We start from the raw sequence: 57,671 nt of genomic DNA on the forward strand, positions 1-57,671 counted from the left end.
ACGCACTTAAACCATGCTCAGTTCATCACCTGAATTAACAAAAACTTTGTTGACTCGCTCAGAACTGATTATCTGTAAAGACATCGTCCCGAACAGGTCCCACACGTTTGCTTGCCTGATTGTTAAAGAGCGTCTCGTCCGTGGCGTCTTGCGTTGTTGCCCCGTCGAGGAGTGCGCATTCTAGGGATTTCGCTGGGGGAGTCAAACCCTTTTTTGCACTTTTTCCAAAAAACCGTTCGACCGCTCATTTTCTGCTCAATCCGACGGAAAAACCATCGATTTGGGCCTATTTGAGGATCACCCTGGCGATCTTCTTCTTGCCGGCCTGCAGTACAAGGCTTTCGCCGCGAGCGAAACTGCGCTCCTCGGTGAGCTGAGCGCCATCGAGGTAAACCGCACCCCGGCCGAAAACATCCTTGGCGGCCTTCCCGTTCTGCACCAGGCCTGCCTCACGAAGCAGCGGCAGAATATGGATGCTGTCCTGCTCGCCCAATACCACTTCGACTTCCGGCAGATTGTCCGGAATCTCGCCCAGGGCAATCTGATTGCCCGCGGATTTGGGCGCGGCGGCCGCAGCCTGGGCACCATGGAAACGCTCCACCATCTCCAGGGCGAACGCCTTTTTGGCCTCCTGCGGGGAGCCCAGCGACTCCGCCTCCGCCTTCAGTGCCTCGATTCGCTCGTTGGAGCAGGCACTGAGCAGTTCATAATAACGCCAGGTGAGGCTGTCGGGAAGAGAGAGCAGCTTGCGGTACATCTCCCCGGGCGCATCGCTGACCCCCACGTAGTTCCCCAGGGACTTGGACATCTTCTGTACCCCGTCCAGCCCTTCCAGGATCGGCATGGTCAGACAGATCTGCGGGGGCTGGCCATAGGCCTTCTGCAAGGTACGCCCCATCAGCAGATTGAACTTCTGGTCAGTCCCCCCCAGCTCCACATCGGCCTCCAGGGCCACAGAGTCATACCCCTGTACCAGCGGGTAGAGGAATTCATGGATGGCAATGGACTGATTGCCCTTGTAGCGCTTGTCGAAATCATCCCGCTCCAGCATCCGCGCCACGGTGTACTGCCCGGCCAGCTTGATCATGCCGGCGGCACCCACCTCATTCATCCATTCGGAGTTGAACACCACCCGGGTTTTCGCCGGATCAAGAACCTTGAACACCTGCTCTTTATAGGTCTCCGCATTGCGCAGCACATCCTCGCGGGTCAGCGGAGGGCGGGTGGCGCTTTTTCCGGTGGGGTCGCCGATCATGCCGGTGAAATCCCCGATCAGGAAAATCACCTCATGCCCCAGCTCCTGGAACTGGCGCATCTTGTTGATCAGCACGGTGTGCCCCAGATGCAGATCCGGCGCCGTGGGATCAAAGCCCGCCTTGATCCTCAGGGGCCGGCCGGAGGCCAGCTTTTCCCGCAATTCGTCTTCCTGGATGATTTCATCCGCACCGCGGGAAATGAGCGCCAGTTGTTCGTCCACCGTGGCCATGCCTACCTCTATACTGTCCGGGTACTGTTTGCGCAGAAAAGAACCCCTGCGAGAAAGCCGGCTATTGTAGCACTTGAACGCGGCCAGAGAAGGCAGGTATCTTTGCAGGTCAGTTTTTCGCCGTGCCCTCCCCCCTGGGTACGTCCGAGTTTTTATCCAACCAGGTCCCCCACATTCTCCATGAAAGAACTCCTATCTTATGCTGGCAGACTGGTGCGCCAGTTCCCTCGCACCCATTTACTGCTGAGCATGGCCTTGCTGGGCGGCGTCATCCTTATCGCCCTTCGTCCGGACAGTGCTCCGGAGGAGCCCCGCCAACAGGCCAAGACCATCACCCTGCCAGCCAAACCAGCCCGCAAACCCGACCCCCAGCCACCAGCCCCTGACACTCCCCAGTGGCAGACGCTAACCGTGCAAGCCGGTGACAGCCTGTCATCGCTGCTGCAGCCGCTGGGAGTGGGTGCCGGCCAGGTCTTTGCCCTGATCAACAGTGACGACAAACTGAAACGGCTGACCAAGATCCGGCCCGGGGAAACGCTGAAAGTAACCGTGGAGGACGACAGGCTGACCCGGGTGCAGTACCACCCCTCCAAAGTGGAAACCCTTACCGCCCGCCTCAGAGGCGGCGGCTGGGAAACCCGCCTGAGCCAGCGTGAGTACCAGAAACAAACGCGCTTTGCCGAGGCCGAGATCACCGACTCCCTGTTCCTGGCGGGTGCCGCAGCGGGCATCAGCGACAAACTCACCATGCAACTGGCCAACCTGTTTGCCTGGGACGTGGATTTCGTGCTCGACATTCGTCGTGGCGACCGCTTCCGGATCATCTATGAAGAGCTGTATCTGGACGGTGAGAAAGTCGGCGAGGGCGACATCCTGATGGCCGAATTCTGGAATCAGGACCGGCATCTTACTGCCTTCCGCTACGAAACCCGTTCCGGCGACGTGGAATACCTGGATATCAAGGGGGACTCCATGCGCAAGGAGTTCATCCGCACGCCGGTGGCCTTTTCCCGCATCAGTTCCCGCTTCAACCTGAGCCGCAAGCATCCTGTGCTCAACCGGATTCGCGCCCACAAGGGCATCGACTATGCCGCCCCCTCCGGCACTCCGATCAAGGCCGCCGGGGATGGCAAGGTCATCTTTGCCGGGGTCAAAGGCGGCTATGGCAACGTGATCATTCTCAAACACGGGCAGATCTACACCACGCTCTACGCACACATGCGCGGCTTTGCCAAAGGCATCCGGGTGGGGAAACGGGTCAAGCAGGGCCAAACCATTGGTTATGTGGGAGCATCCGGGCTCGCCACCGGCCCTCACCTGCACTATGAATTCCGCATCAACGGCGTGCACCGCAACCCGCTCACCGTTCCCCTGCCCAAGGCACGGGGCATCAATGACAATGAACGCTCGGAGTTCCTGATTGCCGCCAATCGCCTGAAGGCACAGATGACCCTGTTCTCGGAAGCGTCAACCCTGGCCAGCAGCGATGTCTTCTGATTCCCGCGGGGATTACCTGATCGGTCTGATGACCGGCACCAGCGTGGACGGTATCGACGCGGTGCTGGTGCGGATTGGCAGCGGCGAATTTTTCCTGCAATCCACGCTCAACCTGCCCTTGCCCGCGGACCTGCAGCAGGCAGTGCTGGACCTGTGCCAGCCCGGCGACAATGAGATTGATCGTGCCGGCGCTGTCAGCCGCCAACTCTCTTTATGCTATGCACAGGCCTGCCGGACCTTGCTGGAACAGACCGGCCTGAAGCCAGAGCAGATTCGTGCCATTGGCTGTCACGGCCAGACCGTACGCCACCGGCCGGGTGATGGCGGCTTCAGCCTGCAACTGGGCTGCCCGGATACCCTGGCGGTGGAAACCGGCATCCCCGTGGTCAGCAACTTCCGCAACAAGGACATGGCCCTGGGCGGCCAGGGAGCTCCTCTGGTGCCCCCTTTCCACCGGCAACTGTTTGCCCGCACTGGCCAGCGGCGCGCCATTGCCAACATTGGCGGCATGGCCAACGTGACGCTGCTGGACGGTGACACCTTGCTGGGCGGCTTTGATACCGGCCCAGGCAATGTGCTGATGGACCTGTGGATCCGCCAGCACCACCAGCAGCCGTTCGACCGCAACGGGGAGTGGGCCGCTGGCGGCCAGCCAGACCCGACGCTGCTGGAACAACTGCTGGATGATCCCTACTTCCGGCTGCCACCCCCCAAGAGCACCGGCCGCGAATACTTCCATGGCGAATGGTTGGCACGACAGCTGCCGGATCACTACCACGCCCAACAGGTCCAGGCCACCCTGGCCGACCTGACCGCCCGTAGCATCAGCGATGCCCTGGCGGATTTCGCCCCGCAACAACTGCTGGTCTGCGGTGGCGGCGCCCATAACCGCCACCTACTGGCGCGGCTTGGACATTACCTGGGCATCCCGGTGGCCAGCACGGACAGCAAGGGCCTGCACCCGGATTGGGTGGAAGCCGCCGCCTTTGCCTGGCTGGCATGGGCCCGACTGGAAGGACAGTACGGCAATGCGCCGGTGGTCACCGGGGCGTCGAGGGAAGCCATTCTGGGCCAGGTCACCTTGCCCTGAAACGTGAAGAATCCACCCCCATTACCTCGCTATACCCCGTAGGAGCGGAGCTCTCTGTGCCCCGGGGTAAGAGCCGCCAATTTTCGTGCGATAAAGGCCGGATAGTTCGCGGCTCAGGCGCCGCTCTTTTTTCGGGAGAAGCCAGAAGAGTGTGCGGTCGCAGGACTAGGGCGGGGAGAGGATCGTCGAGAGGAAGGGCTAAACCAGCCAGAGACCCAGCATGGCACAGCTGACACCCAGGGTAGCGCCGGCGAGGATGTCACTGGGGTAATGGACACCCAGCAGCACCCGGGACAGCCCGACCATCACCGCCAGGCCCAGCGCCAGCAGCATCACCGGCGGGTAGAACACGCAGAGTAACGAGGCCATCACGAAGGCGGCAGCGGTGTGTCCGGAGGGAAAACTGAAACGGTCGGCGGGCTGGATGAAGGCAGACAGACTTTCCAGTGCGTCCGCCGGTCGTGGCCGCTTGATAAGATGCTTGAGCAACACAAACAGTGGCACTTCCAGGGCATACGCTGCCATGGCGGTCAGGGCAAACTCACTGCCGCCCTGGCGATCCATCCACCAGATCAGCAGCGTCAGGGCCACATAGAAGGGGCCATCACCCAGCCGCGATACCATACGGGCCATCCGGGCGCGGCGGGCGGCCTGGGGCTGCTGAAGCAACCAGCACATGGCCCGGGTGTCAGCAGCAGTCATTCGTTGAAATGTAGGTTTAGTCGTCATCATGGGGGTAGTTTCCCCCGCAAAAACGACGAAAAGTTGATCAAGCAGTGAAGGTTTTGTGACAGAAGGACAGGAGCGAGTGACGAGAAGCGAGTTTCGAACCCCAACCCCATCCCTTTGCCTTTCGCTACTCGTAGCTCGTTACTCGCTTCTTTTGGGCAAAGAGGACTTACGACAGAGGCAGCCAGGTATTCCTAGACGGAGAACGAGGAACCGCAGCCACAGGTAGTGGCCGCGTTGGGGTTGCTGACCACAAAGCGCGAGCCCATCAATCCCTTCTCGTAGTCCACCTGAGAGCCATCCAGGTACTGAATGCTCATGGCATCCACCAGCAGAGTCACGCCATCCTTTTCAACGATGGTGTCGTCATCGTTGACGGCCTCATCGAAGGTGAAGCCATAGGAAAACCCGGCACAGCCACCCCCCGTGATATACACGCGCAGTTTCAGTTGCGGATTGCCTTCGTCGTCACGCAGTTCCTTGACCTTGGCGGCGGCGGCATCGGTGAATGAGATCGGGGCGTTTTCGGTCATACTCTCGCTTGCAACGGGTGACGGATTGGCCCGTGGCCAGAAAGGCCAACGGGCTGATTATGTTCCAGTACCCGACTAAAACAGTCAAGAATTATTCGGCCACGGCTTCCTTGCCAGAAGCCTTGCCGGCGTTCTTGCCGGTGGCATCCGGTGCCGGCAGGTTGCGGCGCTCGTCATCCAGGCGGACCAGCTTGCCATTGACCCGCGCGCCCATGACCATCTCGATCATCAGGTAATAGACATTGCCTTCCACCGAGGCCTTTTCCGCCAACTCCAGATTCTCAGTGGCGTGCACATCCCCTTCCACACGACCATTGATGATCACCTGGGGGACCTGAATCTCCCCCTTCACCACACCGCTTTCGCCGATGATCAGACGGCCACCATCCTTGCCCACATTGATATTGCCTTCCACGGTGCCCTGAACATGCAACCCGCCGGTGAATTCAATATCGCCACGGACCGTGGCACTGGGTGCAATCAGGGTATGGTTACGGTAATCCTGGGACGAACCGGATGAACTGCCGGTTGCAGATTTCTTGTCTCGGCCAAGCACGGGTCTCTCCTACTGCCATTTTACGGTTTTTTGTGTCTGGTAACGGTTTCTGCCGCCGCTCTCAGCTTCTACATCTATGGCTTCCAGCTCCACGCCTTCCGGTACCTCAAAGCGGCCATTCAGCTCCTGGAAGTAACGAAACCGGAAGCGCGTCTCACTGCTATCGTCCAACCAGTCGGTACCCGTCAGGGAAAAGGGCTCACCGTCGCGGGTACCGCGCAGAGTCAGATTGATATCACCGGACAGATAATTACGGTTATCGCCCGCTTGTACCAGAACCAATCTGTAACGGAAGACACCATTGTCATCATCGGGCTGCAACACCATTTTTTCAATTTGCAGCCCTTCGCTGGCGCCTGGCGCCATCACACTCTTGTAAAACACTACCGCCTCTTCCAGCTCGGCGGCCTGATCGCGCAGGGATTTGATCTCCTGACGCAGGGTTTCCCGGGCCTCCCGGGTCACCTCGGTATCGGTTCGGTAAAGGGCAAGCTCATTGCGCGCCGCTTCCAGCTCCCGTCGGGCTGTCTTCAGATCGCTGCGCAGGCGCTGGTTCGCTGCAGAGGTGTCCAGGGCACCACTGTTACCCGTCCACAGGCCCCCGACAAACAACATCACCGCCAGGATCAGCAAGGTCACTGCCCACAGGCGGCGGCGTTTTTTCTGCCGGGACGGGCTCACCGGCATCAGCATCACATCATCAATGCCCGCCCGGCTTTTCGGTTTGCGCGCCATATCAGGGCATCAACGGAACGACTGCCAGTCCCGCCCCTTCATCCAACCCGAACATGATATTCATGGCCTGCACCGCCTGGCCGGAGGCCCCCTTCACCAGATTGTCGATCACCGACAGCACCACAATCACGTTCTCGCCCCGTGGCTGGTGCAGGGCAATCCGGCAGGTGTTTGCGCCTTTCACGAAGCGCGTCTCCGGGTGGCTGCCAAGGGGCATCACGTCCACGAAGGGCTCGTTGGCATAACGGGCTTCATAGGCTGCCTGGATCTCCTCCAGGGAGGGCGATTGCGCCGTCAGTTGGCCATAAAGGGTCGCGTGGATACCGCGAATCATGGGAATCAGGTGCGGCACAAAGGTGGCCTTTACCGGCCCACCGGCGATATCGCCCAGGCCCTGCTCGATTTCCGGCAGGTGGCGATGACCGCTGGCCCCATAGGCCTTGTAGCTTTCGCCGGCCTCCGCCAGCAGCATGGGCACCTTGGCCCCCTTGCCGGCACCACTGGCACCGCTGGCCGCGTTGGCAATCAGCTGGTCCGGATTGATCCAGCCGTTTTCCAGCAATGGCAGATACCCCAACTGGATGGCCGTGGGGTAACACCCGGCACAGGCCACCAGCCGCGCATCACGGAGCTTTTCCCGGTTCACTTCCGGCAACCCGTAGACGGCGTCCGCCAGCAACTCCGGGCAGGCATGGGGCTCACCGTACCAGTCGCTCCACAATTCATGGTCACGGAGCCGGAAATCCGCAGACAGATCCACCACCCTGACCCCGGCATCCATCAATTCCGGCATCATGCGCATGGCCACATTGTGAGGGGTAGCAAAAAACACCACATCACAGGCCGCCAGCCGTTTCACGTCCGGCTCGCTGAACACCAGATCGGTACGCCCGCGCAGGGAAGGAAACAGGTCTGCCACAGCGATACCCGCCTCGCCCCGGGAGGTAATCACATCCAGAGCCACATGGGGGTGGTTGACCAGCAAGCGCAACAACTCCACCCCGGTGTATCCGGTGCCACCAACTACGCCAACCTTGAGGGGCTCTGCCATATCTTTCTCCACCCTGCTGACCAGGGAACTGCTGCATTTAACAAATGACCCCGCATGATAGGGGCGCCACCCGGGACCGGCAACTTATCCGGGTAATTGCCGCTCGGATTCCTTCCCCGCGGCCCGTTCTGCCCCCCCGTCGTCACCTTTTTCCCGGGGTTTCTCCAACGCCATACCGCGCCCATCCGACAGCCGCTCGGCCAGGGAGTCGTAAAGCGGCCGGGCCCAGACAACCTTGGCCACCGCCGTGGCCAGAAACGCCCCGGCCATCAGCGGAAGCAGGATGTCGTGCCGGTTCCCGGTCAACTCCATGACAATCACAAAAGAAGTAATGGGGCGCTGAATCACACCTGCAAGAAAAGCCGCCATGGCCACCAGGGTAATTCCGACCAGCGAGGACGCCGGAAAAAAGCTGCCGATCACATTACCGAACCCGGCCCCGGCCGCCAGACTTGGGGAGAACAACCCGCCGGGGATACCGGTGAAGTACGACACCAGGGTGGCGGACATCTTGGCCAGGGCAAAGCTCCAGTTGCCCGGGTGCTCCCCGTCCAGCAGGGTACTGGCCTGCTCGTAGCCACTGCCATAGGTAGCACCACCGGTCAGCAGCCCCAGCAACACCAGTACCAGCGCGCACATCAACACTACCCGGTAGGGGTGCGCCCTGGCATGGGGAGAAAGAAACTGACTGCCCTTGATCAGCAACCGGCTGAACAGGCCGCCGAACAGACCACATACCAGCCCGGTGACACCAATCGCCGCCCAGTCCTGGGTAATATCCAGGGCGCCCTGGGGGTGCCCGAAAAAGCTGTAGTGGCCCATGATCATCAGCACCACCACACCGGACAGGATTATCGCCAGGATCAGGGTACCGCTGGTGCGCTGCTCGAAGGAGCCGGACAATTCTTCAATGGCAAACACGATCCCCGCCAGCGGGGCGTTGAACGCCGCCGATACCCCGGCGGCACCACCCGCCACAATCAGGGAATTATCCACATATTTCTGATTCAGGCGCCCTAGCCTGCCCACTGAATACATCATTGCCGCGCCCATGTGCACACTCGGCCCTTCACGGCCGATACTGGCGCCGCACAGCAATCCCAGACAGGTCAAAATGAACTTGCCGAAGATAACTCGCAGGGAGAGGAAGGTGGGGCGCAGCCAGTGGTAACGCTGCTTGAGCACCACCAGCACCTGGGGGATGCCACTGCCCTGGGACTCGGTGCCCAGCTGTCGCATCAACCAGACGATCAGCAACATGCCCAGAGGCGTGATCAGCACGGGCAACAGTGGCGACTGCTCGTGGATCTGATTAAAGGTGTGCGACGCCAGTTCAGCTACCCAGGCAAACGCCACCACCAACAACCCCACCAGCACAGCGCCGATCCAGAACACCGCACGCAGCTTCCAGTCCTCCCAGGAGCCAAGCTGACGACGACTCACGCGGCGAGTGCGAAACAGGTAGTAACGCATCAGACGACGGTGGCGTGGCCGCTTATTCACGGGACTCCTTGGCAATCAGTGCTGGTTGACGAAACAATGGCAGGAAGTCGGTATAGTCTACGCTCTGACTCCCGATCCCTCCACTCACACCACCCCGGAGACTTGCCACATCATGATGCAGTTCGCCCTGGACCACCTGCTCTGGATCAAAGCCTTTCACCTGATCGCGGTGATCTGCTGGTTCGCCGCCATCTTTTACCTGCCTCGCCTGTTCGTCTATCACGCCATGGCAGAGGACACGGCCAGCCGGGAACGCTTCAAGGTGATGGAACGCAAACTGTACCGGGGCATCATGAACCCCAGCATGATCGTCACCGTGTTGCTGGGCCTGTGGATGCTGATGGCCAACTGGGAAGCCTATAAGGGCTTCGGCTGGATGCACGCCAAACTGACGCTGGTCTTCCTGCTGATCGGCTATCACCACGTCTGCCTGGCCTACCTGAAAAAATTCGCCGCCGACGCCAATACCAAAAGTGACAAGTTTTACCGGATCTTCAACGAGATCCCCGTGTTTCTGCTGGTGGCCATTGTTATATTGGCGGTAGTGCGACCATTCTGAAAAACGCTTAACGCCTGACGCCGGACGAAAAGGTCGCCCGCACGTCAGGCGTGCCGCGTCAGGCATTTTTTATGAAACCCAATATTCTCGTCATCGCTGGCCACGACCCTTCCGGGGGCGCCGGCATCCATGCGGACATTGAAGCCATTCGCGCCCTGGGTGGCTTTGCCTCCACCCTGATCACCGGGCTCACCGTGCAGAACAGCCAGAACGTGCGCGGTTTCCGCCTCATCGGCGTGGATCTGCTGCGCCAACAGGCCGCTACCCTGTTGGAGGATTACTCCTTCCAGGCGGTAAAAATCGGCATGACCGGCTCCGTGGCCATCATCGACTTTATCGCCGAGCTGTTGCAGCAACTGCCCGGCGTACCCGTGATTCTCGACCCGGTGTTGGCCGCCGAAGCCGGCGGCAGCCTGGCCAGCGAATCCCTGGCGGAGGCCATGCTGGAAAAGCTGGCGCCTCTCTGCGACGTGATGACCCCCAACCTGCCCGAAGCCCAGGCACTCACGGGGCGTCAGTCTGTCGCTGACTGCGGCGGCGAGCTGGTAAAACGCACTGGGCGCGCCACCCTGATCACCGGCACCCACGACGACACCGACCAGGTCACCAACCACCTGTTCAGCGCCGACGGCGAGCAACAGTGGAACTGGGAGCGTCTCCCCCACAGCTATCACGGCTCCGGTTGCACCCTGGCGTCATCCATCGCCTGCCTGCGCGGCCATGGGGAATCCCTGGCCAATGCAGTGGCAGACGGCCAGGCCCATGTGGACCGTTTCCTGCGCAACGCCTTCCGCCCGGGCCATGGCCAGCACGTGCCAGACCGGCGATGAAGCACCCCGCAATCCACGGCCTGTACGCCATCACCGACCCGGCCCTGATCCCCGATCGGCAATTACTGCCCGCCGCAGAGGCTGCCCTGCGCGGTGGCGCCCGCCTGCTGCAATACCGGGACAAGACCGCCACCCCGGCACAACGCCGTCATCGTGCCAGCCAGCTTCAAACCCTGTGCCGGCAATATGGCGCCCTCTTTCTGGTCAACGACGACCCGGCCCTGGCCGCAGAGATTGAGGCCGACGGTGTCCATATCGGCCAGAGTGACGGTGGCATTGCCCGCGCGCGACAACGACTCGGGCCCGACAAAATTATCGGCGTTACCTGTCATGGCGACCTGACTCTGGCCGAGCAGGCCGCTGAAGCCGGCGCCGACTACGTGGCCTTCGGCCGCTTCTTCCCCTCTCGCACCAAGCCACAGGCCCCGCCTGCGGATTCCGCTATTCTCCAGCAAGCTCGCAAGCAGCTGGCCATTCCACTGGTCGCCATCGGCGGCATTGATGCGGAGAACGGTGGCCGCCTCCTGGAGCAGGGTGCCGACGCCCTGGCAGTGATCCATGCCCTGTTTTCCAGCCCGGCACCGGAGCACGTTGAACAGGCTGCCCGTCGGCTGGCAGCCCTGTTTGTGACCGGCTGAGCAAAGACTTTCCCTGTACGCCCGTCCAGATCGCCAAGAATGGGATCCGCCGCACAACATACCCGCCCGCAGGGACGCAAAATCCCCCGCAACAACTACACCGAAATAGCCAGATAAAAAATACGAAAAACCCAGTAAGGGGGAGAATCACTCATGTCATCCCGTTTTCGCCGACCGCTGGCCCGGTGGCGCGGCCTGCTGCTGTCCGCACTGCTTATCCCCGCCAGCCAGGGAATCGCTGCATCCGCTCAAACCAGCACCGACGTGTTTATCGATGGCAGCCGTTACCGGGCCGTTCTGGCACCCAGCCCCGCCCGTATCGGTATGTCCGACGCGGATCGGCAACTCCTCAGGGGCGAACACTACAGCGGCACACTGGAACAGGTGCCGGACAGCTGGGTGCGCCTGTCACGGCTGGATGATCGCTGGTCCGGGGTAGTGTCGCTGCATGGCGAAATGCACATTATCGATAGCACCACCTTCAGCCAGGAGCACAACCTCCCCGTGGCCCGTTCCCTGCAAAGCCTGCAGGCGCCCGGCACCTGCGGCGTAGGCAATGGCACCCACAGCTCCCTGGAACTGCCAACCCGGGAAGGCGCCAGCGCGCGTTCAAGCGAGTACCACATTGCCGCGGCCACCCTGGAAGAGATGTGCACCGATCAGGTTGACGGTGTCTGTCTGTTGCCCGAGAAATACCTGATCGTCGACCATCTGTTTCAACAGAAGCACCCGGATACCTATCAGGACAAGGTGGTGGAACTGCTCAACATCATCGACGGTTTCTACCGCAATGATCTGAACATGGTGTTCGACAACCTGCATGTGGAATTTCCCAGTGAGGAGCTGCTGCTGGAGTCCACCAGCGCCAATGAATTGCTGGTGGATCTGCGTGAGAAGTACCACGGCTTTTCCTTCGCCGACACCAGCACGGCGAGCCCGCTGATGGAACTGCTGTCCGGTCGTGAATTCGATGGTTCCACGGTCGGCCTTGCCTATGTGGGCACCCTCTGTAATACCAATGGCTACGCCACCGGCGTCACCCAGGAGTACGTCAACATTCCCCTGACGGCCATCGTCATGGCCCATGAGATCGGCCATAACTTCGGCGCCAACCACGACAATGTGGAAGCCGACCAGGTCGACAACCCGGAGCGTTACTGCGGCAACGGCCATATCATGTCCAGCTTTGCCGACCCCAGCGCCACCGGCTTTTCCCGTTGCTCGGTAACCCAGATGACGGCCAAGGTCGACAGCCTCAACAACCAGGATGCCTGCTTCAACTACCCGGTGGATGCAGGATTCAGCGCTGACAGCGCCAACCCGGAGCGCTTTGATAACAGCACCGGCACCACCCTGGCCCTGGCCTTTACCCTGGACTACCAGCAAGCCTCACGAGCGCCAGACCAAATCCAGCTGCAGGGGAATCTCAGCAATGCCCGGATCGAGCAACTGACCCTGCCGGATGGTGACTGCAGCATTGCCCCGGATCAGCGCAGCTATAGCTGCTCTCTGACACCGCCCTTCGCCCCTGCCAGCCTGACACTAGGCATCATCAGCGCCACCCCGGCTGACGCTCTCCTGACACAGACAGCCACGATCATTGGCAGCGAAGTGAAGGACATCCTTCCCGGTAACGACCAACTGAGCACCCCTCTGACCTATGACATTGTCTCCAGTCAGCCGAACGACCTGCAGGCCCAGGTCCAGCAGGCGCCGCCACAGGTGACCCTGACCTGGACCGACCGGGCGTTTACCGAAACCGGGTACCGGGTCGAGCGCGCCAGCAACGACGGCAGCTGGGCGCTGCTGGTCAGCCTGCCGGCCAATAGCGAGACCCATATCGACACCGGCATCGACACTGATCTCAACTATCAATACCGCGTCATTGCCGAAGGCAACGACATCACCGGCGACAGCTCAAACGTCGTCAGCATCAGGGTAGAGGGCACACCGGCTGCCCCGGCCAACCTGACCACCGCCTTGGCGCAAGGCGGTATCCAGTTGAGCTGGAACGACCAGGCAGACAATGAGCAGCGCTACGAAGTCCAGCGCCGCCGGGACAACAATGGCAGCTGGACAAGCTGGACCCCTCTTGTGGAAGACCTGGCCACGGACAGTGTGCAATATCTGGACAGCACCGCTGTGCTCGGCGAGCGCTACCAGTACCGCGTCATTGCCCATAACGCCACGCTGGCTTCAGCGCCCTCCAATCTGGCCGAGATCCAGTTTGGCTCCCGGCCCGAAGCGCCCTCCAACCTGACCAGCCGCCTGCTGGAAAACGCCCTCCGCCTGACCTGGCAGGACCAGGCCGACAACGAAACCGGCTTCCGGATTCTGCGCCAGCAATTCAACGGGCAGACCTGGAGTGAATGGCAGAGCCTCGTCGAGCTGGGCAGCAACCAGACCCGCCACGATGACAGCTCTGTCATCGCCGGCACGCTATATCGTTATCAGGTGCAGGCCTTCAATGCCGTGGGCTCCTCGCCGCTGAGTAACAGCGCCGAGCAGCTCTTCGAACGGGTACCGGCCGCCCCTGACAACCTGCAGGCACAGCGCCAGAACAGTGCCGTGGCATTGCAGTGGCAGGATAATGCCGACAATGAATTCGGCTTCCGCATCGAGCGCCAGCGCCAGGACGGCGACACCTGGCTGGCCTGGCAGGCCATCGCGGAGCTGAATGCCAACAGCACCCGCTATACCGATACCCGAGTCACCTTGGGCAATCGTTATCGCTACCGGGTTTCCAGCCTGAACAGCGCAGGCCCCTCTACGCCTTCGGCAATGGCGACGATCACCCTGAACAACGAGATCACCCCAACCGGCGATGACAACACCTTCGATGACAGCACGCCGCCACAGGATTTCAATGATGATGGCGGCAGCGCAGGCTTCCTGACCGGCCTGCTGGCACTGCTGATGCTGCGGCGTCGTAGAGGCACTGCCCCATGCTGAGCCTGAAACCGCTGATGACGCTGCCGCTGGCAACCTTGCTGTGCGCCTGCCAGGTGGGCAGCAAGGACAGCGCAAGCGATCCTTTGACCCAGGCCCGACAACGCTGGGTCGACCAGGGCCTGCAGCATTACCGCTACCAGGTCCGCCAGCAGTGTTACTGCGGCCAACAGGCCCTGCTCCCAGCCACTGTTCTGGTCAACGGCCAACAGGCCAGACTGGACAGCCCCGACCATGCCGCGCGGGCCCCTCTGGCCCGCACCGTGGAAGCCTGGTTTGACCTGATAGAGGAAAAACAGCGCAAGGGCTGGCACCAGGTGGACGTGGACTACCACCCGCAACAGGGTTACCCCCGCCATATCCGACTGGATTTCGATCCGCGCATGGCCGATGACGAGCAGCAGTACTGGATCGAGAACCTGGTGCCGGCAGCGGCCAGACCCTAAACCCGCCCCTTCTCTGGCCAAGCCGCCACTCACCCCTCATAATGCCGCCACTTTCCCGTGGCGGATCCGGGTGACCCATGTGGAAAGTTCGGTAATCGTTCGCTGCGCCAACATCCCCGGCTCGGAATGAAAACGCCTGAACCTGGCCCAGACCCTGTCATGGGCCCTTCATGCTCCAGCGACACCATCAACCGTAATTTCCTGTGTGCGCCCGGCGCACACCGCCGCCCGCGCGGCCTGCGATGCCAGGCGTCGCCAACAGCCAAAGCAAGAGGACACACCATGAGCCGCAAGCACTCTGAACAGCTTTTCCGTCAGGCACAGAAACATATTCCCGGCGGTGTTAACTCCCCGGTGCGCGCCTTCAAGGGCGTTGGCGGCACCCCGGTGTTTTTCCATTCCGCCAGCGGCGCCTACCTGTACGATGAAGACGACAATCGCTACATCGACTATGTGGGTTCCTGGGGGCCAATGATTCTGGGTCATAACCATCCCCAGGTGATTGCCGCCGTGCAGGCCGCCGTACAGAACGGCCTCAGCTTTGGCGCCCCCACCGCCACCGAAGTGGCCATGGCGGACAAGGTCTGCGAACTGGTGCCCTCCATGGACATGGTGCGCATGGTCAACTCCGGCACCGAAGCCACCATGAGTGCCATCCGCCTGGCCCGGGGCTACACCGGTCGCGACAAGATCGTCAAATTCGAGGGTTGCTACCACGGCCATGTGGACAGCTTGCTGGTAAAAGCCGGTTCCGGCGCCATGGGCATCCCCGGCTCCCCCGGTGTGCCCGCCGCCGTCACCGGTGACACCCTGGTACTGGACTACAATGATGCCGCCAGTGTGGAGACGGCCTTCCAGGAATACGGCGACCAGATTGCCGCCGTCATCGTCGAGCCGGTAGCCGGCAACATGAACTGCGTGCCCCCCACCAAGTCATTCCTGCAGGCCCTGCGCCAGTACTGTGACGACCATGGCTCCGTGTTGATCTTCGACGAGGTGATGACCGGTTTCCGGGTCGCCCTGGGCGGCGCCCAGGCGCTCTATGACGTGACCCCGGACATGACCACCCTGGGCAAAATCATCGGTGGCGGCATGCCGGTGGGCGCCTTCGGCGGCAAGAAAGCCATCATGGAACACCTGGCGCCGCTGGGTCCGGTCTACCAGGCCGGCACCCTGTCCGGTAACCCGGTGGCCATGGCCGCCGGGCTGACCACCCTGAACCTGCTCAGTGAACCCGGCTTCCATGACGCCCTGGCCGAAAAGACCACCCGCCTGCTGGACGGCCTGACCGAAGCCGCCCATGCGGAGGGGGTCGCCTTCACCACCGCGCAAGCGGGGGCCATGTTCGGCGTGTTTTTCACGGATCAAAGTCGCATCAGCGGCTTTGCAGACGTGATGGCCTGCGACAGCGAACGCTTCAACCGCTTCTTCCATGCCATGCTGGACCAGGGCATCTACCTGGCACCCAGCGCCTTTGAGGCAGGCTTTGTGTCAGCAGCCCATAGCGATGAAGATATCGCGGCCACCATTGCCGCGGCCCGCAAGGCGTTTGCGACGGTATAACCACACCGCGCCGCACGCGTGTCGGCGAGCTGCCAGCCCGCAGGCACGCTAGCGTAGACGCTGGTCCATCACCTGCGGATTAAACCCGGAGAACGGTGTGCCGTTAATCAGGAACAACGGCACACCGCGACCCCCATGACGGCGCCATTCCTCTTCGTAACGGGAATTGCGTGTCACATCCCGCTCTTCATAGGCAATGCCACGTTCAGAAAAATAACTTCGGGCCTGCCGGCACACCCCACAGGTTGGCGTGGAATACATAATCAGATCCGGCTGACGGTTGGTCGCCGCAAGTGTGGCAGGCATCGCAATACCCGGTTCTGCAGGCAGCCCCATGGCCTCACGCAATTCTCCCCGGAACTGCACCAGCAAAAGGACCAGCACCCCCACCAACACCACCATTTTTCCCATCGTCCATCCCCCCAACTGTCATCCGTAACCCGATTCTTCCACCACCCGGCCGTGCCCAACCACACCGCGCGGCCCGTCAAACCCGAACCAATGGCGCGCTATGCCCCCCGGTCAACACCAGCAGATCCGTCGGTGCCATGGCGATTTCCAGCCCCCGCCGCCCGGCACTCATGAATATCCGGTCCTGTCCATTGGCGCTGCTGTCCAGGTACAACGGCAGCCGCTTCTTCTGCCCCAGCGGGCTGATGCCGCCTAGCACATAGCCAGTGAGCCGTTGTGCCCTGTCCGCTGGACACATGGCGGCTTTCTTGCCGCCATGGGCCATGGCGAGAAATTTCAGGTCCAGCTGATGGGCCACTGGCACCATGGCGACCACCGGCTGTGCATCCACCAGGGTCAGCAGTGTCTTGAAAACTTTTTCCGCAGGTAGCTGCAGGGCTTCCGCCGCCTCCAGTCCGTAGCTTTCGGCCTTGGGATCATGCTCGTAGCGGTACACCTGAAAAGGCATGCCGGCCTGTTTTGCCGCCTCTACGGCGGGTGTCATACCGGCCTGGCCTTCGGATTGCGCAGTTCCCCGGCCTTGTCGCGGGCCTGGCGGGCCCCCGCCTTGTCGCCCTGGCGGTCACGGGCAGTGGCTACCAGGTCCCACAAGCCGGCGCGGTAGTCATCATGGTCCGGGGCCAGACGCAACGCCTTTAGTGCGAAGCCTTCCGCCCCCCGGGGATCGCCCTCGGAAAGCCGCAGGCCTGCCAGCTCTTTGTATAGCCAGGATGAATCCGGGGCGATATTGAGAGCCCGCTCCAGATAACGCTCCGCCACCGATGTCTGGCCCTGCTGACGGGCTTGTTCCGCCCGGCTCAACAACCCCAGTGCCGGCGAGCCTTCCAGTTCCTGACTGGCGGTCATCGGTTCCGCCGGTTCCTCAACCGCGGGCCGAACCGCGCACCCTGCGAGCACCACACTGATCAACACCAGTTGAATAAGTCTTTTCACTGTCCACATCCTCAACATCCCTGAAACGCGCCACTTTGATCGCGCGTTGCGGCGGCGGGCAGCCTCTCAGAAAACGAGGCATGCCCGGTGAAATTCGCGTTGTCCCCGGGATCGGTTAACCGTCACTAGTCAAACAGCCCCTTGAACCAGCCCTTGATGCCCTTGCCGGTCTCCTTCACTTTCCCGCAGCCGTCGCTTTCCTGGGGAATCGAGACTTCCAGCATGGGATAACGGCGGGCGTCGCTGCAGCCCTCGGCACTGGTGCGGCGACCGTCCGGGTTCATCCACACCCACTCCACGCCGGCGGGCGGAGTTTGTGACAGGCTGCGCTGGGGAAGTTTGCCCATCAACTGCGCCCAGACCGGCAAGGCACCACTGGACCCGGTAATGCCCGCATTGCGGTTATCGTCCCGACCCACCCAGACTACCGCCAGATGGTTGGCGGAAAAACCGGCAAACCAGGCATCACGAAAATCATTACTGGTGCCGGTCTTGCCGGCCACCTTGAGCGCTTCAGGCAGCGACGCCCGGGCGGCACGCCCGGTCCCCTTCTCGACCACCTGCTGCATGGCCCATTGGGTCAGGAAAGCCGGCCCGGCGTCCACCACCTCATCGGTATTGACCGGGTAGCGGGCCAGCGGCTTGGCTTCCTTGTCGAGCACATCGGTGATGGAACGCAGGCGGGTACTGAAGCCCCCGGTGGACAGCGGCTGGTACATCATCGCCACCTCGAACGGGGTCAGTTCCAGACTCCCCAGTAGAATGCTGGGGTAGAGGGGAATATTGCGGGTCACTCCCAGGGTCTTCATGGTGTCAGCCACCCTGTCCAGGCCCACATCCAGCCCAAGCCGGGCCGTGCCCTGATTACGGGAGTAGGTGAGCACATCCACCACCGGCATGGCACCCCTGGACTGGTTGTCGAAGTTTTGCGGTGACCAGGTGGTGCCGTTGGGCAGCGTCACTTGCACAGGCCCATCTTCCACCTGGGTCGCCAGGGACCATTGCTTGGGCTGACTCACCGCCGACAACACCACCGCCGGCTTGGCCAGCGATCCGATGGGACGCTGGGCATCCAGGGCACGGTTGAAACCCGCCTCCCGGGAGCTGCGATTGCTGACCAGGGCCAGCACATCCCCCTGGGCCGGGGCCACCACGACCACGGCGCCATTCAGTTTTTTGCTCTCGTCAGGATCGCGACGGTTCAGGTGGTCACGGAGGGCGCCCTCCGCAGCCAGCTGTGCCAGCACATCCAGAGTGGAGTGAATACGCAGCCCCTCATCGCTGAGCACCTCCGGCGGGTAATCCCTGGCCAGCTGGCGACGCACCAGATCAATAAAGGCAGGAAACGCATACAGCGCCGAGGCACCGCGGGGGACCACTTCCAGCGAACGGTTGCTGTACTTGTCGTAATCCGCTTTCGACAAGGCGCCCTCGTCCATGGCCACTTTCAATACCGTGTTGCGGCGATCCAGGGACCGTTCCGGGTGACGGCGCGGGTCATACCAGCTGGGCCCCTTGAGCAGGGCGACCAACGTGGCCAGGTGATGAGGCTCCAGCTCTTCCAGCGGGCGCCCGAACAGGAACTGGGCGCCCAAACCCATACCATGAATGGCACGGGCACCGTCCTGACCCAGGTACACCTCGTTCAGGTAGGCCTCAAGAATCTGCTCCTTGCTGTAATGCAACTCCAGCAACATGGCCATGGGCATTTCCAGCAGCTTGCGCGACAAGGTGCGCTCGGAAGTAAGCCAGAAATTCTTCACCAGCTGCTGTGTCAGGGTGCTGCCACCCTGTACCAGCCGACCGGCCTTGATGTTGGCCAGCATGGCCCGGGCCAGACCACGCAGGGAAATACCATGGTGGTCATAGAACGCCTGATCCTCCGTGGCGATCAGCATGTCCACCAACAAGGGCGGCACCTTGTCCAGCGGCACCAGCACCCGGTCTTCCGCGTGTTGGGGGTGAATACTGCCAATCTGCAGGGGTTCGAGACGAGCCAGACGGTCGCCGCCGGCCTCAAGAGATCGTATCTGCCCGCCAGACAGGCTCAGCCGGATACGTTCGGCCTTCTCCCCGCCATCACTGTCACTGAAACCGCGGGTATGCAGTAACAGACTGCTGCCCTGCACCGCATAGCTCCCCGGGGTGGACGCCCGTGAGTCGCGCCGGTAGCGCATCAGGTCCAGTAACTTGAGCATATCCTCGCGGGACAGCACCCGGCCTTCATAGAGCTCCACTGGCCGGGCATAGACCCGGGCCGGCAGTTGCCAGACATGGGTATCAAAACGCTCACGGACCAGCGCATCCAGATACGCCAGCCCGGCGGCCCCCAGCACCAGAGACACCAGCGCCACCTTGCCCACAAAGGGCCAGCTGAACCAGCGACGCTGCGCGCCGTTGCTGCGTTTTTTCCGATTTGGTTGCCGCCGCGATCGCGCGGGGGACTTTTTCGCTTTTTTTGCCATGGGCCGGAGTATAGAGAAAAGTGTGAGTGTTTTATGAGTCTGTCGGGACGTATCCGTTCCCTTCACGGGAATTTGAGTAAATTTTGCAACCGGACCCGGGGCGCCCATAATAGCCGCCTTGCCTTTTCTGAATCAGAACACGGAGCATCCATGACGAAAAAATACGACGTTTATGCCCTCGGCAACGCCCTGGTGGACACGGAGATCGAGGTCAGCGACGCCTTTCTTGAGCGCATGGATGTGGGCAAGGGCCTGATGACACTGGTGGACGAAGCCCGCCAGGCAGAACTGATTGCCGCCCTGGCAGACGAAGCCGAGCCTCACAAGCAAACCAGTGGCGGCTCTGCCTGCAACACCGTGGTGGCCACCCGCTATTTCGGCGGCAATGGCTATTACGCCTGCAAGGTTGCCGACGATGCCACCGGCGATATCTTCGTCAACGATCTGACCGCCGCCGGCGTGGACACCAACATGAACGGCAGCCGCGACCGCGGTATATCCGGCAAGTGTCTGGTCATGCTGACCCCGGACGCAGAGCGTACCATGAATACTTTCCTGGGCATTTCCAGCCAGGTGTCCGAGGCAGAACTGGACGAAGCCGCCATTGCCGCCAGCCACTATGTCTATCTGGAAGGTTACCTGGTCAGTGGTGACAGCTCCCGGGCGGCAGCCATCAAACTACGCCAGCTGGCAGAAAAGCACGGTGTCAAAACCTCCCTGACATTCTCCGATCCGGCCATGGTGCAGTTCTTCAAGGACGGCCTGTCCGAGATGCTGGGCGACGGCGTGGACCTGCTGTTCTGCAACGACGCGGAAGCCACCAGCTACACGGATACCGACAGCCCCGAGGCCGCCCTGGAAAAACTCAAGAGCGTCTGCCGCTCCGCCGTCATCACCCTGGGCGCCGACGGCGCCCTGGTATGGGACGGTGAGGAGGCGCATCGAATCGCGCCCTTGCCGGTGAAAGCCATCGACAGCAATGGTGCCGGCGACATGTTTGCCGGGGCCTTTCTGTATGCCATCACCCATGGCCATGATTTTGTTACCGCCGGCAACCTCGCTGCCGCCGCCGCCGCCCGCCTGGTGACAGAATTCGGCCCGCGCCTGAGCGCCGAGACCCACCAGCAGATTCGCCAAGATATTTTAGGTAAGTGATCACATGGAACACGTTTGCAACCTGACCGACATTCCCGACGACAGTGCGCGGGAATTCCAGAAAGACGGCCAACCCGTGGTCGTGGTGAAACACGATGGGCTGGTACGTGCCTTCGTCAACTGGTGCCCGCACCTGGGCATCGAGCTGAACTTCATGCCGGACCAGTTCATGGACAGTGACAACCAGTTCATCATGTGCGCCAACCACGGCGCCCTGTTCGAGATTGATAGTGGCGACTGCCTGTCCGGCCCCTGCAGTGGCGACAAGCTGATCCCGGTTCCCCTTGAAGTGCGTGGTGACGAGGTGTGGCTTGGCCCCGTCGAGGTGCCGGCCTGAGCCGCTTATGAGCCATCCCTTTGATGACCTCACCCCGGATTACATGCTCGACGCTGTGGACGCCGCCGGCTTCCTCAGCGACGGTCGCCTGCTGCAGCTGAACAGTTTCGAGAACCGGGTCTACCAGGTGGGCCAGGAAGAGGGCCCGCCGGTCATCGTCAAGTTCTATCGTCCACAACGCTGGAGCGATGAACAGATCCTGGAAGAACATGCCTTCAGCCTGTTCCTGGTGGCGCGGGACCTGCCGGTGGTCGCACCCATCGAAAAGAACGGCACCACCCTGTTTCACTGCGACGGCTTTGCCTTTGCGGTATTCCGCAGAGCCGGCGGCCATGCGCCGGAGCTGGATAACGACAACCATCTGGAACAGCTTGGTCGCACCCTGGCCCGCTGGCATGCCTGCGGCAGCGATCGGCCCTATGAGCTCCGCCACACCATGGACCCGCTGGCCGACATTCGCGCCGCCAGCACCTTCCTGATCAATGACGTGGTGGACCTGAATTACCGCAGTCAGTATCGGGATGTGTGCGGCCAGCTGCTGGAACAGATTGAACATCACCTGGCCGAGGTGGAATTTCCACTACTCAACGTGCACGGCGACTGTCATACCGGCAATATCCTGTGGCGCGACGACAAACCGCATTTCGTGGATCTGGATGACAGCTTGCGGGCGCCAGCCATGCAGGACATCTGGATGCTGCTGTCCGGCGAGCAGGACGAACAACAACACCAGCTTCGGGTGCTGGCCCGCGGCTACGACACCTTCCTGCCCTTCCCCTGGCAACAGACGACCCTGATCGAACCGCTACGCACCCGGCGCATTATCTGCTACGACGCCTGGCTGGCCAGACGCTGGGACGACCCGGCCTTTCCGCCGGCATTTCCCTGGTTTGAATCCATGAGTTACTGGCGGGATCAGACGGAACTGTTGCAGCAGCAACTGCGCAATTTGCAGACCCCGCTGTAGAGGAAAACGCGTTTCCGTAGGAGCGCCGCTCGCGGCGCGATAGGGTTGGCACCGTGTTTCCTAAAGCCGCTGCTATAGGAGTTCCTCTCGAGGGACGAAGCCGAGCCCAGGCGAGGGAAAAGGCGAGGCAGGGGCTGCCAAGTCACTCTAGAGACGCCCTGTTTCACAGAAACGACGTTGCTGGCCTTGCAGGTGCTTTCCACGCTGGCACCTGGTTCGTCTCTCGAGAGGAACTCCTACAACTGTATTGGCAAGGGGTGTTCCAGCCGAAAACCATCGGCGGATAACGCCACCTTCCACGCCAGTACCTCCACCCCCTTCTCCACCGCTTCCCGCAGCAGCACCCCGTAGCGGGCATCGATTTCATCCGCCGGCCGGGCGGCCTGTGCCCCACTGTGCTGCACACAGAAAAACAGCACCGCCCGCTTGCCGGACGCCACCACCTCCATGAGGGTCAGTAGATGCTTCTGGCCCCGCTCGGTCACCGAATCCGGGAAGGCAATGACACCGTCATCCGGATCATTTGGCCCGGGACCTAGCGTGACATTTTTCACTTCCACAAAGGTATGGGGATCGCTGCGCTCTCCCAGTGCCAGATCAAAGCGGCTGTCACCGTATTTCACTTCCCGTTCCACTCCGCTGCCGGGGTTCAGCCCGGTAACAGCGCCGGCACGAATGGCTTCCTCCACCAGCGCATTGGGGCGACTGGTATTGACCCCCGCCCAATGGCCGTGAGCCACCTGCACCGCCTCCAGCGTATGACGATATTTGCGCTTGGGGTTACCGCTGTCGGAGATCAGCGCCAGTTGGGGCTCGCCCAACACGCAGTGCTTCATGGAGCCGGTATTCGGGCAATGCACGGTCATTTCGCTGCCATCGGCGCGCACCACATCGGCCATAAACCGCTTGTAGCGGCGCAGCAGGGTGACGCGTTCCAGGGGGGGATCAAACTTCACAGGGACTCCAGGTAACGGCCCAAGCGGTGCAGGGCATCGACTAGACGGGACTCGGCGCAGGTATAGGCCAGACGAACATAACGGTGAGGGTCATGGCCGGCACCGAAATCCAGCCCCGGCGTCATGGCCACTTTTTCCTTTTCCAGCAGGTCTGCACAGAAGGCAAAGCTGTCATCGGTCCAGGCACTCACATCCACATACACATAAAACGCCCCGTCGGCATTGGACACCACCGGCAGTTTGAGATGCGCCAGGCCATTGAGCAGGCACTGGCGGCGACGGGCAAACAGCTGGTGACGCTGCTCCAGGATCGTCAGCGTCGGCTCCTGCAAGGCGGCAAGGGCACCGTGCTGCGCTGGCGTGGACGGTGCCAGAAACAGGTTCTGGGCCAACCGTTCAATGGCCGGCACCAGCGGCTCCGGCGCCACCAGCCAGCCCAGCCGCCAACCGGTCATGCAGAAGTATTTGCTGAAGCTGTTGATCACCATCACCTGATCGGTACGCGACAACACCGACTCCGCCGGCCCGCGGTAACAGAGCCCCTGATAGATTTCATCCACCAGCAACAGCCCCCCTTTCTCCACGGCCCCTTCGGCCATGGCCTGCAGGGTATCCAGCGACAACATGTTACCGGTGGGGTTATCCGGGCTGGCGACCATGGCCAGGCGGGTATTCGACTGCCAGGCCGACAGCAAGTCGTTGCGGGTCAGCGTGAAATGATTGTCCGCCTTCAAGACCAGTGGCTGAGGCCGCCCCCCCACCAGATTCACAAACTGGCGATTGCAGGGGTAACCCGGATCACACAGCAATACACCGTCCCCGGGATTGATCAGCGCCGCCAGCGCCAGCTGCAGGGCACCGGAAGCCCCTGGCGTCACCACGATCTGTGACGGCAATACGGTAGCGGCAAAACGGTCCCGGTAATCATCCGCGATGGCCTGGCGCAAAGCAGGCAATCCTGCCGCCGGCGTGTAGCCGGTGCCTCGCTCACGGGTTGCCTCGGCAATGGCCTCCAGCACCGGCGCCGGAGTTTCAAAATCCGGCTCGCCCACTTCCAGATGGATCACATCGTGTCCCTGAGCGGCCAGTTGCTGGGCTCGCTCCAGCAGTGCCATTACGTGAAAAGGCGGGATCTGTTTGGCGAAATGCGACAGCGTGCTCACAAGATTCCTCTTTCCTATAGGGGTGGCATGGCTATAATCGGCCAGATTTTCACCAACTGGTGACAAGACTTACCCGGAAGGGGTAAGGTCGAAAGATTACATTACGCCCGTGCTTGGTGATATCAAGCAGACCCTAGGGATAGTGGCACAGGATAGAGAGTCGAGAAGATGCTAAGGGAGTTAATCAAAATGGCCACCGGCAAAAAGAAAGCCCCGAAAAAGGCGGCTAAAAAACAAACCACCGGGTCTGCTTCCAGCAGCAAAAAAGCCACCTCATCCACTGCTGCCCGCAAAGCACCAGCCAAAAAGGCCGCTGCAAAGAAGGCCCCTGCCAAGAAAGCCACGGTGAAGAAGGTGGCGGCAAAGCCTGCAGCCAAAAAGACCCCAGCCAAAAAAGCGGCCGCAAAGAAAGTCACCAGCAAGCCAGCCGCCAAAAAGGCACCGGCCAAGAAGGCCGCCGTGAAGAAGGCAGCGCCCAAGAAAGCCGTTGCCAAGAAAACGGCACCGGCCAAAAAAGCGACCGCCGCCAAACCTGCAGCCAAGAAAACAGCCACCCCAAAAGCCCCGGCCAAAAAGGCCGCAGCGAAAGCGCCGACCAGTAAGCCTGCCGCTCAAAAGGCAGTCCGCAAGCCAGCGGCGAAACAGGCCGTCGCGAAAACCCAATCCACTGCTGCCAGCGCCAAGCCGGCGAAGGCCAGCAAGCCCGCTGCCAAGAAACCGGCAGCCAAAAAAGCAGCACCGGCTGCACCTAGAACAAAACTGCCGACCTCAGGGAAAGCATCCGCAGCGGCCCGGGCCGCTGCCAGAGACGCATCGAACACCGGTAACGCACGGACCGCGACTGCCGGCAAAGGGACTTCGCCGAGCCGATCCACCACTTCTGCTCAGGTAAAAGCAAACGTGAAAAAGAAAACCGCCTCATCTTCCTCGCAGGCCCAAATGCATGGTTTCAAACCCTACATGCCGGCCAAAAACGAGGAGTACATGAACGAGAAACAACGAGAGCACTTCCGCCAGATTCTGCTGGCCTGGCGCCAGGAGTTGATGGAAGAAGCGGATCGCACCATGCACCACCTGCAGGATGAGCAGGCGAACCTGCCTGACCCTGCTGACCGCGCCACCCAGGAAGAAGAGTTTGCCCTGGAGCTGCGCACCCGTGACCGCGAGCGCAAGCTGCTCAAGAAGATCGAGAAGACGCTGGATCTGGTCGACAAGGACGATTATGGCTACTGCGAAGCCTGTGGCATTGAAATCGGCATCCGTCGCCTGGAAGCCCGCCCCACCGCCGACCTGTGCATCGACTGCAAGGAACTGGCGGAGATCAAGGAAAAGCAGCTGGCCGGATAAACCAGTGAAGAGTTAACAGTGAACAGTTCGCAATAGCAGGCTGTTGTTCCTGAAACGCCTGAAGCCGCGCCCAGCCCTTGTGCGCGGCTTCTTGCGTTTAAACTCCTCACACAGGCATGGCGCGCCGCTGTTAACTGTTCACTATTCACTGCTCACTGTTCACTGCCTTTATGACCTATCGCGGACGTTTCGCCCCCACCCCCTCCGGCCCCCTGCATTTCGGGTCCCTGGTGGCTGCGCTGGCCAGCTGGCTGGAAGCGCGCCACGCGGGCGGTGAATGGTTGATCCGCGTGGACGATCTGGACCCGCCCCGGGAAGTGCCCGGTGCCGCCGATACCATTCTGCGTCAGCTGGAAACCTTTGGCCTGCACTGGGATGGGCCCGTGCGTTACCAGAGCCAGCGTCACTTCGCCTATCAAGAAGCCGTGGATGCCCTGCTCGACCGCGGCCACGCCTTTCACTGTCGCCTGACCCGCAAACAACTGGCCGCCCTCAACCATAACCATCCCGGCATCAGTGCCAGTGTGCCCGCGGCCGAGGATACCGCCATCCGCCTGCAGGTTCCCGACCGGGAACTGGACTACCCGGATGGCATTCAGGGGCGAATCAGCAACAACCTGCACCAGGACGGTGGCGCCTTCGTGATTCGTCGTCGCGATGGCCTGTTCGGGTATCAGCTGGCCTGCGCCCTGGACGATGCGGATGATGGTATTACCCATGTGTTGCGTGGTGCGGACCTGCTCGATTCCACCTTGCGCCAGCGCTGGCTGCTGGAATGCCTGGGCAGGCCTGCGCCGGAGTATGCGCATTTGCCGGTGGTCAGCGACGGCCGGAACCTGAAGCTGTCCAAATCCACCGGCAGTGAGGCCCTGGACCCCACTCGAGCCAGCCAGCTACTCACCGCCGCCCTTCACTGCCTGGGACTGCAGCCGCCCTCAGACCTGCAAGACGAACGCCCCGCAGTGCTATTGGCATGGGGCACGGCGCACTACCCGGATCACCAGTGGCCCGCGGGCCGACAGCGGCCATTGCCCGATGAGTTAAAAGTTCAACGTTGAACGTTTAAAAGCGCGAGAGGGTTTCGTGATTTCTGTTTGTCCGTGCCCGCGCCCGTGCCATGAATCGCGGGCACGACCTCGCCAGGCCTTCGACCTGGCCCGCGTTGCAACTTTACACTTTGAACTTTCAACTCAGCCTCCGCTTTTACACGCCTCACCCCCTGGCGTATGCTCATCGGCCCGGAGGGGTTAAACCACCTATGTATACCGACCGACTGCTGATCATCTTCATTCTCGGCACCTACCTGCTTTCTCCTGCCATCATCGATTGGTGGAGCGAAGGTGGGCGCGCCTGGTATCGCCCCTATCTGATCTGGCTGGGCCTGATCGCCCTGAGCTACTGGATTGCCAAGAGCAAGGATGTCGATGGTCTATAGTGTCAGCGATCTGATCCTGATTGCCGGTTGCTACCTGCTGTTCCTGTTTGCGGTGGCCTGGATCACCGAGCGTGGCTGGCTGCCGGCTCACTGGGTACGTCACCCGGCGGTGTATGTGCTGTCGCTGGGGGTCTACGCCAGTGCCTGGGCCGTGTACGGTTCAGTGGGTTATGCCTACCAGTACGGCTACAACTTCCTGTCCTATTTTCTGGGGATTTCCGGGGTCTTTCTGCTCGCCCCGATTTTGCTGGCACCGATCCTGAGGCTGACCACGACCTACCAGCTCAGCTCCCTGGCGGACCTGTTTGCCTTCCGTTACCGCAGCCGACTGGCTGGCGCCATGACGACCCTGATCATGCTGATCGGGGTACTGCCCCTGCTGGCGCTGCAACTGAAGGCGGTCGCAGAATCCATCCAGATCCTCAGTGGCACTGCCGACCCCCGCGACCTGGCCGCCGGCTTCTGCCTGATGATGGTGATCTTCGCCATCCTGTTCGGCGCCCGCCATACCACCGCCCGGGAGAAACACGAAGGGTTGGTGATGGCCATTGCCATGGAATCGCTGATCAAACTGCTGGCCTTCGGCGCAGTGGCCTTGCTCGGCCTGTATGGCGTGTTCGATGGGCCCGCCAGCCTCAACGCCTGGCTGGATGACCACCCGGAAATGCTGGCGCGGCTCTACTACCCCCTGCAGGACGGCACCTGGCATTCCATGATCATGGCGTTCTTTGTCTCCGCCGTGGTGCTGCCGCACATGTTCTACATGGCCTTTACCGAAAACATGAACCCCCGCGCCCTGATCACCGCCAGTTGGGCGCTGCCGTTGATGTTCCTGCTGATGGCATTGTGCGTGCCGGTCATCCTGTGGGCCGCAGCTGCCGGCAATGCCCCCACCCCACCGGATTATTACGCCCTGGGTATCGGCATGATTAGCGGTGGCCACGGTGCGGTGCTCGGCTATATTGCCGGCCTGGCCGGGGCCAGCGGCATGCTGATCGTGGCCACCCTGGCGCTGTCCGGCATGTGCCTGAATCACCTGGTACTGCCCGCCAGCCCGCTGCAGGGCCAGAACCTGTATCGCAATCTGCTCTGGACCCGGCGCATCCTGATCGCCGCCATTCTGGCCCTGGCGTATCTGTTCTACCGCTTCACCGGCACCGATCACACCCTGGTGGAACTGGGCGTGCTCACCTTTGTGGCCACCCTGCAATTTGTCCCCGGACTGATTGGCGCCCTGTTCTGGCCCTCCGGCAACCGCAACGGCCTGTTCGCCGGGCTGCTGGTCGGCTTTATCCTGTGGATCATGTTGCTGCTGGTTCCCATCGCCTACCCGAACTGGCAGTTCCAGCCATTGATGGAATTGCTGGGCATGCGCTTCCAGAGCGGCGCCAGTCAATGGCACCACGTGGCCATTGCCTCAGTCACCGCCAATGCGCTGATCTATGCCATCGTGTCCATCGTCACGCCCATGTCCCGATCGGAGAAGAACGCCGCCGAGGCCTGTGCGGTCGACAGCCTGCGCCGCCCCTATCGCTGGGAGCTGGAAGCAAAGAGCGTGGACGATTTTATTGATGCCATGAGCCAGCCTCTGGGGCCCATCACGGCCACCCGGGAGGTGGAAATGTCCCTGCGGGATCTGCACCTGCCGCGCACGGAAACCCGCCCCTATGCCCTGCGCCGTCTGCGTGATCAGCTGGAAACCAACCTGTCCGGCCTGCTTGGTCCTTCGGTATCCCACCAACTGATCGACGACCACCTGCCTTACCTGCCGGAGGAAGAGCAGCATTCCAGCGAGGATATCCAGTTCATTGAATCCCGCCTGGAGCAATACCGGGACCGTCTGTCCGGGCTGGCGGCGGAGCTGGACGGCCTGCGCCGCTTCCATCGTCAGACTCTTCTGGAACTGCCCATGGGGGTGATTTCCCTGGGGGCTGACCGGGAAATCATCGGCTGGAACCGGGCCATGGAAAGTCTCACCGGCATCACCGCCGAGAACACCATCGGGTCACGGCTGGCGGATCTGGATGCACCCTGGGGCGATTTCTTCACCCGCTTCAGTCACGACGACAACCCCCACCAGCCCCAACAGGCCCTGGAAGTGGACAATCAGACCCGCTGGCTGAGCCTGCACAAATCCGAAGTGATGGGGGCCGGCACTGCCGAACAGGCCGGGGGCCAGGTACTGGTGATCGAGGACATTACCGAACTGCGCCACATGGAGGCCCACCTGGCTCATAACGAACGACTCGCCTCCATCGGCCGACTGGCCGCCGGCGTGGCCCACGAAATTGGCAACCCGGTTACCGCTATTGCCTGCCTGACCCAGAATCTGGATGAAGACAGCGACCCGCAGGAACAACAGGAAGCCTGCGACCAGATCCTCGAGCAGACCCGACGCATCACCCGCATTGTGGAATCCCTGGTGACCTTCAGTCACTCCGGCGGCATCAAGCTCAGCGAACAGGTGCCGGTGAACCTTCGCGATACCGTGGACGAAGCCATTTCATTACTGCTGCTGGATCCGGATCATCGCCAGCAGCCGTTCGAGAACCACTGCCCGGCCAGCCATTGGGTCAAAGGTGATCCGCAGCGGTTGTTGCAGGTGTTTATCAACCTGCTTGGCAATGCCGCCGATGCCAGCGAAAAGGCGCTGCCGGTCACCGTGCATTGTGAGCCCCGTGGGGATTTCCTCGATATTCTGCTGGAAGACCAGGGTCACGGCATCCCGGACAACCTGCGCGACGCCCTGTTCGAACCCTTCGTCACCAGCAAGCCACCGGGGCGCGGGACAGGCCTTGGGCTGGCGCTTGTGTACAGTATTATTGAAGAACATCAGGGCAGCATTCGAGTAGAAAGCCCGCTCAACGATGACGGCGGCACCCGCTTTGTGGTCAGCCTGCCTGTGCACCAGCAACAAGCTGCTGACCCCGGGCACCCGGAAACGTAGTATCCTGCTCAACCCGACAAGTAAGGACCCAGCGATACATGAGTCACATCCTGATTGTTGAAGATGAACCGGTGATTCGCGGTGCCCTGCGCAAACTGCTGGTACGCCACGAACACTCCGTGGCAGAAGCCGACTCCGTGGAGCAGGCCCGGGAGCAGCACCTCAATCAGTTTGATCTCATAATCAGCGACCTGCGCCTGCCCGGCGAGCCCGGCACCGCCCTGATTGCCATTGCCGGCGCGACCCCTGTGCTGATCATGACCAGTTATGCCAGCCTGCGCTCCGCGGTAGACGCCATGCGCCAGGGTGCGGTGGACTATATTCCCAAGCCCTTCGATCACGATGAAATGCTGCTGGCCGTTGAGCGGGTGCTCAAGGAAGGTCGTCTGAATAGAGGCAATCGCGCTCTGCGTCGGGATATGGAACGCAGCTACCCGGTGCATAATATGATCGGTACCAGCGATGCCATGCAGGAGCTCAAGCATCGCATCCAGCGGGTAGGCCCCACCAATACACCGGTGCTGATCATGGGCGAGTCCGGCACCGGCAAGGAACTGACCGCCCGCGCCCTCCATGAGCAAAGCGAACGGGGTGGCGGCCCGCTGATCTCGGTACAGTGCGCCGCACTGCCAAAAAACCTGCAACTGACGGAACTGTTCGGCGATGAAGAAAGCGCCGGGCGCATCGAAGAAGCCGATGGCGGCACCCTGTTTCTCGACGAAGTCGGTGAATTGAACAGCGATGTGCAAAGCCGTCTGCTGACCCTGCTCACCCATCACGAAATACATCGCCAGGGCTCCCTGTCACCGCGCAAGGTGGACGTGCGCATCCTTGCCAGTAGCCAGCTGGATTTACCCGGCCGGGTTGCTGAGGGCCATTTCCGCCAGGATCTGTACTACCGGCTCAATGTGATGGAACTGACCCTTCCTCCCCTGCGCGAGCGCCAGGATGACCTGCAAAGCCTGGCCAACGCCCTGCTCGCCCGCGGCTGCGAGAAACTCAATCGCCACGACCTCTACTTTACCGATGCGGCCTGGCAGGCCATGGTCGGGTACAGCTGGCCCGGCAATGTGCGGGAGCTGGAAAACGTGATCGAGCGAGCCATTATTCTCACTGAAGAAGACGGCATCGGCCCCTCCCAGTTGGGGCTGAACCCCAACCGCACCCCGCAGCGAGTGAGCCGCGCCAGCCTGGATCCCAGTGAAGACCTGTCCCTGGAGGATTATTTCACCCGCTTTGTCATGGAAAATCAGGACAGCATGACCGAAACCGAGCTGGCCCAGAAACTGGGCATCAGTCGCAAGAGCCTGTGGGAGCGTCGGCAGCGACTGGGCATTCCCCGCAAAAAAGCCGGTGGTCGCCGCTAATTAACCGCTTGTCCGGGCCAGAGAACCGGCGAGACGGGATTTGCGCCAGGCAATGTAAAAAATATTGCGCCCTGATGCCCACACCCCGTTCTGGATTTCCTGACAAAAGAGCCGCGATGGGCATAAGTGTTGCCGCGCTACACAGGCAGGTAACACCAAGGTTACAAATTTCGTGAAACTATTTACGTTTATTTTAATTATTGATCGTAACTCTTTGTTTTTGAAGGAATTCACTCTTTGTTGCATTGCCCCGGTGTGACGGGCACTATGAATCCCACGCCAGCTAACAAAAAAAACATCGGCGTACAGGCTCAACAATAACAACAAGAAAGAAGAAGAATAATTTCACGAGCCAATGCAATGCTGCTGCAACTGATGATTGCAGCGACAAGGCAGAAAACAACACAAACAATAATAACAACAGAATCAGCGCAAAATATGGGAGTCACAACTTCGGTTGTGGCTCCTTTTTACTTTCTGGGCCACGCCCAAGCCGGCCAGTATCTCAATAGACGAGAAAAAGTGCTACTATCGCCGCTTTATTGCACACCTTGAGGCTAATACTGACGCATGCCCTGCAAGTTCCTGGAACGTATGACTGACTGGTTTAAGAAGGGTTCCCCAAAAAACCGCAGAACGTTCGAACCGCGAGTCATTCCCCGCGACCAACATCCCATCTCCCGCAAACAGGTGTCTCGCGCTGCACTGGATGTGCTCTATGGCTTGCACAAGGCCGGCTTTGAAGCCTATCTGGTGGGCGGTTGCCTGCGGGACATTCTCTGCGGTCGCGAGCCCAAGGATTTCGACGTATCCACCAATGCCACGCCGGAACAGGTGAATCGCCTGTTCAAGCGCAGCCGCATCATCGGTCGTCGTTTCCAGATCGTGCATGTGCGTTTTGGCCGTGAGGTCATCGAGGTCTCCACCTTCCGTGCCATGAATCGCGAGGACAACCCGGACCGGGACCAGCATCACGCCCACGAGGAAACCGGCCTGGTCTTGCGCGACAACACCTGGGGCAGTATCGAGGAAGATGCCCTGCGGCGGGATTTCACCATCAACGCGCTGTACTACAACATCGCCGACTTCACTCTGCATGACTTTGTCGGCAGCCTGGATGATATCGAACAAGAGGTCATCCACCTGATTGGCGACCCGGAGACCCGCTTCCGGGAAGACCCGGTCCGTATGCTGCGCGCCGCCCGCTTTGCCGCCAAACTGGGCTTTCACATCGACCCTGCCACCGGCGATCCGATTCCGGAACTGGCCGAGTTACTGCTGCAAGTCCCCGCCGCCCGCCTGTTCGATGAGGTGCTAAAGCTGTTCCTCAGCGGCCATGCCCGGGAGTCCTACGAGCAACTCCAGCACCTGGGCCTGTTTCGCTTCCTGTTTCCGGAAACCCAGCAAGCGCTGGAGGGTGACAAAGGGAACATCTGGGAGGCCATGCTGCTGGCAGCCATGGACAATACCGACAAACGCCTGGCCGATAACAAGCCGGTCACCCCCGCCTTTATCTATGCAGTACTGCTGTGGCCGGTGATTCAGCAGCGCATGGGGCACTACCTTTCCAGCGGTCTGCCGCCGGCCCAGGCTCTGCACAAGAGCGCCACCCGTGCCCTCAATCAGCAGATCAAGCACACCGCCATCCCGCGCCGTTTCTCCACAGTGATGCGAGAAATGTGGGAACTGCAGCTGCGACTGGATAAACGTGCCGGCAAGCGCGCTGATGCCCTGATGGAACATCCCCGCTTCCGCGCCGCCTATGATTTCCTGTTGCTGCGCGAGCAGGCCGACGAAATCAAGCCGGGACTTGGCGATTGGTGGACCCGCTACCAGGAACAGGATGAGCAGGGCCGCCGGCAGATGATCAGCCAGCTGGGCAACCCGTCCGGCGGTGGCAACAAACGACGACGGCGGCGGCGGAAAAAGCCGGCAGCGGAAGGCTGACAAAACAAGGCGAGTGACGAAGAGCGAGCTTCGAAAGGCAACCCGGTGTTGGTTTTCGAAACTCGCTTCTCGCAACTCCCAGCCTGCCCTTTCCTGATCAGAACCGAGACCCCTTATGCACGCGTTCATTGGCCTTGGCAGCAATCTGGACCACCCCTCGCAACGGCTGATCTCGGCCCTGCGGGCGCTGCAACGGCTACCCGGCCTGACCCTGTGTCACCATTCGCGCCTGTATGCCAGCGCTCCTGTGGGCCCCCAGGACCAGCCGGACTACGTCAATGCCGTGGCCGACATTGACACCCCCCTCTCCCCCCACGCCCTGCTGCATACCCTGCAGGCCCTGGAACTGGCGGCGGGCCGGCAACGCCTGCGCCATTGGGGCGAACGCACCCTGGATCTGGACATCCTGCTGATCGGCGACAGCCACATTGACAGTGACGATCTGCAGGTTCCCCACCCGCAAATGACCCGGCGGGCTTTTGTGCTGGAACCGCTCCTGGAAATTTGCCCTCATGCCCTCTTGCCGGATGGCACCGCACTGCGTAGTTTTCTCGGTCAGGTAGCTGAACAACCGATTTCACCGTTGGCAGAGCTGGATCGCGATGCACTCATCGAATGACAAAACCCTAACCGAACGCATTGAACAACGTCGCCAGGCCCGCACGCTGCCGCGCTTTATCGCGGTAGAGGGGCCTATTGGTGCCGGCAAGACCAGCCTGGCGAAACGCCTGGCCATGACCTTTGGCTATGACCTGCTGCTGGAACAGGCCAGCGACAATCCCTTCCTCACCCGCTTTTATCAAGACCCGGCCCGTTATGCCCTGCAAACCGAGCTGTTCTTCCTGTTTCAGCGTGCCGACCAGTTACGCCAGATCCAGCAGCAGGACCTGTTCGCCGGGCCCCGTATCGCCGACTTCCTGATCGACAAGAACCGGCTGTTTGCCCGGGTCACTCTGGACGATGATGAATTCGAGCTATACCGCAATGTGGATGACCACCTCACTCTCGATGCACCACAACCGGATCTGGTGATTTATCTGCAGGCGCCTTCCCAGGTACTGCGCCAGCGCATCGGGCGCCGTGGCAACGATTTCGAGCAGGGCATCCAGAGCGATTACCTGGACCGTCTCAGCGATGCCTACACCGAATTCTTCCATTTTTATGACCGCGCACCGCTGCTGATCGTCAATGCGGCGGAGATTGATCTGGTCAACCACGATCGCGACTACCAGCAACTGGTGAGCGAGTTGCTGGACATCCGTTCCGGGCGCCACTATTTTAACCCCCGGCCGCTGGTCGACTGAGTTGAAAGTTCAAAGTTGAAAGCTCAAAAGCGCGGAATAGTATGTCGCCTCTCTGATGACGCCCTGCCCGCGACACTTTTGACAGCCTCGCGGGCACAACCTGTACACAGCGTCAGACTTGACCGCGTTTCAACTTTCAACTTTCACCTTTCAACTGAATTTCCCTGGGAGGTTTCCCATGTCAGTAACCATCCGCACCCTGCATAAACGCAAACAGGACGGCGAGAAATTTTCCGTACTCACCGCTTACGACGCCTGTTTTTCCCGGCTGATTTCGGAAGCCGGCGTAGACGCCATTCTGGTGGGGGATTCCCTGGGAAACGTGATACAGGGCCAGAGCAGCACGGTACCGGTGACCCTGGAACAGATGGCCTACCACACGGAATGCGTGGCCCGGGGCAATCAGGGCAGCCTGATCATTGCTGATGTGCCCTTCATGGGGGCCGCCACCCTGGAACGTGCGCTGGAAACCGCCACGGCGCTCATGCAGGCCGGCGCCAATATGGTCAAGCTGGAAGGCAGCGCCTGGCTGGCGGAGAGCATCGAGATTCTCAATCGCAATGGCATTCCGGTCTGTGCCCATCTGGGCCTGACGCCCCAGGCCGTCAATGCACTGGGGGGCTATCGGGTCCAGGGCAAGGATGACGCTGGCGCCAACGAATTGCTGGAAGCGGCAAAGACCCTGGACCAGGCTGGCGCCGCCATGCTCTTGCTGGAATGCGTTCCCCGGGCTCTCAGCGCTCGCATCACCCGGGAAGTGAGTGTGCCGGTCATCGGTATCGGGGCGGCCCCGGAATGCGACGCCCAGGTGCTTGTCATGCATGACATGCTCGGCATTAGCCCCGGTAAACCGGCCCGTTTTGTAAAGGATTTCATGGCAGACAACGGCGACATCCGCGCTGCCTTTAAGGCCTATGACCAGGCAGTGAAAGACGGCAGCTTTCCTGCCGATGAGCATTGTTTCTAGAAAAACCAGCGGCAAGCTACAAGCTTCAAGCTACAACGCGGGTCAGGACATCGTAAAACTGCAGCATTTTGGTCCGCGCACAAACGCTTGGGGAAGAATCCCCCGGCAAAAAATCGCGGGCAGGGAGCCAGTCAGTCAGCACTGGCCTCCCCCGCGCCTTGTAGCTTGAAGCTTGTGGCTTGCAGCTTTCTTACCCGAGGATTCCCGATGCAAACCGTCCATACTGTCTCCCAGGTTCGTGAATATGTGCGCGGCTGGCACCAGAAAGGTCTGTCCGTGGGGTTTGTGCCCACCATGGGCAACCTCCATGACGGTCATATCAGCCTGATCAAGGAAGCCCGTGCCCGTTGCGACGTGGTGGTGGTCTCCATCTTCGTCAACCCGACCCAGTTCGGCCCCAACGAGGATTTCGACCGCTACCCGCGCACCCTGGACGCGGATGCCGCTGCCCTGGTGGACGCGAGCACAGACCTGCTCTTTGCCCCCTCCGTGGACGAGATGTACCCCTCTGGCCAGAACCAGACCTGGGTAGACGTGGACGCTCTGGGCGATCATCTGTGCGGGGCCAGCCGGGAAGGTCACTTTCGGGGCGTTACCACGGTGGTGGCCAAACTGTTTAACATTGTTCAGCCGGATGTGGCCGTATTCGGCGAAAAGGACTTTCAGCAACTGGCCATTCTTCGCCGCATGAGCGAAGAACTGCTGTTTCCGGTCAAGATCGTCGGCGCCCCCACCAGTCGGGAGAGTGACGGTCTGGCGCGCAGTTCACGCAATGGCTTTTTGACCGAAAGTGAGCGCACACTCGCGCCACAGATATACCAAACCCTGCAAACCCTGAAAGCCGATATTGAAGGCGGCGAACAGGATTATCGGGCCCTGGAACAGCGCTACCGGGACAGCCTGAACCAGGCCGGCTTCCAGGTGGACTATCTGACTGTCGCCAACGCGCGCAGCCTGGCGCCCGCCAGCGCCGGGGATACCGATCTGGTGGTCGCTGTGGCCGCCAAACTGGGGAATACTCGATTGATAGACAATGTCAGTCTGGCCGTTGTGCGTGACCGGTGATTCATGCATACTTCCGGCCCCTTGAAGTGCCTGTGTGGTGGCAACACCGTGTGTCTGCAGGCTTCGGGTAGCGCAAGAGGTAACCAAGATGCAGTGCACCATGCTGAAAGCAAAACTCCATCAGGCTCGAGTCACCCACGCGGAACTTGAGTACGAAGGGTCCTGTGCCATTGACGGTGACCTGATGGACATGGCGGGTATCCTGGAATACGAACAGATCCAGATCTATAACATCGATAACGGTGAGCGCTTTGAAACCTACGCCATTCGTGGCGAAGCCGGTTCCAAGATCATCTCCGTCAACGGTGCCGCTGCGCATAAAGCCCAGCCTGGCCACCGGGTGATTATCTGCGCCTACGCCAGCTATTCCAGCGCCGAACTGGTCAACTTCAAGCCCAGCCTGATCTACATGGCGGAAGGCAACGAAGTCAAAGGCACCAGCAACGCGATTCCGGTACAGGTCGCCTGATACCGGAACCTGAAAAGGAATTCCTGAAACGCCGGCTTTTGCCGGCGTTTTTTTATGCCTCCGCTTTCCCGTGCCCCTTCCCCACCCGCCGCCATGCATTTGCGGTCGTTCACTGTTCTGTCCTTGGCCATTGACCAACACATTGTTTACTCTTGGTAGCAACCTAGCCGTTTCCCCCCTTCGACCATGGTTGAATAGCCAGCCGGGAAGCGTCACACAATAATCAAGGGAAAGCCGGGAGCCCCTGAAGCGCGCTCCCCACTGGCAGTATCCCAAGGAGGCCCTGATGTCCAAGACCCACATTCACCCTGTTCCCGCAGATTTCAAAGCCCAGACCCTGATGGATCGCGATACCTACGAGACATGGTATGCCCAGTCCATCAATGACCCGGATACCTTCTGGGCGGACCGGGCCCGGGAATTACTGGACTGGAAAACCCCCTGGGACACGGTCAGTGACTGGGACTTCCACGAAGGCCGTGCTGCCTGGTTCAAGGGCGCCACCCTCAACGTATGCTACAACTGTGTCGATCGCCATCTGCCAGAACGGGCCAACCAGACGGCCATTATCTGGGAAGGTGATGAGCCGGATCAGGACAAGCACATTTCCTACCAGCAATTGTTCGAGGAAGTCAGCAAATTCGGTAATGTGCTGAAAAGCCGTGGCGTTAAAAAAGGCGATCGCGTGGTGATCTACATGCCGATGATTCCCGAAGCCGCCTACGCCATGCTGGCCTGCGCCCGCATCGGCGCCATTCACTCCGTCGTGTTTGGCGGCTTCTCCCCGGAAGCCCTGAAAGATCGCATTCAGGATGCCGGTGCCTGTGCCGTCATCACCGCCGATGAAGGCGTACGCGGCGGCAAAACCGTCCCCCTGAAAGTGAATGCCGACAAGGCCATGGCCGGGATCGAGAGCGTGCATACCTGCCTGACGGTCAAACGCACCGGCGGCGATGTGGACTGGCAGGCAGACCGGGATGTCTGGTACCACGAGGCCATGGCGGAAGCCTCCAGCGACTGCGAACCGGAATGGGTCGAGGCGGAAGACCCGCTGTTCACCCTTTACACGTCCGGCTCTACGGGCAAGCCCAAGGGCGTCGTCCACACCACTGCCGGCTATCTGCTCAACACTGCACTGACCCATAAATATGTGTTTGATTACCACGAGGGTGACATCTACTGGTGCACCGCCGATGTGGGCTGGATCACCGGGCACAGCTATATTGTCTACGGACCGCTGGCCAATGGTGCCACCACCCTGATGTTCGAGGGCGTCCCCACTTACCCGGACGCCTCACGCTGCTGGCAAGTGGTGGACAAGCACAAGGTGAATATCTTCTACACCGCACCCACCGCCATTCGCGCCCTCATGGGCCTGGGCGACGAGCCGGTCACCAAAACCTCCCGGGCCAGCCTGAAGTTGCTGGGCACGGTAGGCGAACCGATCAACCCGGAAGCCTGGGAGTGGTATTACAAGGTGGTGGGCGAGTCCCGCTGTCCCATCGTGGATACCTGGTGGCAGACCGAAACCGGCGCCATCATGATCGCGCCGCTGCCGGGTGCCGTGGATCTGAAAGCCGGCTCTGCCACCCTGCCCATGTTCGGGGTGCAACCCGTGCTGATGGACCCGGACGGCAACGAGCTGGAGGGCGCCACCTCCGGCAATCTGGCCATCAAGGCCAGCTGGCCCAGCCAGATCCGTACCGTCTATGGCGATCACCAGCGGCTGATTGATACCTATTTCAGTGCCTACAAGGGCTACTACTTCACCGGTGACGGCGCCCGTCGCGACGAGGATGGTTACTACTGGATCACCGGTCGGGTGGACGACGTACTCAACGTCTCCGGCCACCGCCTGGGCACCGCCGAGATCGAGTCCGCCCTGGTACTGCATACCAGCATTTCCGAAGCTGCCGTGGTTGGCTACCAACACGATGTGAAGGGCCAGGGTATCTATGCCTACGTGTCGCTGATGGCCGGCAAGGAAGGCAGCGAGGAGCTGGTCAAGGAGCTTCGGGATATGGTGACCCAGGAAATTGGCCCCATCGCCAAACCGGACCTGATCCACTTCGCCCCCGGCCTCCCCAAAACCCGTTCCGGCAAGATCATGCGCCGCATCCTGCGCAAGATCGCCGCCAACGAGCTGGACAGCCTGGGCGATACCTCCACCCTCGCAGACCCGGCGGTGGTGGATCAGCTGATCGATACCCGGCTGAATCGGTAAGCAAAACCCAGCGTCATCGCAAGCAACAACAAAAAGGCAGCCATGTGGCTGCCTTTTGTTGTTGATCGGCAGATTACGCTACCTGCCCCTGTCACACCTACCCTTCGCATTTCTCTCACAGTCTCAATAGTCAATTTCGTACATATATCAGATCGCCTGACCGACAGACATATTTCTGTCATAAGGCATCCTTGCGCACGGAATCAACATGTTGAAAACCAAGGAGAAAACATGAAGAAGCTGATTGCGCTTGCCGCCGTTTCCGGCAGTCTGTTCCTGACCGGCTGTCAGACCCCCTACTCCCCCGGCCTGATCTACAGCGACATGGCCGCCCCAGTTGACGTGCGCGACAACGCTGTTGCCTGCACCAAGGAAGGCAGCGCCACCATGAAAAACTACCTGGGCTTCCTGGCCACGGGCGACGCCTCCACCGCCAAGGCCAAGCAGAACGCCGGTATCGCTCGTGTCGGCACCGTGGATGTACATTTCACCAATATCCTCGGCCTGTACGGCGAAACCACCACCACCGTCTGTGGTGACTAAAGCCTGCTCTTGCCAGCAACCCGGTATTCAGACACAAAAAAGGCCGGCATTTGCCGGCCTTTTTTGTGCAGCGAAGAAAGGGTTTAGTCTTCCTTGGCTTCCTTCATGGACAGCTTGATACGGCCACGCTGATCCACGTCGAGCACCTTCACCTTGATCAGGTCGCCTTCATTGACGTAGTCAGACACCTTCTCCACACGCTCTTCAGCGATCTGGGAGATGTGCAGCAGACCTTCGGTACCGGGCATAATCGCCACGAATGCGCCGAAATCCACCACCTTGGTGACCTTGCCTTCGTAGATAGCACCCACTTCCGCTTCGGCAGTGATCTCTTCCACACGGCGCACGGCTTCTTCCGCTTTCTCGCGGGTCTCACCGTAGATCTTCACGCTGCCATCGTCTTCCAGATCGATGGTACAGCCAGTCTCTTCGGTCAGCGCACGGATGGTGGCGCCGCCTTTACCGATCACGTCACGGATCTTGTCCGGGTTGATCTTCAGGGTCAGCAGGGTCGGCGCATTGTCAGATACCTGGGTGCGGGACTCAGCAATCGCCTTGGCCATTTCACCGAGGATATGGATACGACCGGCATTGGCCTGCTCCAGGGCCTTTTCCATGATCTCTTCAGTGATGCCTTCGATCTTGATATCCATCTGCAGGGCGGTGACGCCACGGGCAGTACCGGCCACCTTGAAGTCCATGTCGCCCAGGTGATCTTCGTCACCGAGGATATCGGACAGTACCGCGAAGCGGCCGTCTTCTTCCTTCACCAGGCCCATGGCGATCCCGGCCACCGGCGCGGTCAGGGGCACACCGGCATCCATCAGCGCCATGGAGGTGCCACAGACGGACGCCATGGAGGAGGAACCGTTGGACTCAGTGATCTCGGACACCACGCGAATGGAGTACGGGAAATCTTTTTCGTTGGGCACGACCGCTTCCACACCGCGACGGGCCAGACGGCCGTGGCCGATCTCGCGACGCTTGGGAGAGCCGATCATGCCGGTTTCGCCCACACAGTAGGGAGGGAAGTTGTACTGCAGCATGAAGTGGTCCTGACGGGACCCTTCCAGTGCATCGATAAACTGGGCATCACGCATGCCGCCCAGGGTGGCAGTAACGATTGCCTGGGTTTCGCCACGGGTGAACAGGGCGGAACCGTGAGTCTTGGCCAGCACGCCCACTTGACACTCGATAGCACGCACCGCATCCAGGGCGCGACCGTCGATACGTGGCTTGCCGGACACGACAGCTTCACGGACCACGGATTTCTCGACCTTGCCGAACAGCTCCTTCACTTCGCCGGCTTCCGGGGCACCTTCTTCACCGGTAGCAAACGCGTCTACGCAGGCATCACGCAGCTCGCCCACTTTGGCGTAACGGGCCATCTTCTCGGTGATGGTATAGGCTTCGGCCAGAGCGCCTTCGAACTTTTCCTTGATGGCGTTTTTCAGCTCGGTGTTCTCGGCAGGTGCCTGCCAGTCCCACTTCGGGGTGCCCACTTCGGCGGCAAATTCCTTGATGCCCTGGATTACCGGCTGCATCTCCATGTGACCAAACAGCACCGCACCCAGCATCTGGTCTTCGGACAGCTCCTTGGCTTCGGATTCCACCATCAATACGGCAGGCTCGGTACCGGCAACCACCAGGTCCAGCGCGGATTCTTCCAGCTCACTGCGGCTGGGGTTGAGGATGTACATGCCATCCTTGAAACCCACGCGGGCGGCGCCGATAGGGCCACCGAACGGAATACCGGAAATGGACAGGGCGGCGGAAGTGCCGATCAGGGCGGCGATATCCGGATCCTGGTTCTTGTCAGCGGACATGACCGTGGCCACAACCTGCACTTCATTCATGAAGCCCTTGGGAAACAGCGGGCGAATGGGGCGATCAATCAGGCGGCAGGTCAGGGTTTCTTTTTCGCTGGGACGACCTTCACGCTTGAAGAAGCCACCCGGGATACGGCCGGCGGCGTAGGTCTTTTCCTGGTAGTTAACGGTCAGGGGGAAGAAGTTCTTGCTGGGATCCGCTTCTTTCTTGCCTACTACGGTGACCAGCACTTCGGTGTCACCGATACGGACCATGACAGCGGCGGTGGCCTGGCGGGCAATTTGCCCGGTTTCCAGGGTTACCGTGTCACGGCCGAACTGAATCTGTTTAGTGATTTTATTGAACATATCTCGTCTCTTCTCTCTTCACGACAATCTTCGAGGCCCATGCCTCTGATAACAATTCATCTTTTGCCCGGGCATCATATCCCGCCAGGGCGCCTGGCCCAACCGTAAATTGGCCCGGAGACACGCCTGAGCCCTCTGGCCCACGATACCTCGACGCGATCTTACCGCCCGATTTTCCGCAGGCCAGAAACAACAGAAGCCCGGCGGCTGCCGAGCTTCTGTTGGGGTTACCCGATCTGCTGTCTTTTAGCGACGCAGACCCAGCTTTTCAATCAGCTGCAGGTAACGGGTACGGTCCTTCTTGGCCAGGTAGTCCAGCAGCTTACGACGCTGGTTTACCATGCGGATCAGGCCGCGACGGCTGTGGTGATCCTTCTTGTGACCCTTGAAGTGGTCCTGCAGGCCGTTGATGTTGGCGCTCAGCAGAGCAATCTGCACTTCCGGGGAACCGGTATCGCCTTCTTTCTGGCCGTGCTCTTTCAGGATTTCCGCTTTCTGTTCAGTGGTTAATGCCATGCTATTTCTCCAATATGCTCAATAAAAAGACGCGGTCAGCCATGCATATTTATAGCTGCCGTCTGTGGATGGGCGTCTCAGCCCGATACCAGTCGACGCGGCGCAATGCGCCCGTCTTCCAGCACTTCACCGACACCCAGAAATTCTTCACTGGATGCCTGGTAAATACTGACCCAGCCGTCCGCGGGACGGTCTGAGCTCATCACTGGCTGACCCTGCTGCAGGTAATAGGCAGCATTATCACCCAGCTCAATGCGCGGCCAGTCTGCCACGCTGGTAGATAAAGGCAAGAGCAGCTCGTCGATTGCCTCAAAACCACCGGTTTCCTTGATCTTGCCCAGCTGCTCCAGGGTCAGCATGCGTTCCGCCGGGTAGGGGCCGGCTGACAAGCGGCGCAGCGCCGTCACATGGCCGCCACAACCCAGCTTTTCACCGGTATCTTCCACCAGCGAGCGCACATAGGTGCCTTTGGAACAATCCACCTCGAATTCCAGCTCATCACCTTCGATTCGCAGGATGCGGATATCATAAATCGTTACCGGGCGCGCTTTGCGCTCCACGGTTTTGCCTTCGCGGGCCAGCTTGTAGAGCGGCACGCCATCATACTTGATCGCCGAATACATGCTCGGCACCTGCTCGATATCCCCCTTAAAGGACATCAGGGCATCTTCAATCTGGGCCGGGCTGGCGGTTACGTCGGCGGTTCTGACTACCTCACCATCCGCATCACCGGTTTCCGTGATCACGCCTAATTTGGCGGTCACCCGGTAGCTCTTGTCAGATTCCAGCAGGAACTGGCTGAACTTGGTGGCTTCACCAAAACAGATCGGCAACATCCCGGTAGCCAGTGGGTCCAGGCTACCGGTGTGGCCGGCCTTGGCTGCCGCAAACATTTTCTTGGCCATCTGCAGGGCACCATTACTGCTGACGCCACTGTTTTTATCCAACAGCAGAATGCCGTTGACGTTACGGCCACGGGGACGACGTTTTGCCACCTGACAGCTCCGCTACACTAATCGTTTTCGGTTTCGTCGTTGTCCGGACGCAATTCCCGGTCTTCCGCGCGGGCGTCATCGATCAGCTGGGAAAGATGGGCCGCCCGCTCCGGGGTCATGTCGTAATGGAAACGCAATTTCGGGGTAGTGCGGGTATTGAGGCTTTGCGCCAGGCTGCTGCGCAGGAAACCACTGGCTTTCACCAGCACGGCTTCCGCTTCCGCGCCCTCTTCCTCTCCTTTGCCAAGCAACGTGAAATACACGTCGGCAAAGGACAGGTCCCGGGACACCGTCACATCCTGAATGGTGGCCAGGTTTACCCGCGGGTCTTTCATTTCAAACTGCAATAACCGCGACAGCTCACGCTGAATCTGGTCGGCAATCCGATCAGTGCGGTTAAAGCCCTGCGGGCGACGATGACGACTCATGGTTAACGGGGCACGCTCCTTACAGGAAGCGCGCCACCTCCTTCACTTCGAAGACTTCGATCTTGTCGCCTTCCTTCACGTCGTTGTAGCTCTTCACGGCAATACCACACTCCATGCCGTTGCGAACTTCCTGGACGTCGTCCTTGAAGCGACGCAGGGACTCCAGCTCGCCCTCGAAGACCACCACATCGTCGCGCAGCACGCGGATCGGCCGATTGCGGTACAAGGTACCTTCGATAACCATACAGCCAGCCACGGCACCGAACTTGGAGGAACGGAACACATCGCGAACCTGGGCGGTACCGAGAATCTCTTCGCGCTTCTCCGGCGCCAGCAGGCCGCTCATGGCCGACTTGACGTCGTCGATCAGCTCATAGATGACGCTGTAGTAGCGCAGATCCAGACCTTCCTGCTCGCACAGTTTCTTGGCCTTGGAATCAGCACGGACGTTGAAGCCCAGCAGCACGGCTTCACTGGTCATGGCCAGATTGACGTCGGACTCGTTGATCGCACCGACGCCGGCAGACACCAGGTTCACCTTCACCTCTTCCGTGCCCAGATCATTAAGGGCACCGGTGAGGGCTTCCAGGGAACCGCGCACATCGGTCTTGAGAACGATGTTGACGGTCTTGATTTCTTCGCTGCCCATGTTGGCAAACAGGTTTTCCAGCTTGGACGCCTGTTGACGCTTGAGCTTCAGGTCACGGTCACGCTCCTGACGGAACTCGGCCACTTCGCGGGCTTTCTTCTCGTCGGGAACAACCTGTACCTGTTCACCCGCTTCCGGGGCACCGTCCAGGCCCAGCACTTCCACCGGAATGGAGGGGCCGGCAGAGGTGATCGGCTTGCCGTTCTCGTCCACCATGGCCCGCACGCGACCGAAGTGCGCACCGGCCAGCAGCATGTCACCAATATTCAGCTCACCTGCCTGCACCAGAATGGAGGCAACGGTACCGCGACCTTTTTCAATGCGCGATTCGATCACCACACCGGTGGCCGAGCCGGTGGCCGGCGATTTCAGTTCCAGCAATTCTGACTGCAGCAGGATGGCATCCAGCAGGTCATCCACGCCCTGGCCGGAGTGCGCGGATACGTTGATGAACTGATATTCACCGCCCCACTCTTCCGGAATCACGTCCTTGGTGGCCAGCTCGTTACGAACCCGGTCCGGGTCTGCCTGCTCTTTATCAATCTTGTTCACGGCAATGATGATCGGGGCACCGGATGCCTTGGCGTGATTGATCGCCTCTTCGGTTTGCGGCATCACGCCATCGTCTGCGGCGACTACAATCACCACGATATCAGTGGCTTTGGCACCACGCGCACGCATGGCCGTAAAGGCGGCGTGACCCGGGGTGTCCAGGAAGGTGATCATGCCCTTCTCATGCTGTACGTGGTAAGCACCGATGTGCTGGGTAATGCCGCCCGCTTCACCGTCGGCCACCTTGGCCTTGCGGATATAATCCAGCAGGGAGGTTTTACCGTGGTCCACGTGCCCCATGATGGTGACTACCGGCGCACGATCATTCAGGTCCACATCGTCACGGTTGACCATATCGGCCAGGTGATCTTCGAGAACTTCTTCCTGACCTTTGCTGGCGACGGCCTTGTGGCCCATTTCTTCCACCAGCAAAAACGCGGTTTCCTGATCAATAAACTGGTTGACCGTCGCCATTTCACCCATCTTCATCATGGCCTTGATCAGTTCCTTGGCCTTGATGTTCATGCGCTGGGCCAGATCGCCCACGGTAATGGTTTCCGGTACTTCGACTTCGTAGATTTTCTTCTCCGTCGGGGTTTTAAAGCCGTGCTGCTTGTTCATGGAGCTCTTCATCTGCCCATGAGCAACGCCCGCCGATTTCGGCTTGCGGCGACGACGACGAGACTGGCGCTCTTCACGCTGATAACTGGCTTCCTGGGCGGCAACAACAATGGAAGACCCTTTGTCTTCCTCTTCTTCAGGCTTTTTCTCTTCCTGATCGCCACGTTTTTCCAGCTCAGCAGCAATCCGCGCCGCTTCTTCAGCAGTACGGCGAGCGGCTTCTTCTTCCGCTTTCTTGCGAGCTTCGGCTTCTTGCTTGCGCTTGGCCTCATCCGCTTCACGCTGCTTGCGTTCCGCTTCCTCGCGCTTGGCTTTCTCTTCCGGGGTTTCGGTCTTGGCTGGCTTCTTGGCGGTTGCCGTCTTGGGCACGGAGACACGCTTGGTCTTTTCTTCCGCCGCCTTTTCACCTGCAGCCTTACGCTCGGCTTCCGCACGAGCCTTGGCTTCTTCCTCTTTCTTGCTGGCCGCTTCTTCTTCGGCCTGACGCTTGGCCGCTTCTTCCGCCTTGCGTTTCTCTTCTTCCGCCAGACGCGCAGCCTCTTCCGCCGCCTTGCGTTCGGCTTCTTCGCGTTCCTGCTCCTCAAGCGCTTCGCGCTTCACGTAGGTGCGCTTCTTGCGCACTTCCACGTTAACGGTCTTGGATTTGCCCGCCGCACCGGTGGTCTTGATAGTGCTGGTGGACTTGCGCTTGAGGGTAATCTTCTTGGCTTCGGTATCCGCGGCACCATGGGACTTGCGCAGATGGGCAAGAAGCTGCTGCTTCTGCTCATCGGAGACCACTTCGCTGGCATCGCCATGGGGTAGCCCGGCGTCTTTCATCTGCGAAAGCAGTTTCTCGACGGGGGTCCCTACGATGTCGGCCAGTTTCTTTACGGTCGTTTCTGCCATGTCAGCAACACTCTCCTGTCCGTCTCTAGCAGGCTATTGAAAATAGCCTGGGCCATTGCCCTCGGGGCGAATGACCGCGCTGCCCGGCACATTCCGGTCAGCGCATTGTGTGCTTATCTTTGCGGGCCATACCGCGAAGATAGCTTGAAAAGCACCTTATGGCCTTTTCAACACCCTGCTGTTGGTGCCCGCGTCCAATCCGCCAGGATTAACAGGCTGCTGGAAAGCCCCTTGCATGCTCAGCGTGGCCTGAAGCGTGCAGCTGTTGTGTCTTGTCTCGACGGACAGGGTGGTTCCCTTTCCTAGAGGCAAGGCGCAGCAGATGTGCGCTTCAGGCCGCGCCCTCCGGGTCTTCCAGGCTGGCCCGTACTCGTTGTTGCAATTTTTCGATGGGTGGACACACACCTTCAAAATTGCGCCTAGATTACGAGCCAGCCTGAAAGACTGAGCACGCAAGGGGCTTTCCAGCAGCCTGTAAGGCCGTTACGCCCCGGCTTCATTTTCATCAGCGAACCAGGGGGCCCGGGCAGTCATGATCAGCTCGGCGGCACGCTCTTCGCTCATGCCACTGATGTCCATCAAATCATCCACCGCCTGTTCGGCCAGATCTTCCATGGTGGGGATACCGCGCGATGCCAGTTCCACAGCCAGGTCACGATCCATGCCTTCCATATTGAGAAGGTCTTCAGCAGGCTCGGCCAGCTCGAATTTCTCTTCGGATACCAGGGCTTTGGTCAGCAGGACATCCTTGGCGCGCTGGCGCAGGGCGTCGACGATATCTTCATCGAACCCGTCGATAGCGAGCATCTCTTCTTCCGGCACGTAGGCCACTTCTTCCAGGGTGGTAAAACCTTCATCCACCAGAATGCCGGCAACATCTTCGTCCACGTCCAGTTCTTTCATGAACGTTTCCAGTGCCTGGGCAGCTTCCTCTTCCTGTTTGTTCTGGGCATCGTCAAGGGTCATGACGTTGAGTTCCCAGCCAGTCAGTTCAGAGGCCAAACGGATATTCTGGCCGCTACGGCCGATGGCCTGAGCCAGAGCGGACTCGTCTTCCACCGCGATATCCATGGAGTGACTTTCTTCATCCATAACAATGGAAGCCACTTCCGCCGGCTGCATGGCATTGATCACCAACTGTGCCGGGTTGTCGTCCCACAGGACGATATCGATACGTTCACCGGCGAGCTCATTGGAGACCGCCTGAACACGGGCACCGCGCATACCCACGCAGGCACCGACCGGATCAATACGCTGGTCATTGCTTTTCACGGCAATCTTGGCACGGGAGCCAGGATCTCGGGCAGCGCCCTTGATTTCGATCAGCTCTTCACCGATTTCCGGCACTTCGATCTTGAACAGCTCGACCAGCATGTCCGGGCAGGCTCGGCTGGCAAACAGCTGCGGGCCACGGTTTTCTTCGTTCACGCCCAGCAAATACGCACGGATTCGGTCATTCTGACGCACCGCTTCACGGGGAATCATGTGCTCGCGGGTGATCAACGCTTCCGCATTCCCGCCCAGATCCAGAACGATGGAATCCCGGTTGGCTTTTTTGACGATGCCGCTGATCAACTCACCAATGCGATCACGATACTCTTCGATGATCTGGCGACGCTCGGCTTCGCGCACTTTCTGCACGATAACCTGTTTGGCAGTCTGGGCACCGATACGACCGAAGGCTTCCGATTCGATCTCTTCTTCCCAGGTGTCACCAATCTGCAGAGACGGATCCTGCTCATGGGCTTCATCAAGGGTCAGCTGTTTACCGAATTCATAAAGCTCTTCGTCGGGTACGACGTGCCATACGCGGAACGTGCGGGAATCGCCGGATACCCGGTCAATATCCACGCGAATTTCCACGTCTTCTTCCTTAAAGCGTTTTTTGGTAGCGGCCGCCAGTGCCAGCTCGATGGCCTCGAAAATCACGTCACGGCTGACGCCTTTTTCGTTTGATACGGTTTCCGCTACCAGCAGGATCTCTTTGTTCATGGCCAAGCCTTTACAAAGACAAAGTTCTTCAGGGCGTGCTCAGTCGAAGCGAGGCTGCAACCGGGCACGATCTACCTGACTGTAAGGAATACGCAGAGTGTCGCCATCAAGCTCCACCACCAGCGTTTCGCCATCCACGGCCACAATGGCCGCCGTTATTTTACGCTTGCCTGAAACCGGTGCCAGCAACTTCAGCTGAACATCTTCACCGATATAGTCGGCATATTGCGCAATATCAAACATGGGCCGATCCATCCCCGGCGAAGACACCTCCAGGTTGTATTCGCCAGGTATTGGATCTTCCACATCCAGCACGCCGCTGATTTCGTGACTCACCGCCGCGCAATTATCTACTGTGATACCGTCGTTGTGGTCGATATAGACACGCAAAACAGCCCCGCGCCCCTGGATATGTTCAATACCCCAAAGCACGAAGCCCAAGTCCTCAACGACCGGAGCCAGCAGCTCCGTCAATTGCTCTACGCGTTTCGACATGTCCTTTCCGACAGTACAAACAAAAAATGGGCCTGGGGACAATACAGCCACTGCAAGGAAGCCATGCAATCGACCGCACATCCACCGCCCATTCCACTGCTGCGGATAACAAAAGGCCCCTGCTAGAGGGGCCTTTTGTCCGCTTTGAACCCGCCGTAGCCGGTTCTTCTAAGTGGTAGCGGGGGCAGGATTTGAACCTACGACCTTCGGGTTATGAGCCCGACGAGCTACCAGACTGCTCCACCCCGCAATAAACCGTTGAACCGTAAGCGCCCCTCGGCACTCGATCTGCATTCTGGTGCGTGCAGATCTTTTGGTTCCAGCTGACTGAGCCTGACTCGCTAAAGCTGCTCAACCGGCCTCAAATATCGAGCGCAAATAGTACTTAGAGGCGCTCACTCTGTCAAGGCGAAGACGAAAAAAACATTTATTTTTCGCTGCCTTAGCACAACAAGGAGCACGCCCCTTCTGTGCAGCTGCAAGCACTCCTGTGCCCGCATTACCGACACGGCTGGCGACGTTTTTTGTCGCAGAAACCAGGCCGGCAGACACAACCGCGTTGTGCCGTTTTGGTGATCGCAGACTTCCGCCATCACCCCGATCAAGACAGTCAAGCGCTGTCTGGCCGGACCGAGATCCACTCAGGACCTCTCTTCCAAATTGGTGCCGAAGGCCGGACTTGAACCGGCACGAGCGAAGCTCACTACCCCCTCAAGATAGCGTGTCTACCAATTCCACCACTTCGGCAAAGAACGCTTTACTTACTGCTCCGACTGAGGCACTTCAGTCGGGGCCGGGGATTCTACCCCAGCTTGAGGCACATCCGAAACCTCTTTTTGCGCCGGCACCTCATCGGATGCCACAGGCACCTCTGACAGAGTGGCGGGCACATCAGAATCCACTGGAGCCGCGGGCACATCGTCTTCCTGCTGCTCAAGGGTTTCCAGTTCCGGCAAGAAGCTGCGCACACCCTCGGCTTCCTGGCGCGCCATCCAGGCCAGCGCCATGCTGGTGACAAAGAACACCACCGCCAGCAGCGCCGTGGCACGGGTCAGGAAATTGGCTGACCCGGCACTGCCAAATACGGTCTGCGATCCCCCGCCACCGAAAGAGGCTCCGGCATCGGCACCTTTACCGTGCTGAATCAGCACCAGACCGATCAGGCCAAGGGCCGCCAGTACATGCACTACGTGAACAACAATATCCATAATGACTCTATTATTCCGCCGCCTGACAGATAGCAATAAAACTGTCAGCTGTTAACGATGCCCCACCTATCAGACCCCCATCGATGTCTGACTGGGCAAACAGAAGGGCGGCATTATCCGCCTTTACACTGCCGCCGTAAAGCAAGCACAGCGATTCAGCGATATCCGGATCGTTTTTTTCCAATGACGCCCGCAACGAGGCGTGCACTTCCTGGGCCTGCTCCGGGCTGGCAGTCCTGCCGGTGCCGATGGCCCACACAGGTTCATAGGCCACCACCGCCTTACCGAAAGCCGCAATACCCACGGCATCAATCACCGCCTGCAACTGTCCACAGACCACGGATTCCGTGTTTCCGGCCTCACGCTCTTCCAGGGTTTCTCCCACACAGAGGATCGGAACCAGGCCCGCGGCCTGGGCGCGAGAAAACTTGTCGGCGATCACCGCATCGGTTTCCCCGTACAGGGCACGGCGTTCGGAATGACCCACAATCACGTGACTGCAGCCCACCTCCGCAAGCATGGCTGCGGACACCTCGCCAGTAAAAGCCCCATCATCCTGATCACTCAGATTCTGCCCACCCACCTTGATGGCCGCCGGCAGCTGGCTTCTGGCCGCAGCCAGGTAAGGAAAGGGCGGACAGATCAACACCTGCGCCACACCCTCATAGCTGCCCAACGCTTCCGCCATCTCAGACAGAAGTGCCTCCCGCCCGTTCATTTTCCAGTTACCGGCAACCAGCGGTGTTCTTGATTTCATTTGTCATTTCCTTGAATAGAAAAATGCCGCAAGCCCAAGGGCGATTACGCAATCGCCTTTTCCACCACATCCGCCAACTCGCGGCACAGGGCAGCCACCTGGTCCGGGTCCTTGCCCTCGATCATCACCCGCACCAAAGGCTCGGTGCCGGAAGGCCGCAGCAGGATGCGGCCATTACCGGCCAGCGCTTTTTCGGCTTCCGCCATGGCCGTTTTGACTTCGGGCTTGTCCATAAAGCCGTCACGATTGGGGCCTCGCACGTTGATCATCGTCTGGGGCAACAAGGCCACATCCGCCACCGCCTCCGCCAGGCTCTGGTCTCGACGTGACAGCGCTGCCAGAACCTGCAAGGCTGAAACCGTGCCATCTCCGGTGGACGTGCGATCCAGACAAACCAGATGGCCGGAAGACTCGCCACCGATTAACCAACCACGCTGGTCAAGCTGCTCCATCACATAACGATCCCCCACCTTGGCACGCACGAACTCAATATCCAGCGCCTGCAGGGCCAGCTCAAGACCGAAATTGGACATCAGGGTACCGACTACGCCGGGCAGTTCCGCCCCGCTCTCCTTGCGATCGCGGGCCACTACAAACAATAGCTGATCGCCGTCCACCAGATTACCGCTGTGATCCACCATGATCAGCCGGTCCGCATCGCCATCCAGCGCCACCCCGAGGTCCGCTTTTTCCTCAAGCACACGCTGCTGCAGCTTTTCCGGATGCGTGGAGCCGCAATCGCGGTTGATATTGAAGCCGTCCGGCGTGTTGGCCAGGGCCACCACCTCAGCGCCCAATTCCTCGAACACATCCGGGGCAATGTGGTACGCCGCACCATTGGCGGTATCGACCACAATCTTCATGCCATTCAGGTTCAGCCCAGGCACCGTGCTCTTGCAGAATTCAATGTACCGACCTCGGGCATCATCAATCCGGCGCACCTTGCCAAGCTGGTCAGTGGCCACGACCGACATCTCTTCATCCAGCAGCCGCTCGATTTCCAGCTCGATATCATCACTGAGCTTGCGGCCGTCCGCGCCAAAGAACTTGATGCCGTTATCGGTGTAGGCGTTATGGGAGGCGGAAATGACAATACCTGCCTGGGCCGATAGCGTCCGGGTCAGATAGGCAATGCCCGGTGTCGGCAGAGGGCCGAGCAGACGCACATCAACACCCGCCGCAGAAATGCCCGCTTCCAGGGCCGACTCGAACATATACCCGGAAATACGGGTATCCTTGCCAATCAGAATCTTGCTGCCGCCGCGGGCAGCCAGCACTTTACCGGCCGCCCAACCCAGTTTGAGGACGAAATCCGGAGTAATGGGGAATTCCCCTACCGTGCCCCGCACACCATCTGTCCCGAAATATTTACGCGCCATGACGACTCCTTGTGCAGTTATTTTGTGCGCTCACTATCGACTGATTGCCGAACGGCGTGTGCGAAACGCACCACATCCACGGTTTCCTTCACATCGTGTGCGCGAACGATCATTGCACCGCGCTCAACACACATCACGGCCGCTGCCAGACTGGCGGGCAATCGCTCATTCACGTCCCGGCCGAGCAGTTTACCAAACAGAGACTTGCGTGAAATACCGATCAGAATTGGCAGTGCCAATTCCTGCAAAGCGGCCATTTCATGCATTAGCGTAAGGTTGTGCGCCACGGTTTTGGCAAAGCCAAAACCCGGATCGACAAGCAGTCGTTCGCGGGGAATGCCCACCTGCCCACAGGCGGCAATGCGTTGGCGCAGGAAATCGACCACCTCGGCGGTGACGTCCTGGTAACGGGGATCGTCCTGCATGTTGCCGGGCTCTCCTTGCATGTGCATCAGACACACAGGTAACCCGCTGGCAGCCGCAGCGTCCAGGGCCCCGGATCGGCGCAGGGCACGGACATCATTGATCATGCCTGCGCCTACTGCCGCGGCACCACGAATCACTGCGGCAGTGCTGGTATCCACAGACACAAGGGCATCAAGCTCCGACGTCAGCGCCTCGACGACCGGCACCACCCTGTCCAGCTCCTGCTGTTCGGACACCGGTGCCGCACCGGGACGGGTGGACTCGCCGCCCACGTCAATAATGGCCGCACCATCCGCCAGCATTCGCTCCGCCTGACGCAGGGCAGCATCCCGCTCGGTAAAGCGGCCACCATCGGAAAAGGAATCCGGGGTTACATTCAGTATCCCCATAACGACAGGCGCGGACAGGTCTAGTGTCCGCGCCCCACAGGTCAGCGTTTCAATCATGGATCAGTGAGTATTGGCAGGCCCACCGATGGCATCGTCACCCGGCTCTTTATCGCCGGTGGCGGCACCATTGCCCGGCCCCTGATCGCGCCAGTCTTTCGGCGGACGAGGCTTGTGGCCAGCCATGATGTCGTCGATCTGACCGGCATCAATGGTTTCGTATTGCATCAAGGCTTCCGCCATCAGGTCCAGCTTGTCGCGGTTGTCCTCGAGAATCTGCTTGGCTCGGCCATAGCAGCTATCAATGATGGCCCTCACCTCGCGGTCAATCTCTTCAGCGGTCTGCTCGGACATGCTCTTGCGCTGGGACATTTGCTTGCCCAGGAAGACTTCACCCTCTTCTTCCTCGTAGGCCAGCGGGCCCAGCTTCTCGCTCAGCCCCCACTTGGTCACCATGGCACGGGCAAGCTTGGTAGCACGCTCAATGTCGTTGGAGGCACCGGTTGTGACACCGTCGAAGCCCAATGTCATTTCCTCGGCCAGACGACCGCCGTAGAGCGAACAGATGGAAGATTCCAGACCCCGCTTGGACTGGGAATACTTGTCTTCTTCCGGCAGGTACATGGTCACACCCAGGGCCCGGCCACGGGGAATGATGCTGACCTTGTAGACAGGATCATGTTCCGGCACCAGACGCCCGACAATGGCATGACCCGCCTCGTGATAGGCAGTATTCAGCTTTTCTTTCTCGCTCATCACCATGGAGCGGCGTTCGGCGCCCATCAGGATCTTGTCCTTGGCTTTCTCGAACTCCTCCATGGACACCATGCGCTTGTTGGCACGGGCAGCGAACAGAGCAGCTTCATTGACCAGGTTGGCCAGGTCCGCGCCGGAGAAACCGGGAGTACCACGGGCAATCACACTGGGGTCCACATCTTCGGAGATAGGCACCTGACGCATGTGCACCTTGAGCACGTGTTCGCGGCCACGGATATCCGGCAGCGGCACCGTTACCTGACGGTCGAAACGGCCCGGGCGCAACAGCGCCGGGTCCAGCACGTCGGGACGGTTGGTGGCGGCGATCACGATAATGCCCTCATTGCCATCAAAGCCATCCATTTCCACCAGCAGCTGGTTCAACGTCTGCTCACGCTCATCGTGACCACCGCCCAGGCCGGCGCCACGGGAGCGCCCCACCGCATCAATTTCGTCGATGAAGATAATGCAGGGAGAATGCTTCTTGGCCTGCTCGAACATGTCGCGCACACGGCTGGCACCCACACCCACGAACATTTCCACGAAGTCAGAGCCGGAAATACTGAAGAACGGTACCTTGGCCTCACCGGCAATCGCCTTGGCGAGGAGGGTCTTACCGGTACCCGGAGAGCCAACCATCAGCACACCGCGGGGAATCTTGCCGCCCAGGCGCTGGAATTTGGCCGGATCGCGCAGGAACTCCACAAGCTCCTGCACCTCTTCCTTGGCCTCTTCCACGCCCGCCACATCGGCGAAGGTGGTTTTGATCTGGTCTTCGCCCAGCAGTTTCGCCTTGGATTTACCAAAGGTCATCGGGCCACTGCCACCTCGGCCCCCGCCCTGCATCTGGCGCATGAAAAAGATAAAAATAGCCAGGATGATCAGAATCGGCAGTACGGACAGGAACAGCTGCATCAGGAAACCCTGGCGCTCCGGCTCCACACCCACCACATTCACCTTGTTCTGGATCAACGTGGGCATCAGGTTGGTGTCCAGGGTCGGCGGTTTGACCGTCTTGAACTGGCTGCCATCCTTGTAGGTGCCGGTAATCGCACTTTCGCCGATCTTGGCTTCCTGCACGTCACCACTCTCTACCCGCGAGATGAAGTCCGAGTAGGGAATACTGGTTGTTGCAGGCTGGGTGCTGATGCTGGACGCCACCACGTAAAGGACGCCGGCGATAACCAGCCACAGCACAATATTCTTGGTCATGTCGTTCAAGGGAGACCTCGATCAATTCCGGGCGCTTGACGCGCACAATAACGAATTTACACCTTACACCATTTGCCGAACCCTGAGTAATGCCGGTTCGGACAGCAAAACGGCCATTTTACGGCTTATTTCAGACCACTCGCCAGCTGGTACACCTCGGTGGATCGGGCCCGGCTGGCGGCCGGCTTGCGGCTGACAACCCGGTCAAAACGCTGCAGCAGCATTTGCCGGTACTCATCAAACCCTTCGCCCTGAAATACCTTGACCAGAAACTGGCCATCCGGTTCCAGCACCCGCTCGGCCATATCCAGCGCCAACTCCGCCAGATACATGGCCCGCGGCTGATCCACGCCCTTGTTACCACTCATATTGGGGGCCATGTCGGACATTACAAGGTCTGCCTTGCGATCCCCGAGCGCCGCCAGGATTTGCTCATACACGGCATCTTCCCGAAAATCCCCTTCGATGAAGGTCACATCCGGCAAGGCGTCCATGGGAAGGATATCGCTGGCGATGACAGTGCCGTGTGAACCCATCAGCCGGCCCGCCACCTGGGACCAGCCACCCGGCGCGGCCCCCAGGTCTAGCACCGTCATACCGGGCCGGAACAGGCGGTCCTTCTCATGCATTTCCAGCAACTTGAAGCTGGCGCGGGAGCGGTAGCCCTCCGCCTGGGCCTTCGCCACCCACTGGTCGCTGAAATGCTCCTTGAGCCAGGCCTTGCTGGTTTTGGAACGGCTCGATTTCGCCATCAGAGATTACCTCACCCACCCGGTTTGCCGTTCCTGTGCGTAACGGCTGCTTTTCAATTTGCTAACCCGTAGAATACGCCCACTGTCGGGGCAACCCGGACATTCCCTTATTTCCTGTGTCGCCCCGCTGGCGACACCTTGCAGCTCTGGAGCCACACCGTGCCGCTATCGCAACAGGACATCAAACGGCTGCGCCGTATTGGCCACCACCTCAAGCCCGTGCTCATTTTCGGTGGCAAAGGCCTTACCGAAACCTTTATCGAAGAGCTGAACCTGCGCCTGGAAGACCACGAACTGATCAAGGTGAAGGTCAATGCGGAAACCCGTGACGACCGGGCCGCCATCGTCCAGGCCCTGAGCGAAAAGGGTAGCGCCGAGCTGATCCAGCGCATCGGCAACATTGCCCTGCTCTACCGGCCGGCACAGAAACCCAACCCGAAACTATCCAATATCCTGCGCTATCAGGACGCATAACTGCCGCCTGACCTCCTCGCAGGCCTTATGAAAAAGGCGACGTTAAACGTCGCCTTTTCTTTTCCCTTACAACTTGAACCTTTCAACTTGCAACTCAGATGTGCTCGACCTTGTCGACCTCATACTCGCGGGTGCCCCCGGGAGTATCGATCTGCACCACATCACCTTCTTCCCGGCCGATCAGGCCGCGGGCAATGGGAGAATTGACGCTCAACTTGCCCTGCTTGATGTTGGCTTCGTCGTCACCCACGATCTGGTAAACCTTCTCTTCGTCGGTATCCACATCAATGATGGTGACGGTCACGCCAAAGATCACCTTGCCGGTGTTTTCCAGCTCGGTGATATCGATGATCTGCGCGGCGCCCAGCTTTGACTCGATCTCGTTGATCCGCCCCTCGCAGAAACCCTGCTGCTCACGGGCCGCATGGTATTCCGCGTTTTCTTTCAGATCGCCATGCTCACGAGCCTCGGCAATGGCAGCCGTAATGCGCGGGCGATCTTCCCGCTTCAGCTTCTCCAGCTCCGCACGCAGGGCATCGGCCCCTTTGGCGGTCATTGGTATGCGTTGCATAGTTGTCCTCGTCTTTTTATGGAAACCGCCCGGAGCACTCGGCTCCGAGCGCTCCATGGGACGATTTACTGCATTTGGGCGTGCAAATCCTGCAAGCGGCGAACCGTCGGCTCGCCACTGATACCCAGCGCCTGACACACCGCATGGGCCGCCGTAATGGTGGTGGTATAGAACACCCGGTGCTGCAGGGCAGAGCGACGGATGGCGAAG

General features: G+C 60.1%; 55 protein-coding genes and 2 tRNA genes (1 of these 57 running past the window's edge). 26 read left to right on the plus strand and 31 right to left on the minus strand.

The features are described 5' to 3' along the window. Nucleotides 1-286: 286 nt before the first annotated feature. A complete protein-coding gene (gene tyrS, locus A0251_RS11695) occupies nt 287-1,486 on the minus strand; it encodes a tyrosine--tRNA ligase (protein ID WP_062817036.1) in 1,200 nt (399 codons plus the stop codon). A 180-nt stretch (nt 1,487-1,666) separates the two neighbouring features. Between tyrS and A0251_RS11700 the strand changes: the two genes are divergently transcribed. Further along, nucleotides 1,667-2,983: an OapA family protein gene (locus A0251_RS11700; protein WP_062817037.1), complete on the plus strand. Its 1,317-nt coding sequence runs from the start codon at nt 1,667-1,669 to the stop codon at nt 2,981-2,983. Further along, nucleotides 2,973-4,073 carry an anhydro-N-acetylmuramic acid kinase gene (locus A0251_RS11705; protein ID WP_062817038.1) on the plus strand — a complete coding sequence of 367 codons (1,101 nt, stop codon included), beginning with the start codon at nt 2,973-2,975 and terminating at the stop codon, nt 4,071-4,073. Before A0251_RS11700 ends, A0251_RS11705 begins: the two co-directional genes overlap by 11 nt. A gap of 198 nt (nt 4,074-4,271) precedes the next feature. Here A0251_RS11705 and A0251_RS11710 read toward each other — a convergent pair whose 3' ends face one another. The 6 genes from A0251_RS11710 to A0251_RS11735 all read right to left on the minus strand — a co-directional run bounded on the left by A0251_RS11710 (nt 4,272) and on the right by A0251_RS11735 (nt 9,180). Further along, a complete protein-coding gene (locus A0251_RS11710; protein WP_231874223.1) occupies nt 4,272-4,805 on the minus strand; it encodes a phosphatase PAP2 family protein in 534 nt (177 codons plus the stop codon). A 191-nt stretch (nt 4,806-4,996) separates the two neighbouring features. Beyond that, on the minus strand, nt 4,997-5,335 hold the full coding sequence (erpA, locus tag A0251_RS11715; RefSeq protein ID WP_062817040.1) for an iron-sulfur cluster insertion protein ErpA: 339 nt from the start codon (nt 5,333-5,335) through the stop codon (nt 4,997-4,999). 91 nt (nt 5,336-5,426) lie between these two features. Continuing rightward, nucleotides 5,427-5,891 (minus strand): polymer-forming cytoskeletal protein, encoded by a 465-nt coding sequence (locus tag A0251_RS11720; protein WP_062817041.1) that lies wholly within the window; start codon nt 5,889-5,891, stop codon nt 5,427-5,429. A 9-nt stretch (nt 5,892-5,900) separates the two neighbouring features. Then, nucleotides 5,901-6,626, minus strand: coding sequence for a DUF6776 family protein (locus tag A0251_RS11725; RefSeq protein WP_062817042.1), 726 nt, complete (start codon nt 6,624-6,626; stop codon nt 5,901-5,903). Nucleotide 6,627: 1 nt separating this feature from the next. Then, the gene (gene argC, locus A0251_RS11730; protein ID WP_062817043.1) at nt 6,628-7,677 is read right to left on the minus strand and encodes an N-acetyl-gamma-glutamyl-phosphate reductase; all 1,050 of its coding nucleotides are present in this window, start codon (nt 7,675-7,677) and stop codon (nt 6,628-6,630) included. Between the two features lie 84 nt (nt 7,678-7,761). After that, entirely contained in the window at nt 7,762-9,180 is a 1,419-nt protein-coding gene (locus A0251_RS11735; protein WP_062817044.1) for a chloride channel protein, read from the minus strand. Between the two features lie 115 nt (nt 9,181-9,295). Here A0251_RS11735 and hemJ point away from each other — a divergent pair, with 115 nt between their 5' ends. The 6 genes from hemJ (at nt 9,296) to hemL (ending at nt 16,165) form a co-directional block, all read left to right on the plus strand. Then, nucleotides 9,296-9,739 (plus strand): protoporphyrinogen oxidase HemJ, encoded by a 444-nt coding sequence (gene hemJ / locus A0251_RS11740; RefSeq protein ID WP_062817188.1) that lies wholly within the window; start codon nt 9,296-9,298, stop codon nt 9,737-9,739. 71 nt (nt 9,740-9,810) lie between these two features. After that, nucleotides 9,811-10,569 carry a hydroxymethylpyrimidine/phosphomethylpyrimidine kinase gene (locus A0251_RS11745; protein WP_062817045.1) on the plus strand — a complete coding sequence of 253 codons (759 nt, stop codon included), beginning with the start codon at nt 9,811-9,813 and terminating at the stop codon, nt 10,567-10,569. Continuing rightward, nucleotides 10,566-11,207 carry a thiamine phosphate synthase gene (gene thiE, locus A0251_RS11750; protein WP_062817046.1) on the plus strand — a complete coding sequence of 214 codons (642 nt, stop codon included), beginning with the start codon at nt 10,566-10,568 and terminating at the stop codon, nt 11,205-11,207. The genes A0251_RS11745 and thiE overlap by 4 nt, the downstream gene beginning before the upstream one ends. Nucleotides 11,208-11,360: 153 nt before the next feature. After that, nucleotides 11,361-14,159, plus strand: coding sequence for a fibronectin type III domain-containing protein (locus A0251_RS11755; protein WP_062817047.1), 2,799 nt, complete (start codon nt 11,361-11,363; stop codon nt 14,157-14,159). After that, nucleotides 14,153-14,602 (plus strand): DUF6174 domain-containing protein, encoded by a 450-nt coding sequence (locus tag A0251_RS11760; RefSeq protein WP_062817048.1) that lies wholly within the window; start codon nt 14,153-14,155, stop codon nt 14,600-14,602. Before A0251_RS11755 ends, A0251_RS11760 begins: the two co-directional genes overlap by 7 nt. 282 nt (nt 14,603-14,884) lie before the next feature. After that, nucleotides 14,885-16,165, plus strand: coding sequence for a glutamate-1-semialdehyde 2,1-aminomutase (gene hemL, locus A0251_RS11765; protein WP_062817049.1), 1,281 nt, complete (start codon nt 14,885-14,887; stop codon nt 16,163-16,165). A 48-nt stretch (nt 16,166-16,213) separates the two neighbouring features. Here hemL and A0251_RS11770 read toward each other — a convergent pair whose 3' ends face one another. The 4 genes from A0251_RS11770 to mrcB all read right to left on the minus strand — a co-directional run bounded on the left by A0251_RS11770 (nt 16,214) and on the right by mrcB (nt 19,932). Next, nucleotides 16,214-16,576, minus strand: coding sequence for a glutaredoxin family protein (locus A0251_RS11770; RefSeq protein WP_062817050.1), 363 nt, complete (start codon nt 16,574-16,576; stop codon nt 16,214-16,216). A 76-nt stretch (nt 16,577-16,652) separates the two neighbouring features. Next, nucleotides 16,653-17,120 (minus strand): Cys-tRNA(Pro) deacylase, encoded by a 468-nt coding sequence (ybaK, locus tag A0251_RS11775; RefSeq protein WP_062817051.1) that lies wholly within the window; start codon nt 17,118-17,120, stop codon nt 16,653-16,655. Then, a complete protein-coding gene (locus A0251_RS11780) occupies nt 17,117-17,569 on the minus strand; it encodes a tetratricopeptide repeat protein (protein ID WP_231866156.1) in 453 nt (150 codons plus the stop codon). Before A0251_RS11780 ends, ybaK begins: the two co-directional genes overlap by 4 nt. Nucleotides 17,570-17,694: 125 nt before the next feature. Beyond that, a complete protein-coding gene (gene mrcB / locus A0251_RS11785; RefSeq protein WP_231874224.1) occupies nt 17,695-19,932 on the minus strand; it encodes a penicillin-binding protein 1B in 2,238 nt (745 codons plus the stop codon). 252 nt (nt 19,933-20,184) lie between these two features. Here mrcB and A0251_RS11790 point away from each other — a divergent pair, with 252 nt between their 5' ends. The 3 genes from A0251_RS11790 to A0251_RS11800 are packed head-to-tail and all read left to right on the plus strand — an operon-like array spanning nt 20,185 to nt 22,493. Continuing rightward, nucleotides 20,185-21,189 carry an adenosine kinase gene (locus A0251_RS11790; protein ID WP_062817054.1) on the plus strand — a complete coding sequence of 335 codons (1,005 nt, stop codon included), beginning with the start codon at nt 20,185-20,187 and terminating at the stop codon, nt 21,187-21,189. 4 nt (nt 21,190-21,193) lie between these two features. After that, complete coding sequence (locus A0251_RS11795) at nt 21,194-21,526, plus strand: Rieske (2Fe-2S) protein (RefSeq protein WP_062817055.1); 333 nt, start codon at nt 21,194-21,196, stop codon at nt 21,524-21,526. Nucleotides 21,527-21,533: 7 nt separating this feature from the next. Then, a complete protein-coding gene (locus A0251_RS11800; protein ID WP_062817056.1) occupies nt 21,534-22,493 on the plus strand; it encodes a serine/threonine protein kinase in 960 nt (319 codons plus the stop codon). 236 nt (nt 22,494-22,729) lie between these two features. Here the strand turns inward: A0251_RS11800 and sfsA are convergent, their stop codons facing one another. From sfsA to A0251_RS17400, 3 genes are all read right to left on the minus strand, one after another. Further along, on the minus strand, nt 22,730-23,449 hold the full coding sequence (gene sfsA / locus A0251_RS11805; RefSeq protein ID WP_062817057.1) for a DNA/RNA nuclease SfsA: 720 nt from the start codon (nt 23,447-23,449) through the stop codon (nt 22,730-22,732). After that, complete coding sequence (locus A0251_RS11810; protein ID WP_231874225.1) at nt 23,446-24,612, minus strand: aminotransferase class I/II-fold pyridoxal phosphate-dependent enzyme; 1,167 nt, start codon at nt 24,610-24,612, stop codon at nt 23,446-23,448. Before A0251_RS11810 ends, sfsA begins: the two co-directional genes overlap by 4 nt. 122 nt (nt 24,613-24,734) lie before the next feature. Then, nucleotides 24,735-25,166 (minus strand): hypothetical protein, encoded by a 432-nt coding sequence (locus A0251_RS17400; protein ID WP_156478286.1) that lies wholly within the window; start codon nt 25,164-25,166, stop codon nt 24,735-24,737. Nucleotides 25,167-25,551: 385 nt separating this feature from the next. On the opposite strand from A0251_RS17400, the gene dksA reads away from it, so the two are divergent. The 14 genes from dksA (at nt 25,552) to A0251_RS17520 (ending at nt 40,227) form a co-directional block, all read left to right on the plus strand. Continuing rightward, entirely contained in the window at nt 25,552-25,959 is a 408-nt protein-coding gene (dksA, locus tag A0251_RS17205; protein ID WP_063527162.1) for an RNA polymerase-binding protein DksA, read from the plus strand. 170 nt (nt 25,960-26,129) lie between these two features. Next, the gene (gene gluQRS / locus A0251_RS11820) at nt 26,130-27,017 is read left to right on the plus strand and encodes a tRNA glutamyl-Q(34) synthetase GluQRS (RefSeq protein WP_062817059.1); all 888 of its coding nucleotides are present in this window, start codon (nt 26,130-26,132) and stop codon (nt 27,015-27,017) included. A gap of 200 nt (nt 27,018-27,217) precedes the next feature. Beyond that, nucleotides 27,218-27,394: a hypothetical protein gene (locus A0251_RS17515; RefSeq protein ID WP_007149317.1), complete on the plus strand. Its 177-nt coding sequence runs from the start codon at nt 27,218-27,220 to the stop codon at nt 27,392-27,394. Further along, nucleotides 27,384-30,341 carry a sensor histidine kinase gene (locus A0251_RS11825; protein ID WP_304438782.1) on the plus strand — a complete coding sequence of 986 codons (2,958 nt, stop codon included), beginning with the start codon at nt 27,384-27,386 and terminating at the stop codon, nt 30,339-30,341. Before A0251_RS17515 ends, A0251_RS11825 begins: the two co-directional genes overlap by 11 nt. Before the next feature lie 38 nt (nt 30,342-30,379). Further along, the gene (locus A0251_RS11830; RefSeq protein ID WP_062817061.1) at nt 30,380-31,708 is read left to right on the plus strand and encodes a sigma-54 dependent transcriptional regulator; all 1,329 of its coding nucleotides are present in this window, start codon (nt 30,380-30,382) and stop codon (nt 31,706-31,708) included. Nucleotides 31,709-32,068: 360 nt separating this feature from the next. Then, entirely contained in the window at nt 32,069-32,263 is a 195-nt protein-coding gene (locus A0251_RS17405; protein WP_156478287.1) for a hypothetical protein, read from the plus strand. Nucleotides 32,264-32,302: 39 nt separating this feature from the next. Further along, nucleotides 32,303-33,655, plus strand: a complete 1,353-nt coding sequence (gene pcnB, locus A0251_RS11835) for a polynucleotide adenylyltransferase PcnB (RefSeq protein ID WP_231874226.1) — start codon at nt 32,303-32,305, stop codon at nt 33,653-33,655. A 115-nt stretch (nt 33,656-33,770) separates the two neighbouring features. Further along, nucleotides 33,771-34,274: a 2-amino-4-hydroxy-6-hydroxymethyldihydropteridine diphosphokinase gene (gene folK, locus A0251_RS11840; protein ID WP_062817063.1), complete on the plus strand. Its 504-nt coding sequence runs from the start codon at nt 33,771-33,773 to the stop codon at nt 34,272-34,274. Then, on the plus strand, nt 34,258-34,959 hold the full coding sequence (locus tag A0251_RS11845; protein ID WP_062817064.1) for a deoxynucleoside kinase: 702 nt from the start codon (nt 34,258-34,260) through the stop codon (nt 34,957-34,959). Before folK ends, A0251_RS11845 begins: the two co-directional genes overlap by 17 nt. Nucleotides 34,960-35,137: 178 nt before the next feature. Next, nucleotides 35,138-35,926 carry a 3-methyl-2-oxobutanoate hydroxymethyltransferase gene (panB, locus tag A0251_RS11850; protein ID WP_062817065.1) on the plus strand — a complete coding sequence of 263 codons (789 nt, stop codon included), beginning with the start codon at nt 35,138-35,140 and terminating at the stop codon, nt 35,924-35,926. Nucleotides 35,927-36,133: 207 nt separating this feature from the next. Further along, on the plus strand, nt 36,134-36,991 hold the full coding sequence (gene panC / locus A0251_RS11855) for a pantoate--beta-alanine ligase (protein ID WP_062817066.1): 858 nt from the start codon (nt 36,134-36,136) through the stop codon (nt 36,989-36,991). 88 nt (nt 36,992-37,079) lie between these two features. After that, nucleotides 37,080-37,460 carry an aspartate 1-decarboxylase gene (panD, locus tag A0251_RS11860; RefSeq protein WP_035248421.1) on the plus strand — a complete coding sequence of 127 codons (381 nt, stop codon included), beginning with the start codon at nt 37,080-37,082 and terminating at the stop codon, nt 37,458-37,460. 286 nt (nt 37,461-37,746) lie between these two features. Further along, on the plus strand, nt 37,747-39,684 hold the full coding sequence (gene acs / locus A0251_RS11865; RefSeq protein ID WP_062817067.1) for an acetate--CoA ligase: 1,938 nt from the start codon (nt 37,747-37,749) through the stop codon (nt 39,682-39,684). Nucleotides 39,685-39,915: 231 nt separating this feature from the next. Beyond that, nucleotides 39,916-40,227: a TRL-like family protein gene (locus A0251_RS17520; protein WP_062817068.1), complete on the plus strand. Its 312-nt coding sequence runs from the start codon at nt 39,916-39,918 to the stop codon at nt 40,225-40,227. 83 nt (nt 40,228-40,310) lie between these two features. Here the strand turns inward: A0251_RS17520 and pnp are convergent, their stop codons facing one another. From pnp to rlmE, 15 genes are all read right to left on the minus strand, one after another. After that, complete coding sequence (pnp, locus tag A0251_RS11875; protein ID WP_062817069.1) at nt 40,311-42,404, minus strand: polyribonucleotide nucleotidyltransferase; 2,094 nt, start codon at nt 42,402-42,404, stop codon at nt 40,311-40,313. A 246-nt stretch (nt 42,405-42,650) separates the two neighbouring features. Continuing rightward, nucleotides 42,651-42,920, minus strand: coding sequence for a 30S ribosomal protein S15 (gene rpsO, locus A0251_RS11880; RefSeq protein WP_062817070.1), 270 nt, complete (start codon nt 42,918-42,920; stop codon nt 42,651-42,653). Between the two features lie 77 nt (nt 42,921-42,997). Beyond that, the gene (gene truB / locus A0251_RS11885; RefSeq protein WP_062817071.1) at nt 42,998-43,915 is read right to left on the minus strand and encodes a tRNA pseudouridine(55) synthase TruB; all 918 of its coding nucleotides are present in this window, start codon (nt 43,913-43,915) and stop codon (nt 42,998-43,000) included. Between the two features lie 17 nt (nt 43,916-43,932). Next, a complete protein-coding gene (gene rbfA / locus A0251_RS11890; protein ID WP_062817072.1) occupies nt 43,933-44,343 on the minus strand; it encodes a 30S ribosome-binding factor RbfA in 411 nt (136 codons plus the stop codon). Nucleotides 44,344-44,362: 19 nt separating this feature from the next. Beyond that, nucleotides 44,363-47,053 (minus strand): translation initiation factor IF-2, encoded by a 2,691-nt coding sequence (infB, locus tag A0251_RS11895; protein ID WP_062817073.1) that lies wholly within the window; start codon nt 47,051-47,053, stop codon nt 44,363-44,365. Between the two features lie 483 nt (nt 47,054-47,536). Further along, on the minus strand, nt 47,537-49,045 hold the full coding sequence (nusA, locus tag A0251_RS11900; RefSeq protein ID WP_062817074.1) for a transcription termination factor NusA: 1,509 nt from the start codon (nt 49,043-49,045) through the stop codon (nt 47,537-47,539). A 39-nt stretch (nt 49,046-49,084) separates the two neighbouring features. Next, nucleotides 49,085-49,540 carry a ribosome maturation factor RimP gene (gene rimP, locus A0251_RS11905; protein WP_062817075.1) on the minus strand — a complete coding sequence of 152 codons (456 nt, stop codon included), beginning with the start codon at nt 49,538-49,540 and terminating at the stop codon, nt 49,085-49,087. Nucleotides 49,541-49,713: 173 nt separating this feature from the next. After that, nucleotides 49,714-49,790, minus strand: a tRNA-Met gene (locus A0251_RS11910). A 411-nt stretch (nt 49,791-50,201) separates the two neighbouring features. Beyond that, a tRNA-Leu gene (locus A0251_RS11920) sits at nt 50,202-50,287 on the minus strand. Between the two features lie 14 nt (nt 50,288-50,301). After that, on the minus strand, nt 50,302-50,748 hold the full coding sequence (gene secG, locus A0251_RS11925) for a preprotein translocase subunit SecG (protein WP_062817077.1): 447 nt from the start codon (nt 50,746-50,748) through the stop codon (nt 50,302-50,304). A 10-nt stretch (nt 50,749-50,758) separates the two neighbouring features. Then, complete coding sequence (gene tpiA / locus A0251_RS11930) at nt 50,759-51,505, minus strand: triose-phosphate isomerase (RefSeq protein ID WP_062817078.1); 747 nt, start codon at nt 51,503-51,505, stop codon at nt 50,759-50,761. A 44-nt stretch (nt 51,506-51,549) separates the two neighbouring features. Then, nucleotides 51,550-52,884, minus strand: a complete 1,335-nt coding sequence (gene glmM / locus A0251_RS11935; RefSeq protein WP_062817079.1) for a phosphoglucosamine mutase — start codon at nt 52,882-52,884, stop codon at nt 51,550-51,552. A 17-nt stretch (nt 52,885-52,901) separates the two neighbouring features. After that, on the minus strand, nt 52,902-53,699 hold the full coding sequence (folP, locus tag A0251_RS11940; RefSeq protein ID WP_082810869.1) for a dihydropteroate synthase: 798 nt from the start codon (nt 53,697-53,699) through the stop codon (nt 52,902-52,904). Between the two features lie 60 nt (nt 53,700-53,759). Then, entirely contained in the window at nt 53,760-55,664 is a 1,905-nt protein-coding gene (gene ftsH / locus A0251_RS11945) for an ATP-dependent zinc metalloprotease FtsH (protein WP_197461919.1), read from the minus strand. 125 nt (nt 55,665-55,789) lie between these two features. After that, complete coding sequence (gene rlmE, locus A0251_RS11950; protein WP_062817082.1) at nt 55,790-56,416, minus strand: 23S rRNA (uridine(2552)-2'-O)-methyltransferase RlmE; 627 nt, start codon at nt 56,414-56,416, stop codon at nt 55,790-55,792. 159 nt (nt 56,417-56,575) lie between these two features. On the opposite strand from rlmE, the gene A0251_RS11955 reads away from it, so the two are divergent. Then, on the plus strand, nt 56,576-56,890 hold the full coding sequence (locus tag A0251_RS11955; RefSeq protein WP_062817190.1) for a YhbY family RNA-binding protein: 315 nt from the start codon (nt 56,576-56,578) through the stop codon (nt 56,888-56,890). Nucleotides 56,891-56,984: 94 nt separating this feature from the next. Here A0251_RS11955 and greA read toward each other — a convergent pair whose 3' ends face one another. Beyond that, nucleotides 56,985-57,461: a transcription elongation factor GreA gene (gene greA, locus A0251_RS11960; protein ID WP_082810870.1), complete on the minus strand. Its 477-nt coding sequence runs from the start codon at nt 57,459-57,461 to the stop codon at nt 56,985-56,987. A 65-nt stretch (nt 57,462-57,526) separates the two neighbouring features. Further along, on the minus strand, nt 57,527-57,671 hold the final stretch of the coding sequence (carB, locus tag A0251_RS11965) for a carbamoyl-phosphate synthase large subunit (RefSeq protein WP_062817084.1). Its footprint extends 3,074 nt past the window's final position; only the last 145 of its 3,219 coding nucleotides appear in the window; its start codon lies beyond the right edge, outside the window; its stop codon occupies nt 57,527-57,529.

Origin of the sequence: Alcanivorax sp. NBRC 102024 (genome assembly GCF_001602235.1) — a bacterium.
GTDB lineage: Bacteria > Pseudomonadota > Gammaproteobacteria > Pseudomonadales > Alcanivoracaceae > Alcanivorax.

Bases quoted from the DNA above. Each gene is read 5' to 3' on its own strand.
- A0251_RS11770 (WP_062817050.1), bottom strand. From the start codon at position 16,576: ATGGGAAAAATGGTGGTGTTGGTGGGGGTGCTGGTCCTTTTGCTGGTG.
- A0251_RS11705 (WP_062817038.1), top strand. From the start codon at position 2,973: ATGTCTTCTGATTCCCGCGGGGATTACCTGATCGGTCTGATGACCGGC.
- acs (WP_062817067.1), top strand. From the start codon at position 37,747: ATGTCCAAGACCCACATTCACCCTGTTCCCGCAGATTTCAAAGCCCAG.
- hemJ (WP_062817188.1), top strand. From the start codon at position 9,296: ATGCAGTTCGCCCTGGACCACCTGCTCTGGATCAAAGCCTTTCACCTG.
- gluQRS (WP_062817059.1), top strand. From the start codon at position 26,130: ATGACCTATCGCGGACGTTTCGCCCCCACCCCCTCCGGCCCCCTGCAT.
- rimP (WP_062817075.1), bottom strand. From the start codon at position 49,540: ATGTCGAAACGCGTAGAGCAATTGACGGAGCTGCTGGCTCCGGTCGTT.
- argC (WP_062817043.1), bottom strand. From the start codon at position 7,677: ATGGCAGAGCCCCTCAAGGTTGGCGTAGTTGGTGGCACCGGATACACC.
- folP (WP_082810869.1), bottom strand. From the start codon at position 53,699: ATGGGGATACTGAATGTAACCCCGGATTCCTTTTCCGATGGTGGCCGC.
- A0251_RS11795 (WP_062817055.1), top strand. From the start codon at position 21,194: ATGGAACACGTTTGCAACCTGACCGACATTCCCGACGACAGTGCGCGG.
- ftsH (WP_197461919.1), bottom strand. From the start codon at position 55,664: ATGACCAAGAATATTGTGCTGTGGCTGGTTATCGCCGGCGTCCTTTAC.
- A0251_RS11725 (WP_062817042.1), bottom strand. From the start codon at position 6,626: ATGGCGCGCAAACCGAAAAGCCGGGCGGGCATTGATGATGTGATGCTG.
- rlmE (WP_062817082.1), bottom strand. From the start codon at position 56,416: ATGGCGAAATCGAGCCGTTCCAAAACCAGCAAGGCCTGGCTCAAGGAG.
- panD (WP_035248421.1), top strand. From the start codon at position 37,080: ATGCAGTGCACCATGCTGAAAGCAAAACTCCATCAGGCTCGAGTCACC.
- hemL (WP_062817049.1), top strand. From the start codon at position 14,885: ATGAGCCGCAAGCACTCTGAACAGCTTTTCCGTCAGGCACAGAAACAT.
- A0251_RS11845 (WP_062817064.1), top strand. From the start codon at position 34,258: ATGCACTCATCGAATGACAAAACCCTAACCGAACGCATTGAACAACGT.
- A0251_RS11790 (WP_062817054.1), top strand. From the start codon at position 20,185: ATGACGAAAAAATACGACGTTTATGCCCTCGGCAACGCCCTGGTGGAC.
- tpiA (WP_062817078.1), bottom strand. From the start codon at position 51,505: ATGAAATCAAGAACACCGCTGGTTGCCGGTAACTGGAAAATGAACGGG.
- panB (WP_062817065.1), top strand. From the start codon at position 35,138: ATGTCAGTAACCATCCGCACCCTGCATAAACGCAAACAGGACGGCGAG.
- A0251_RS17515 (WP_007149317.1), top strand. From the start codon at position 27,218: ATGTATACCGACCGACTGCTGATCATCTTCATTCTCGGCACCTACCTG.
- rpsO (WP_062817070.1), bottom strand. From the start codon at position 42,920: ATGGCATTAACCACTGAACAGAAAGCGGAAATCCTGAAAGAGCACGGC.
- A0251_RS11745 (WP_062817045.1), top strand. From the start codon at position 9,811: ATGAAACCCAATATTCTCGTCATCGCTGGCCACGACCCTTCCGGGGGC.
- tyrS (WP_062817036.1), bottom strand. From the start codon at position 1,486: ATGGCCACGGTGGACGAACAACTGGCGCTCATTTCCCGCGGTGCGGAT.
- A0251_RS11760 (WP_062817048.1), top strand. From the start codon at position 14,153: ATGCTGAGCCTGAAACCGCTGATGACGCTGCCGCTGGCAACCTTGCTG.
- infB (WP_062817073.1), bottom strand. From the start codon at position 47,053: ATGGCAGAAACGACCGTAAAGAAACTGGCCGACATCGTAGGGACCCCC.
- panC (WP_062817066.1), top strand. From the start codon at position 36,134: ATGCAAACCGTCCATACTGTCTCCCAGGTTCGTGAATATGTGCGCGGC.
- secG (WP_062817077.1), bottom strand. From the start codon at position 50,748: ATGGATATTGTTGTTCACGTAGTGCATGTACTGGCGGCCCTTGGCCTG.
- A0251_RS11800 (WP_062817056.1), top strand. From the start codon at position 21,534: ATGAGCCATCCCTTTGATGACCTCACCCCGGATTACATGCTCGACGCT.
- greA (WP_082810870.1), bottom strand. From the start codon at position 57,461: ATGCAACGCATACCAATGACCGCCAAAGGGGCCGATGCCCTGCGTGCG.
- pnp (WP_062817069.1), bottom strand. From the start codon at position 42,404: ATGTTCAATAAAATCACTAAACAGATTCAGTTCGGCCGTGACACGGTA.
- A0251_RS11825 (WP_304438782.1), top strand. From the start codon at position 27,384: ATGGTCTATAGTGTCAGCGATCTGATCCTGATTGCCGGTTGCTACCTG.
- rbfA (WP_062817072.1), bottom strand. From the start codon at position 44,343: ATGAGTCGTCATCGTCGCCCGCAGGGCTTTAACCGCACTGATCGGATT.
- dksA (WP_063527162.1), top strand. From the start codon at position 25,552: ATGCATGGTTTCAAACCCTACATGCCGGCCAAAAACGAGGAGTACATG.
- A0251_RS11710 (WP_231874223.1), bottom strand. From the start codon at position 4,805: ATGATGACGACTAAACCTACATTTCAACGAATGACTGCTGCTGACACC.
- A0251_RS17520 (WP_062817068.1), top strand. From the start codon at position 39,916: ATGAAGAAGCTGATTGCGCTTGCCGCCGTTTCCGGCAGTCTGTTCCTG.
- A0251_RS17405 (WP_156478287.1), top strand. From the start codon at position 32,069: ATGCTGCTGCAACTGATGATTGCAGCGACAAGGCAGAAAACAACACAA.
- thiE (WP_062817046.1), top strand. From the start codon at position 10,566: ATGAAGCACCCCGCAATCCACGGCCTGTACGCCATCACCGACCCGGCC.
- A0251_RS11755 (WP_062817047.1), top strand. From the start codon at position 11,361: ATGTCATCCCGTTTTCGCCGACCGCTGGCCCGGTGGCGCGGCCTGCTG.
- ybaK (WP_062817051.1), bottom strand. From the start codon at position 17,120: ATGACACCCGCCGTAGAGGCGGCAAAACAGGCCGGCATGCCTTTTCAG.
- A0251_RS11830 (WP_062817061.1), top strand. From the start codon at position 30,380: ATGAGTCACATCCTGATTGTTGAAGATGAACCGGTGATTCGCGGTGCC.
- erpA (WP_062817040.1), bottom strand. From the start codon at position 5,335: ATGACCGAAAACGCCCCGATCTCATTCACCGATGCCGCCGCCGCCAAG.
- folK (WP_062817063.1), top strand. From the start codon at position 33,771: ATGCACGCGTTCATTGGCCTTGGCAGCAATCTGGACCACCCCTCGCAA.
- A0251_RS11700 (WP_062817037.1), top strand. From the start codon at position 1,667: ATGAAAGAACTCCTATCTTATGCTGGCAGACTGGTGCGCCAGTTCCCT.
- nusA (WP_062817074.1), bottom strand. From the start codon at position 49,045: ATGAACAAAGAGATCCTGCTGGTAGCGGAAACCGTATCAAACGAAAAA.
- glmM (WP_062817079.1), bottom strand. From the start codon at position 52,884: ATGGCGCGTAAATATTTCGGGACAGATGGTGTGCGGGGCACGGTAGGG.
- pcnB (WP_231874226.1), top strand. From the start codon at position 32,303: ATGACTGACTGGTTTAAGAAGGGTTCCCCAAAAAACCGCAGAACGTTC.